The organism is Bacillus massiliigorillae (assembly GCF_000380245.2).
In the GTDB taxonomy this organism is placed as follows: Bacteria; Bacillota; Bacilli; order Bacillales; family DSM-1321; genus Bacillus_AD; species Bacillus_AD massiliigorillae.
On the sequence record NZ_HG428749.1, the window covers coordinates 1 to 57671 of the forward strand.

Here is a 57671-nt window from a genome sequence, read left to right on the forward strand (position 1 = left end):
TCGTTTAGTTTTCAAAGATCATTTTTCTAAAAACAGCTTTTCGATTATATCATCCAACCGTTTTTGTTGTCAATAACTTTTTTATTATTTCCCAACCGCTTCAACAGCGACTTGATTAATATAACATTTTGTTATTTAGCTGTCAACAACTTTTTCGAAGTGTTTTTTTCGAAGTTGTTTCAGCGACGTTTATTAATATACCAAGGGAATAATAAATTGTCAACGATTTTTCTGTAAAAAAGTTTTTTAGTTTATCTATGTTTATAATCAGTAATCCAAACTAGCTCTCCCTTTCCAAACAAAAAGTACTCGAACACCTTAATACCGCTTTGTTCTCACGTATTTCATACATGCTTCTGAACTAGCTATTTTCGAAAATAATGTAAACAATATTTTATATCTCTCTTCCATTGCGCGCTTTACAATCGGCTCAATACGCTCATCTTTAAAATCATATAGTAGCTCGTCCATTTCTCTCTTTAGTAAATATTCAATTTCTTTTTGTTCACGATCCGAAACTAAAATTCCTAACATTCTTTCACCTCTATCACCACATCTCTATTTATTCTTAACAATTACTTGCCATTCTATGTAGCGCATTTGTCATATCTTACTCGTCCAAGCATAGGATTTTTATATAAGGGTTTGATGAGGTGATAATGATGAATTTTTTTATGGTATTACAAGCTAAAAAAATTAAACAATATCTATTTGTAATCACTTTAGCTTTTTTTACAGCTTGGTTTTTATACATACAGTACGGTACAGACAACCCTGTTTTTTCAACAAAAAAAGGACCAAAAGCAGTCTATAGAGGAGAAAGCAATGTTGCTTTAACCTTTAATATTGGCTGGGGGGATGAGAAGGCTCCTATTATTTTAAAAGAACTAAAAAGACTTAAAATTAAAAACGCCACTTTTTTTCTCTCAGGTTCATGGGCTGAACGGCATCCTCACATCGTAGAAAACATTGTTCAAGAGGGCTATGAAATTGGTATGCTCGGCTATAATTATGTGGATTACTCCCAAATCGAAAGTAGTGAAATAACAAAAGATATTTTGAAAGGGCAAGAGGCATTCCGTAAATTAGGTATTAAAAATATACAATGCCTACGCGCTCCAACCGGTCATTTCGATAAACGACTACTTTCTATTAGTGAAAGATATGGTTATACCGTTGTCCATTGGAGCATAGACTCGAAAGACTGGACAAACCCAGGTATCACAAAAATCGTACAAAATATCGATCGCGTCGGAAAAGGGGATATACTCCTATTCCATGCTTCCGACTCAGCCAAACAAACAGCTTCAGCTCTTCCAACTGTCCTATCCACTATTCAAAATAAAAACTTAAAACTCATAACCGTTTCCGAAATGCTTTCCAACTCCTCCGTCAAAACAAAAGAAATTAAATAAACAAAAGAGACAGCTGATGAACCATCAACTGTCTCTTTTCACATTAAGCATTTTCTAATTTATTTTTAACTTTCGGTTGCTTTTGCAACTTCTTATTCTTTAATTCTTCGGCAGATTTGGCATTGATTTTATGTAAAATCAACACTTGATATGCATTACAAAGGAGTAATGGGATTAACATAAAATATAGCCATGCTTCATCATTCACTCGTAAAACCGGAATCCATTCAATAACCGTTACCACCGTCATGAAAAACAAGGTTGGAACTAAGGCTTGTTTATTTGTAGCCTTTACCTTCATAAATGCGACCATTAATCCAACTAAAACAAGAATTCCCGCTACTAAAAGATACGAAAATACACTCTCATTTTTACCAAAAGTAATGAAACGGAAGTACACTAAATCAAACAAAACAAATAAGATCAAGACAATTTGAACTGGATTCCATAAACTACGGAAAAATCCTAAACCAAATCGATGTAATGTTAAATAAGCAAAGAACCCCATCTGACTAATAACACTAAAAATTAACCCTACACCAATTAACCAGAAGAAAGTCATTATAATCTCACCGTAAGCCATGGAACTAAACAGTGGCTTGAAGCTATCCCATCTTGCTGCGAATCCCACAACTCCCCCTGATAGCCCTCCTAATAGCAAAGTAGAAAAAAACAAACGCACTACATGACGACTATTCACTTTTCGTTCCCCCATCATTTCGTTCTTTTCCATAATTGTATCAATCTGCCAATTAAAATGCTACCAAATGCCACGCATTATTTTTTATCATGAAACAGATATTATCAGTAGAAAGAGTTTGGAAAGGAGCCTAGATCATGAAGTACCGATTAGCTTTTCTAACCTTACTAATGTTCTACGTATTAGTAGGCTGCGCACAAAAAGAAGCCAGTACAGAAAAAACCAATTATGAAGAAACGAAAAAAATGGTTGTAGATATATTAAAAACGGATGAGGGTAAAAAAGCCATTCAAGAAATAATGACGGATGACAAAACGAAACAAAATCTCGTTATGGACCAAGCAACTGTCACTCAAGCAATCGAGAAAAACCTCACATCTGATAAGGCTAAAAAATTCTGGGAAAAAGCTTTCAAAGATCCTAAATTCGCCGCTGCTTACGCAAAAAGTCTTGAAGAAGAACATAAAAAACTTTTAAAAGACTTAATGAAAGATCCTGATTATGTAAGCAAAGTTATGGAGATATGGCAAGATCCTGAGATGCAAAAAGAACTAACAAAGATACTGAAGAGTAAAAAAGTAACAGAGGAATTCAAGAAATCCATTATCGAAACTGTTGATAGCCCTCTTGTTAAGGCAAAACTTCAAGATATTCTTTTGAAAGCAGCTGAAGAACTTCCAGCTGAAACGGAAAAGAAAAAAGGAGGTTCAAGCCAAACTGACACCAGCAGTAGTGGTGGTGGATCTGGAAACGAGCAAGGTGGCGGTGGTGGTGGTTAATAAACAATTTTTACTTCACCGTTCAAACGAACAAACAGCCCTTACTTAAAAGGGCTGTTTATCGTTTATTTATTCTGCAGCTGCAATTACTTTTTTCGCAATATCATTAAAAATTTGTCCTGTTGGATGATCTGCTTCATAAATAGAAGGAGCAAACTCCTCTTCATTCCAGTCCGGTTGTCTTAATGGTAATTGGCCAAGTAATTCTGTTTTCAATTCTTCAGCTAGCTTTTGGCCGCCACCTTGTCCGAAGATGTATTCTCTTTCTTTCGTTAGCTTACTTTCAAAATAAGACATGTTTTCGATTACACCGATAATTTCATGTTCTGTATTTAAAGCCATAACACCCGCTCTAGCTGCAACAAATGCCGCTGTTGGATGCGGTGTAGTTACGATTATTTCTTTACTTGAAGGTAGCATTTGATGTAAGTCTAATGCCACATCACCTGTTCCTGGAGGAAGATCTAGTAATAGGTAATCTAAATCGCCCCACTCTACTTCTTTAAAAAAGCTATTAAGCATCTTACCAAGCATTGGTCCTCTCCAAATGATTGGCGCATTATCTTCTACAAAGAAGCCCATTGAAATGACTTTCACGCCAAATCGTTCAACAGGAATAATTCTTTCACCACGTACAACAGGTCGTTGTGTGATACCCATCATATCCGGAACGCTGAATCCATAAATATCAGCATCAATTAAGCCTACTTTTTTTCCTAAACGAGCTAATGAAGTAGCTAGGTTCACTGAGACTGTTGATTTACCAACGCCACCTTTACCACTCGCAATAGCGATAAACTTTGTTTTACAATTTGGCGATAATAAACCTAAACCATCTTCTTGCTCACCTACACGGTGCTTCGCAATTTCTTCATCAGATAGTTGTCCGAAACGAATCCCTACAGATTCAACTCCTGATTTTTTTAATGTATCTACAACTTTCATTTGTAATTGTAATTGCTCGGGTGTACCTGTTTTAGCAATAAGAATTTTTACACTTACATGGTTTTTTTCAGGCTTTATTTTAATTTCTGTAATACCATTTGTTTCTTTTAAAGCTTTATGTAGAAAAGGGTCTTTCAGATCCCCTAATAGTTCTACTACTTGTTGTTCTGTCGCCATAATTGCACCCCTCTTATAGATTAATTACTCATAATTCAGTATATCATAACTGCAAACGATACCTCTCATTATGAGTTTTTATTGTGATTTTATACACAAAAAAGAAAAGCGCAAGCGCCCGTTCTGTGACGTATAGATTGGAGCACCTCGACTGAGATAAAGGAAACACGAAGAGGCGGTAGCCTTTTTCGTGTTGACTTATCGTAGGAAGATGGGCGAAATCTATACGTCGCTGGGCACTGAAGCCAGACACCGTTGGTAAGACGAGCTGTTCTTAAAAACCTGCTTTTGGCTTTCAAAACTGATTGACTTATTTCCGAGCATAGCAGGTGTAAGGTTGGACAGAGAAAAACTGGCACCGATCTTTTTTATGCTTACTCAGCGTAAAATACTCCCAATCAAAAAAACCCTTCTAAAAAAGGGTTTTTTCACTCTATAATTTACTCCCCATCCTCATCATCTTTCATAGTTCCTTCCGTAAAATATCGCATAATTCCTTTATATATAGATGCTGATACCTTATTTTGATACGAAGACTTTGTTAATTGCGCTCTTTCATTAGCATTAGAAAGGAATCCTACTTCTACAAGTGCACCTGGTTTCTTCGCATACTTCATTACATATACATGATCAATGGACTTTGCTTCACGCGTTGTATTATTTAAATTATGAGTAAGCTCATATTGAATAAATTTCGCTACTTCCTTATTCTCCTTATATCTCATTGTATAAAACGTCTGCGCACCACTATATTTCGAAGAAGGAAAGGCATTTAAATGAATACTTAAATATAAGTCAGCTTGAGAATCATTAATAATTTCTACTCGTTTCTTTAAATCTTCTCGTTTGCGCGCACGATAGCCTGCGATATCTCCCGCTAAGTCTTTATCTTTCTCACGTGTCATAATCACGAGAGCTCCTTGTTCCTGTAAATAATCCCGAACCATCTTCGTGATCGATAATGCAATATCCTTCTCTAGAATACCCTCCGCTGAAGCACCTCCATCTGGCCCCCCATGACCAGCATCAAGAACAATAACCTTACCTGATAACGGAAGATTCCATGAACTCCATGAATACTCTTCAACAAATTGAAACGTTGCTATGAGAAATAGCGCTACAATTCCGATAGCAACGGCAGTGTATCTCAACCTACTCCACACGAAAACATCGCCTCCCGCTCGTCCTACATATACCATATGGGACGAGCAAAGGATTTAGAACTTCCATTTAATGAAGGCGAAGTTTATATCGCTTAGAACCCTTTGCAAATCCATCATGCCACCAGTTATCAACATATTGTTCACATTGATAATAAAGGGATTCATTATACATATCAAAATCACTAATTTTCCCCCAGTATAAAATAAAATTAAATAACGTATCGATTAAATGCTTCTCCTCATGAAAGCATCTAGCTTTAATATTATCCACAGACTCTCCATAGAAACTAAATTTACTAAAGTTTGCCCCAAGTAAATAAGCCTCAATAGCCACATCATAGCAGCCTTCCTCTAGCACTTGAGAGAAAGTAATACCTAAAGACCGTTGAGTAGATAAAAACGTGTTAAAGCGCTCTTTCAAAAGCTTAGGGGTTAAATCCTTTAACACCTTTCTTTCATAGCGTAACTGTTTATCCCTTCTCTTCTCTTTAAATGACAAAATGACATTATCCACATATTCCACCTCAAACTATACAAAAGGAAAAATCCTTTAATAATTATTAGTAATTAAGCAACAACACTCGTACATCGTTGTCACTTTCTTACCTATAGCTTTTGATATAGAGTCCTCAGTGATTCTTCCTATTTCTGTGTACAATGCAAGAGAAAAGCACGTATAAAAAGTTATCAACATGTGGATATCTTACAATACTATTTTTCATTTAGAAGTTATCCACAATTAAGAATTAATAATAAAAAAGGGACGCATCATTTCATAATCTTCATGTTCTAACATATGACAATGCCATACATACAAACCTGTATAAGGTCCAAATTTTTTAATGACTCGTGTCACCTCATTTGGATTTGCTCTAACTGTATCCTTCCACCCTCGTTCCTGTGGTTCAGGAGGTATAGCAGGCCCTGTATAACGAATGACTTTTTTCTTTTTAAATACATCCACATCAAATGGTCTGCGATCTATAATTTGAAAATCATTCAAATGAATATGCATAGGATGAGTGTCACCCGTTAGATTAATGAAATACCAGAGTTCAACTGTTCCTACTTGCATTATTTCCGATATTGGCTCATCCCACTTTTTATCATCCTGTATCATCAATTCGCGACCATATCGATCTCTTTTACTATCTAAAGTTAAATAACGTTTTTGCTGCACCATATTTTCAGGAAGTTGTGGTAATGTACCAATATAAGCTGGAATAACACTTGTATCAATACTGGAAAGTGAAAGCGATACTCTAAATTCCATCACTTCACCAACTGCCTCACGATTAGGTTTATCCCCACTTGGAAAGGGAGCAGGCGCATCATTTATCATCTTTATTTTTTTCCCATTCATATTAGTAAAATCAATAATCACATCTACTCTTTCAGCCGGAGCGATCATAATTTCGGTTACACCAATTGGATGTTCCATGAATCCACCTTCAGTACCAATCTGATAAAAAAGCTGTTCTGAATCTAATTGAATCCGATAAAAGCGTGAGTTAGCTGCATTCAAGATCCGAAATCGATATTTACGAGGTTCTACATCTAAATAAGGCCATACTTTCCCATTTACCAAGTTCGTCTCTCCAAAAAATTCAGCAACAATAGATACATCCAACCCTTCTATTGGTTGATCTGGTTGACTAGGATAGTAAAGTGAGCCATTCTCTCGAAATGATTTATCCTGTATAATAAGTGGTATTTCAAATCGACCTGAGGGTAAATTTAAAGAACGCTCATGTGAACTCCTAATGATATATACTCCTGCTAAACCCGCATACACATTTAGTCGTGTAATCCCTAAAGCGTGATCATGATACCAAAGCATACACGCTCTCATATCATTATCATATCGGTATATTTTCTTTATAAAATATGGACCCACTTCTTTAAATCCATTCGTAAACCACGCTTCTGGATACCCATCACTTTCTGCTTCGACACTTGCCCCATGCACATGAACAACCGTTCGAACATCCGGTACATCATGATGTGCCCCATGCACTGTATGGTCAATTGGAAGTAAATGCATGGTAGGCAAACTATTTTGCCATTTGATAAATACTTTCTCTCCTGCCTCTACTTCAATCGTTGGACCAGGATAACTATTTTCATATCCCCAAACAGTTGTTTCAGGCATTTCGCTATGTAACTTTTGCTTAAATTCCGTCATATTCACTTCGTAGTATGTATTTCCAGCATCTTTTTGAACAGGTTTAAGAATAGTAGGTATCGGAAGTGCATCTACAAATTTAGATAAGACTTTCTTTCTCAACATTTCTTTATAATCTCTAGCTCTGCAAATCTCTCCATACTGACATTCCATACTAAAACAATCTGGATTCGAACAATGTCTAAAGAAATACAAATGCTTATGATATAAATTCATAGTCGTTACCCCCATACCGAAGTTGTGTTATTACTTATGCAGCAAACCTCTGTATTAACACAACTAGTTTATATCCTTATGTTATGAAAGCCTTTGTCCAACGAGTTCATATAATGTTTTTAAGAAAATAAAGGAGATAGATTCACATGTAAAAAATTCTTCAAATTTTAGATAGCAAACAAGGGGATAAAGTAGATGATGTTTTTATCTTTATGAATACAGGCGGAAGAAGCGGAATTAGAAATGGTTATATTGTAAATAATAGCTTTTAAAAAAGATTTAATACTGATTTATTCAATCAAACATATAAATATATTGTTACCTATAAAGACTATTACAAGTTGGATGTAATCAGTCATACTGTTAATAAAAAAAGACCCTCGAACCAATCTGTTCGAGAGTCTTTGAAACGATAATATAAAGATTAACGTTTTGAGAACTGAGGAGCACGACGAGCACCTTTAAGACCGTATTTCTTACGTTCTTTCATACGTGCATCACGAGTTAATAATCCTGCAGATTTAAGTGCTGGACGGAATGCTGGATCAGCTTGAAGTAACGCACGAGCGATACCGTGACGTACTGCACCAGCTTGACCAGTGAATCCACCACCAGATACGTTAACAAGTACATCATAGCTTCCAGTAGTTTCTGTAGCTTCTAATGGTTGTTTAACAACTAAAATAAGTGTTTCAAATGGGAAATATTCGTTGATTTCACGGTCGTTAAGAATGATACGACCTGTACCTGGTACTAAACGTACACGAGCTACAGAGCTTTTACGACGACCTGTGCCATAATATTGAACCTGTGCCAAAGTAGTAACCTCCTTAGTTAATTAAAAATTATCCGCGTAATTCATATGCTTCTGGTTTTTGAGCTTGTTGCTTGTGCTCAGGACCAGCATACACATGTAATTTTTTAAACATTTGACGTCCAAGAGAGTTCTTTGGAAGCATGCCTTTGATAGCAAGTTCTAACATTCTCTCTGGGTAGTTAGTTCTCATTTCTAGAGCTGTTCTTTCTTTTAATCCACCTGGGTGCATAGTGTGGCGACGGTAGATTTTATCTGTTAACTTTTTACCTGTTAACTCGATTTTTTCCGCATTGATGATGATTACATGATCACCAGTATCAACGTGCGGAGTAAATGTTGGTTTATTTTTACCGCGTAAAATAGCAGCTACTTCGCTTGCAAGACGACCAAGAGTTTGGCCTTCAGCGTCAATAACGTACCACTTACGATCGATTTCATTTGCTTTTGCCATGAATGTCGTACGCATCAATTTTACCTCCTAGTAATTTGAAAAATTAATTTATTTATTTACAATCACGAAAAACTCTTCCGGGGCTCATCGTGGGATTAAATAAAATACATACCATATTATATTATCTGCTGGGTGCATCATTGTCAAGCGATTGTTATTTCAATTTATACTCCCTAATTTATTCACTCAGGTTTTTGTCCGTCATAATAGACTTCCCATAAGTACAAACCTTGCGCTGGAGCCGTTTTCCCTGCCGCAGCACGATCACGACTATCAATGATGTTTTTTAATTCTGCTGGTTGTCGTTTACCAATACCTACGTCAATAAATGTACCCGTTAAGATACGTACCATATTGTAAAGAAAACCACTACCTTCATAAATGAAAGTAAGTTCATCACCTTCTAGCATGCATTCAATACGATAAATCGTTCGAACTTTATCTTTCACATCTGTTCGAACTGCACTAAAGCTCGTAAAGTCATGAGTCCCTACTACATAAGGAATAGCTTCCTTGATTTTGTCCACATTAATGGGATATGGATAATGATACGTATAGTTTCGCTTCAATGGATTTCTGATTTTTCCTAAGTCCATAACGTAACGATATTGCTTACCTTTCGCACCAAATCTTGCATGAAAAGAATCAGTAACATATTCCGCTGATAGCACAGCTATGTCATCTGGAAGCATAGCATTCATTGCCTTAATCCAATTTGCAGGTGGAATCTGTAAATTCGTATCAAAGTGAATAACTTGTCCATATGCATGAACACCTGCATCTGTTCTACCTGAAGCGACAACCTTCACATCTCGTTTATGCATAACAGCAAGTACTTTTTCAAGCTCACTTTGCACGGTACGTTTATCCACTTGTACTTGGTAACCAGAAAATAATGAGCCATCGTACGAAATAATACATTTTACTCGTTGCATATGTGTAAACTCCTACGCTCTAAAATAATACAAAACAGCTGTTAATAAAGCCAGTGAAATTAGTAGCATTGTATCCGAAAATCCCCAGATTAAACTTCGATACTTTGTACGGCCTTCTCCACCACGATAACCTCTAGCTTCCATAGCTGTCGCTAGTTCTTCAGCTCGTTTAAACGAACTAACGAATAAAGGCACTAGTAAAGGAACAATTGCCGAAATTCGTTCTTTAATCGGCCCTGAAGAGAAGTCGACTCCTCTTGCTGCTTGGGCTTTCATTATTTTGCCCGTTTCTTGCATTAAAGTCGGAATAAAACGTAATGAAATTGACATCATTAATGCCAATTCATGAACAGGTAATTTCACCTTTTTAAAAGGTCCTAATAACTGCTCAAGTCCGTCTGTTAAGGAAATTGGTGTTGTAGATAGAGTTAATAATGTAGTTATAAGAATTAAGTACGTAAAACGAAGTGATATGAAAATCCCTTGTCGTACGCCGCCTTCATAAATTTTCAGCCAACCCCATTCTACCAAGATATCTCCTTCTTTTGTAAAGAAAATATGCAAGAGGAACGTAAAAACAATGATGATTAGAATGGGTTTCAATCCATTAAACAGAAAGCGAATTGGGATTTTTGACATTATAATTAAAGCTAGTGTATATGCTCCAAGAATACTGTATGTTATGGTATTATTCGCTAAAAAGACAATACAAACAAAAAAGAACACGAGCATTAGTTTTGAACGAGGGTCCATTCGATGAAGAACAGAATTGGATGGGACATATCGTCCAATAATCATACTATCCATCATAGAGTTGCCCCCCTTTTCATCACATTCACAATTCCTTCAACTAAAGAATCGATTGATAAACATGGTTGATCAAAACGGAATCCAGCCTCTTTCTGCAACATCAATTGAAAGCGAACTGTCTCTGGCACATCTAACCCAAGTTCCATCAACTGCTCAGGTTGAGAAAATATATCTAATGGTGTCCCTTTCTTATGCACAGTTCCTTTATGCATAATAACAATTTCATCCGCATAATGCGCTGCATCTTCCATACTGTGCGTAACCAATATCGTGGTTAACCCTTTTTCTTTATGAAGGTTTGCAAATAAGTCCATAATCTCTTTGCGCCCACGAGGATCTAATCCAGCTGTAGGTTCATCTAATACAATTACTTCAGGCTCCATAGCTAAGACACCAGCAATTGCTACACGGCGCATTTGACCACCTGATAAATCAAAAGGTGATTTTTGCATAACCTCTTCTGATAGTCCCACCAGCTTAATCGCTTCATTAGCTAATTGCTTCGCCTTTTCTTCTGGTACACCAAAATTCATCGGTCCAAAGCATATATCTTTCTCTACCGTTTCTTCAAATAACTGATGCTCTGGAAATTGAAATACAATACCTACTTTTTTTCGGACAGATTTTAAGTCTTTGTCTTTTTTACCAGCGACAATAACTTTTTCACCAACCTGGATTTCACCTTTTGTTGGTCGAATTAACCCATTCAAATGTTGTAGTAGAGTAGATTTTCCAGAACCCGTATGCCCAATAATAGCTAGATAACTTCCTGATGGAATATCTATATTTATGTCATGTATAGCCAATCTCTCAAATGGCGTATCTACTTGATAGCGGTATTCTACATCTCTGAGTTCAATTCGCATAGTTCTTTCACCAACTGTTCATAAGATAAATACCTATCAGAAATAGGCACTTTAAAATCATCAAGTGCTTTTGAAAGCTTAATAGAGAAAGGAATGTCTAGTCCAATATCCGTAAGCTCTTGATCCATGCGGAATATTTCCGTAGGCGTCCCTTCACGATAAACCTGTCCCCCATTCATGACAATAATGCGATCGGCTTTCGCAGCCTCTTCCAAGTCATGAGTAATCGAAACAACTGTTAACGTACGATCTTCTTTCAATACACGAACCGTTTCCAATACTTCTTCTCTACCACGTGGATCTAACATGGAAGTAGCTTCATCAAGAATGATGATACTCGGTTGTAACGCTAACACCGATGCAATAGCTACCCGTTGTTTTTGTCCACCAGAAAGATGGTGCGGCTCTTGATCAAGAAATGCGTCCATTTTGACGCTTTCTAAAGCCCACTTCACTCGTTCTACCATAACTTCTCTTGGTATCCCGTTATTTTCTAAACCAAAAGCCACATCATCTTGGACTGTAGAACCTACAAATTGGTTGTCTGGATTTTGAAAAACCATCCCAATTTCTCTTCGTACATCCCAAACCGTTTCTTCTGATAAGATTTGATCTTTCACGACAATCTGACCTGATGTAGGAAACTGAAGTCCGTTCAATAACTTTGCTAATGTAGATTTCCCTGAACCATTGTGTCCAACAATAGCAAGCCATTCTCCCTCTTTAACCGAAAGAGTAACATCATTTAGCGCGCGTTGTTCACCGCCGTCATATGTAAATGAGACATTTTCAACCCTTACTAATTCTTTACTCATCCTTATCCTCCTAACCTCAGCTTATCTAATCTCTGCTAAGCTCATCTATCTATGTACTTTATTACGTACTTCCTATACTCCAAACTAAGCCTAACTATATAAAAGTTTATAACGCTTTTCATAAAGCGTCTACTACCACATTCGCATAATTCATTATATCCCAAAGAATTCTTGCTCATATAAGGCTATTCATATTTATAAAAATTTTCAACCTATTAAAAAACGCTGCATCCCTCCTAAAGGAAACAGATTGCTTCCTTAGTCGAATAGCAGCGAATACTCAATTCTTCATATAAACTCCATAACCCGGAGTCAGGAGGGATGCGAGAGCTAGACGAGAAGCATATAAAAATATGCAGCCATCGTAACGCTCCAATTGCGTATTTCAAGGCCATATTAAACATATGGCAAAAAGACTAAGAACTAGTCAGTTCTTAGCCCTTTTCATTGGAAAAAATATTATACTAACTCGATAACTACTACTGGTGCTCCGTCTCCACGACGAGGACCCATTTTCATGATACGAGTGTATCCGCCTTGGCGCTCTTCATAACGAGGTGCGATATCGCTGAATAGTTTTTGAAGTGCACTTTGACCTGATTCTTCGTTAGCTACTTCATTACGGATGAATGCTGCAGCTTGACGACGAGCGTGTAAATCTCCACGCTTACCAAGAGTAATCATTTTTTCAACAACAGAACGTAACTCTTTAGCTTTTGCTTCAGTAGTTTCGATGCGTTCGAAAACGATTAGGTCAGTTGCTAAATCACGAAGTAATGCTTTACGTTGAGAACTTGTGCGTCCTAACTTTCTGTAACCCATTTAGAGATTCCCTCCTTTGTTGATATTATTATCTATTTTGCCAGTTCATATCGAATCTAGTCACGAAATCGTAACTAGTAATCAGTCGTCTTTTCTAAGACCTAAACCTAGCTCATCTAGTTTCGCTTTCACTTCTTCAAGTGATTTACGTCCTAGATTACGTACTTTCATCATATCTTCTTCTGTTTTATGAGCTAGCTCTTGAACAGTGTTGATTCCAGCACGCTTCAAACAGTTGTAAGAACGAACAGAAAGGTCTAATTCTTCGATCGTCATCTCAAGAACTTTTTCTTTTTGATCTTCTTCTTTTTCAACCATAATTTCAGCATTTTGTGCTTCATCAGTTAGACCAACGAAGATATTTAAGTGCTCTGTTAAAATCTTTGATCCGAGTGCGATTGCTTCTTTTGGACCAGTGCTTCCATCAGTCCAAACGTCAAGCGTTAGCTTATCATAGTTTGTCATTTGCCCTACACGTGTGTTTTCTACTTGGTAGGCAACACGTGCAACTGGAGTGTAAATAGAGTCGATTGGAATCACACCGATTGGTTGATCGTCTCTTTTATTCTGATCAGCTGGAGTATAACCACGTCCACGACGTGCCATTAAACGCATACGCAAGTGACCGCCTTTGCCAACAGTCGCAATGTGTAAATCTGGATTTAAGATTTCTACATCACTATCATGCGTAATATCAGCTGCAGTAATAACTCCTTCACTCTGAACATCAATTTCAAGTGTCTTCTCTTCATCAGAGTAGATTTTAAGCGCTAATTTTTTAACGTTAAGAATAATAGAAGTTACATCCTCTACTACACCTTCAATTGTTGAGAACTCATGCATTACTCCATCTATTTGAATAGATGTGACAGCAGCACCTGGAAGTGAAGATAAAAGGATACGACGTAAGGAATTACCTAAAGTTGTACCATATCCACGTTCAAGTGGCTCGACGACGAATTTTCCGTACTTGGCGTCATCGCTGATTTGAACCGTTTCGATTTTTGGTTTTTCTATTTCAATCATTAATAAACCCTCCTTCAAAACGTCAAAACCTCGGCTAGTAATTAGTTAATATGACCTAACCGAAATTCCCCATGTAATTGTTCCCGACTATGCGTAACAACTAAATTAATCCATCTGTAATATTACAATGATTGTATCATATCCCATTATAGTCAAAGATACAAATTCTATACAGAAAAATTAAACACGGCGACGTTTTGGTGGACGGCATCCGTTATGTGGAACTGGAGTTACGTCTTTAATAGCTGTAACTTCAAGACCAGCTGATTGAAGTGCACGGATTGCAGCTTCACGACCTGAACCAGGTCCTTTAACTGTAACTTCAAGAGTTTTTAAACCATGTTCCATACCAGCTTTTGCTGCAGTTTCAGCTGCCATTTGAGCTGCGAATGGAGTAGATTTACGTGATCCTCTGAAGCCTAGTGCACCAGCACTTGACCAAGAAAGAGCGTTTCCGTGTGTATCAGTGATAGTAACGATTGTGTTGTTGAAAGTTGAACGGATATGTGCAATACCAGCTTCAATATTCTTTTTCACACGACGTTTACGAGTGTTTGTCTTACGTGCCATGAATAAGTCCCTCCTTTACTTAATTATTTCTTTTTGTTCGCTACTGTACGACGAGGTCCTTTACGTGTACGAGCGTTGTTCTTAGTATTTTGACCACGAACAGGTAAACCACGACGGTGACGAAGACCGCGGTAGCAGCCGATTTCCATTAAACGTTTGATGTTTAATGAGATTTCACGACGAAGGTCACCTTCTACTTTTAATTTATCAATTGCTTCACGGATTTTGTTTAATTCATCTTCCGTTAAATCGCGTGCACGAGTATCTTCAGAGATACCAGTTTCAGCAAGGATTTGTTGAGCAGTTGCTTTACCAATACCATAAATATATGTTAATGAAATGACAATACGTTTGTCACGTGGAATATCAACACCAGCAATACGTGCCATGAGCGTTGCACCTCCTTCTTAATTAGCCTTGTTTTTGTTTGTGTTTAGGGTTTTCACAAATAACCATTACTTTACCTTTTCTACGAATAACTTTACATTTTTCGCAAATAGGTTTAACTGATGGTCTCACTTTCATTGATACCTAACCTCCTTAGATAGATCGGAGTGTAACTTAGATTATTTGAATCTGTAAGTGATTCGTCCGCGAGTTAAGTCATACGGTGAAAGCTCAACAGTTACCTTATCACCAGGCAGAATACGAATAAAGTGCATGCGAATTTTACCTGATACATGAGCTAATATAGTATGACCGTTTTCTAATTCTACCTTGAACATTGCATTCGGTAAAGTCTCAGTGACTGTACCTTCAATTTCAATTACATCATCTTTAGCCATCGATGTGGTCTCCCTTCTTTAAGACAAAACTGTCTTATTGATAATATCCAATCAACACTGATTTCTAAATACACTCCGTCTTAAATCTTTGTTAATATCTCATAACCCGATTCAGTAATCGCAACTGTATGTTCGAAATGAGCGCACATTTTTCCATCTTGAGTAACGACAGTCCAATTATCCTCTAAAGTCTTCACATATCTTGTTCCTGCATTTACCATAGGTTCTACAGCCAACACCATACCAGGCTTTAAACGAGGACCTTTGTTGGGCGGACCAAAATGAGGGATTTGTGGTTCCTCATGTAAGTCTTGACCAACACCGTGACCAACATACTCTCTAACAATGGAGAAGTTGTTCGCCTCAGCATATGTTTGAATAGCATGGGAGATGTTCGAAAGTCGCGCACCTGGCTTAGCTTCTTCCAAACCTCTATATAAGGACTCTTCAGTTACATCCAAGAGTCGTTGTGTTTCTTCACTAATACTACCTACAGCATATGTCCAAGCTGAGTCACCATGATAGCCATTATACTTCGCACCGATATCGATGCTAATTATATCACCATCTTGAAGAATTCGCTTGCCCGGAATACCATGAACAAGTTCATTGTTTACCGAGGCGCATATACTGCCGCGAAACCCGTATAATCCTTTAAAAGAAGGGATCGCATCATGTTTACGAATAAAGCTTTCAGCAATTGTATCCAGCTCTAGCGTCGTCACACCTGGTTTAATATGTTTCTTCAGCTCTTGATGAGTTAAAGCAACAATCTGGCCTGCATGACGCATGACTTCAATTTCGCGAGGGGTTTTGCAAATTATCATCCGTTAAGGCCCCCAAGAAGTTCATTAATGTTTTCAAAGACGATATTTATATCTTGTTGTCCATTAATGTTACGTAGCGTGCCTTTATCTTCATAGAAAGATAAAAGTGGCTGTGTTTGCTTCAGATTAACATCTAAACGATTTTGAACCGTTTCAGCGTTATCATCAGCACGTTGGTACAACTCTCCACCGCAACGATCACATTCACCCTCTTTTGTAGGAGGATTGAACACTAGATGATAAGTAGCGCCACATTCTTTACAAATTCGTCTTCCTGTTAGTCTTTCCATTAAAATGTCCTTATCAACATCTACGTTAATAACGTAATCGATTGGACGATTTAAATCAGAAAGAATGCTTTCTAACGCTTCAGCTTGTTCAACTGTACGTGGGAAACCATCTAACAAGAAACCTAATTTGCAGTCGTCTTTACTAAGTCTTTCACGAACAATGCCAATAGTTACTTCATCAGGAACTAATTCGCCTTTATCCATGAACGATTTAGCAAGTAGACCAAGTTCCGTTCCTTCTTTAATAGCAGCACGGAACATATCTCCAGTAGAGATATGAGGGATGTTATAGTTTTCTACAATTTTTTCAGCTTGAGTGCCTTTGCCTGCACCCGGTAGCCCCATAAGAACGAGATTCATTATTTTTCCCCCTCAAAACTCCATAATTGGTTTGGGGAACTTATAGAATATGTTCCCAAACCGATTATTTTATAAAACCTTTGTAATGTCGTTTTACAAGTTGTGCTTCTAGCCCTTTCATCGTTTCGAGAGCAACACCTACTACGATTAGTAAGCTTGTTCCCCCGATTTGAACAGATTGCGGTAGACCTGCAAACTTAATAAAGAACACCGGTAAAATCGCAATAACTGCAAGGAATAGTGATCCAACTAGTGTAAGACGTGACAATACTCGGCTTAAGTATTCTTGAGTACTTTTACCAGGTCTAATACCTGGCACATAGCCACCTTGCTTCTTTAAGTTCTCTGCAACTTGTTCAGGATTAACCTGTACAAACGCATAGAAGTAAGAGAATGCAATGATTAAGGCAATGTATATAACCATACCAACAGGATGGCTGTAATTAAAGTACTTAATTACGGCTTCTGTAAAGCTGTTAGGCTCAAAGAATCCTGCGATAAGTGGCGGTGTCATAATAAAAGACACTGCGAAGATTACAGGAATTACACCTGCTGCATTAACTTTTAAAGGTAAATGCGTTGATTGCCCTCCAACAGGAGCACGACCGGACGTACGCTTAGCGTACTGAATCGGTATTTTACGTAAAGCTTGTTGGATGAAAATTACACCCACAATAATTGCAATTACAGCAAGAGCAATTAAGACAATAGTTACGATTCGAATGAAAAGTGCATCTCCAGCATCTTGAATTTGTTGAGCGTAGATTTGATTTACCGTATTTGGTAAAGCAGCTACGATACCAGCAAAGATGATGATAGAAATACCATTGCCTACACCTTTCGCTGTGATTTGTTCACCAAGCCACATTAGAAAAGCAGTACCAGCCGTTAATACAACTGCAATTAAAAGATAAGTTGTAATTCCTGGATCTGTAATCAGCTGTCCATTAGCCATGCTATTGAAACCGTATGACATACCAAGAGCTTGAATAAACCCAAGTACGATCGTTCCATAGCGGGTAAACTGAGCTAATTTACGTCTACCTACTTCACCTTGCTTCGACCATTCCGTAAATTTAGGCACTACGTCCATTTGCAATAAAGAAATGATAATAGATGCTGTAATGTACGGCATGATTCCCATAGCCAGAATGGAGAAGTTCTTCAGGGCTCCACCACCAAATGTATTTAGTACTCCAAATACACCTAGTTGGTCTTGCGCCTTCAGAATCTCTGCATTCACATGTGGTACAGGAATGAATGTTCCGATACGGAAAACAATCAACATTAACAAGGTAAAGAAGATTTTATTCCGTATTTCGCCCACGCGCATAAAATTGGAGATTGTGCGGAACATTAAATCACCTCAGTTTGACCGCCAGCAGCTTCAATTGCTTCTTTTGCAGCAGAGGAGAATTTGTTAGCTTTTACTGTAAGCTTTTTCTCAATCTTACCGTTAGCAAGAATTTTGATTCCTGCTTTTTCTTTTTTCACAACACCAGTTTCAATAAGAAGAGCTGGAGTTACTTCAGTTCCGTTTTCGAAAACGTTAAGAGTGTCTAAGTTAACAACAGCGTAATCTTTACGGTTGATGTTAGTGAATCCGCGTTTTGGTAAACGTCTGAATAATGGTGTTTGACCACCTTCAAATCCTAAACGTACTCCGCCGCCTGAACGAGCGTTTTGACCTTTATGACCTTTACCAGCTGTTTTACCGTTACCAGATCCGATACCGCGTCCTTTACGTTTACGATCTTGACGAGAACCTTCTGCAGGTTTTAATTCATGAAGTTTCATTATGGGCACCTCCTTGTTAAGAAAAAATAATATTATTGTTCTTTGACAGTAACAAGATGAGAAACCTTATTAATCATACCGCGAATAGCAGCATTATCATCAAGAACCACTGTTTGATGCATTTTACGTAAACCTAGCGTATTAACAGTCACGCGTTGGTCTTGTGGACGACCAATTAAGCTACGAGTGAGGGTAATTTCTAATTTATTAGCCATTATATTTCCCTCCTTATCCTAACAGTTCTTCTACTGATTTGCCACGTAGTTTCGCAACGTCCTCAGCACGTTTTAATTGCTTTAATCCGTCCATAGTTGCACGAACCATATTAATAGGCGTGTTAGAGCCTAGAGATTTTGAAAGAATATCAGCTACACCAGCTAATTCAAGTACCGCACGTACTGGACCACCAGCGATAACTCCTGTACCTTCTGCAGCAGGTTTTAAAAGAATTTGTCCTGCTCCAAAATGTCCAAGAACTTCGTGAGGGATACTTGTATTTACCATAGGTACTGAGATTAAGTTCTTTTTAGCATCTTCAATTGCTTTACGGATTGCATCTGGCACTTCTTGTGCTTTACCAGTACCGAATCCAACATTACCGTTTTTGTCACCAACAACAACTAGTGCTGTAAAGCGGAAACGACGTCCACCTTTTACAACTTTAGCTACACGGTTAACGGTAACTACGCGTTCTTCAAGTTCTAATTTATTAGGATCAATACGACGCATGTTCATTTGTCCCTCCTTTTTACATTAAAATTGTAAGCCGTTTTCACGAGCAGCATCTGCTAATGCTTTTACACGGCCGTGGAAAAGGTATCCTCCGCGGTCAAATACCACTTCTGAATATCCTTTTTCTACTGCGCTTTTAGCGATGTTTGCGCCAACTGTTTGAGCTGCTTCGATGTTACTTGTGCTAGCAAGTTCAAGGCCTTTGTCTTGAGTTGAAGCACTTGCAAGTGTTACGCCGTTTACATCATCAATTAGTTGAGCGTAAATGTGCTTGTTTGAACGGAACACATTTAAACGAGGACGAGCTTCCGTTCCAGAAAGTTTAGCACGAACACGAGCATGTCTTTTCTGACGAACAGCATTTTTGTCAAGCTTCGAAATCATTTATGACACTCCTTTCATATACTTATGCGATCTTACTTACCAGTTTTACCTTCTTTACGACGTACATATTCGCCTTCGTAACGAATACCTTTACCTTTGTAAGGTTCTGGCGGACGAACGTCACGGATATTTGCTGCTAATGCACCAACACGTTCTTTGTTCGTACCTTTTACGATAACTTTTGTATTTGAAGGAACTTCGATTTCAATTCCTGCTTCTGGTTCAATCTCAACAGGGTGAGAGTATCCAACGTTTAGAACTAGTTTAGTACCTTGCTTTTGTGCACGGTAACCAACACCGATAAGTTCTAAAGACTTTTCAAAGCCTTTTGATACACCTTCAACCATGTTAGCAAGAACAGCACGAGTTGTACCATGAATAGTACGGTGTTCTTTTGAATCAGAAGGACGAGATAATGTAATCACGTTCTCTTCTTGTGTGATAGTGATCTCTGGATTAAAAGAACGAGTTAATTCGCCTTTTGGTCCCTTTACAGTAACTGCGTTTTCTGCTGCAATAGTTACTGTAACTCCAGCTGGAACCTCGATTGGTTTTTTACCTATACGAGACATTTAGTGCACCTCCATTCGTGAAAAAAATATTACCAAACGTATGCTAGTACTTCTCCACCAATTTTCTTAGCGCGTGCTTCTTTATCAGTTACAACGCCTTGAGAAGTAGAAACGATTGCGATACCTAAACCGTTAAGTACACGAGGTACTTCTCCAGCTTTAGCATACACACGTAGACCTGGCTTAGAAATACGTTTAAGACCAGTAATTACACGTTCATTATTTGAACCGTATTTTAAGAAGATACGGATGATTCCTTGTTTGTTGTCTTCAATTAGTTCAACATCGCGGATGAAGCCCTCACGTTTTAAGATTTCTGCAACATCAGCTTTAATCTTAGAAGCAGGAAGCTCAAGTTTTTCGTGACGCACCATATTAGCGTTACGAATACGAGTAAGCATATCTGCGATTGGATCTGTCATGACCATTTATTTTTACCTCCTTCCCAAAATCGGGTTTTACCAGCTAGCTTTTTTCACGCCAGGAATTTGTCCTTTATATGCAAGTTCACGGAAACAAATACGGCAAAGCTTAAATTTACGGTACACAGAGTGTGGACGACCACAGCGCTCACAGCGAGTGTACTCTTGTACTTTAAACTTAGGTGTGCGCTTTTGTTTCACGACCATAGATTTTTTAGCCACGTTTACGCCTCCCTTTATTTTAAATTACTTTTGGAACGGCATTCCTAATGAAGTAAGCAATTCACGAGCTTCTTCGTCAGTATTTGCCGTAGTAACGATTACGATATCCATTCCACGAACTTTGCTTACTTTATCGTAGTCAATTTCAGGGAAGATTAATTGTTCTTTAACACCAAGAGTGTAGTTTCCGCGACCATCGAAAGATTTCTTAGAAACCCCACGGAAGTCACGTACACGTGGTAAAGAAACAGATACTAACTTGTCTAGGAATTCGTACATGCGTTCGCCGCGAAGAGTAACTTTCGCACCGATAGGCATACCTTCACGTAGACGGAAGCCAGCGATAGATTTTTTTGCCTTAGTTACAACAGGTTTTTGACCTGTGATTTGGCTTAATTCTTCCACTGCATTGTCAAGAGCTTTAGCGTTTGCTACAGCATCACCTACACCCATGTTGATAACGATCTTATCAACTTTAGGAGTTTGCATTACAGATTTATAGTTAAACTTGCTCACTAGAGCAGGAACGATTTCATTTGTATACTTTTCCTTTAGGCGGTTCATTAGAGTACCTCCCTTCATTTATTACTTATTTATCTAAGGATTCACCCGATTTTACAGCAACGCGTACTTTGTTTCCATCAACTGTTTTGTAACCAACACGAGTTGGAGCACCAGTTTTAGGATCAAGTGGCATTACGTTTGAAACGTGGATTGCAGCTTCTTGGCTGATGATTCCTCCTTGAGGATTCAGTTGAGATGGTTTAGCGTGTTTCTTCACGATGTTAACACCTTCAACCAATACACGGTTTTTCTTTGGGTATGCTTCAAGGATAACGCCTTGTTTGCCTTTATCCTTACCAGAGATGACTACTACTTTGTCACCTTTTTTTACATGCATAGCTTCGCACCTCCTTGAAAGGCTTTTACGAGAATTTACATTACAGTACTTCTGGAGCTAGTGAAACGATCTTCATGAAGTTATTATCACGAAGTTCACGTGCAACCGGTCCGAAGATACGAGTTCCACGAGGACCTTTATCGTCTTTGATAATTACACAAGCATTTTCGTCAAACTTGATGTAAGAACCATCTTTACGACGCATGCCTGACTTAGTACGAACAACAACTGCTTTAACTACGTCGCCTTTTTTAACAACGCCACCTGGTGTTGCTTGTTTTACTGTACAAACGATAACATCACCAATGTTAGCCGTTTTACGACCAGAACCACCAAGAACTTTAATTGTTAAAACTTCACGTGCGCCAGAGTTGTCAGCGACTTTTAAACGGGATTCTTGTTGAATCATGTTCAAGACCTCCTTCCGGAATTTACTTTATCCGAACAGAATTTAATTAGATAATAACAGCTTTCTCTACTACTTCTACAAGACGGAAGCGTTTTGTAGCAGATAGTGGACGAGTTTCCATGATTTTTACTACGTCACCGATTTTAGCAACGTTTTGCTCATCATGCGCTTTGAATTTTTTAGAGTATTTAACACGCTTTCCGTATAATTTGTGTGTCTTATACGTTTCTACCTGAACAGTAATAGTTTTATCCATTTTGTCAGATACTACACGACCTGTGTAGACTTTGCGTTGGTTACGTTCACTCATGTGTGCAAACCTCCTCTCGATTATTAATTGTTGGCACTGATCTCTCTTTGACGAACAACAGTTTTCATACGAGCGATCGATTTGCGTACTTCACGAATACGTGCAGTATTTTCAAGTTGCCCAGTTGCTAACTGGAAACGAAGATTAAATAATTCTTCTTTAAGCGATTTTACTTTTTGTTCAATTTCAGCAGTGGTTAAGTCTTTGATTTCATTAACTTTCATTTGATTCACCACCATTTTCTTCTCGTTTCACGAACTTACATTTAACTGGAAGTTTGTGCATAGCAAGACGTAAAGCTTCACGTGCGATTTCTTCAGATACACCTGAGATTTCGAACATTACTTTACCAGGTTTAACAACAGCAACCCAACCTTCTGGAGCACCTTTACCAGAACCCATTCGGACTTCTAGAGGTTTTGCAGTGTAAGGCTTGCTTGGGAAAATTTTAATCCAAACTTTACCGCCACGTTTCATGTAACGTGTCATGGCAATACGAGCAGATTCGATTTGGCGGTTAGTAATCCAAGATGCTTCAAGAGCTTGAAGACCGAATTCACCGAAATGAACTTCAGTACCACCTTTTGCACGACCTCTCATCTTTCCGCGGTGTTCGCGACGATATTTAACGCGTTTAGGCATTAACATGATTAATTTCCTCCTTCCTCGGATTTCTTCTTAGTAGGAAGGACTTCTCCGCGATAGATCCATACTTTAACACCAAGCTTACCATAAGTAGTATCAGCTTCAGCGTGAGCATAATCTATATCAGCGCGAAGTGTATGAAGTGGAACAGTTCCTTCGCTGTATTGTTCTGAACGAGCGATATCAGCGCCACCAAGACGACCAGATACCATTGTTTTAATACCTTTAGCTCCTGAACGCATTGAGCGTTGGATAGCTTGTTTTTGTGCACGACGGAAAGATACACGGTTTTCTAATTGACGAGCAATGTTCTCAGCAACTAGTTTAGCGTCTAAATCCGCACGCTTGATTTCGATAATGTTGATGTGTACGCGTTTGCCAGTAAGTTGGTTTAACGCTTTACGAAGTGCTTCAACTTCAGTACCACCTTTACCGATAACCATTCCTGGTTTTGCAGTGTGAACTGAGATGTTGATGCGATTAGCAGCACGTTCAATTTCAACCTTTGATACAGAAGCGTCATTTAAACGTTTCGCGATGTATTCACGAACTTTAAGATCTTCATGTAAAAGATTTGCATAGTCTTTGTCTGCGTACCATTTTGATTCCCAATCACGGATAACACCGATACGCAAACCTATTGGATTGACCTTTTGACCCACGGATTAACCCTCCTTCTTTTCTGATAACACGATAGTAATGTGTGAAGTACGTTTGTTAATAGCACTAGCACGGCCCATTGCACGAGGACGGAAACGTTTTAAAGTTGGTCCTTCGTTTACAAAAGCTTCATTTACTACTAAATTGTTAACATCCATTTCGTAGTTATGCTCAGCATTTGCCATAGCAGATTTTAATAACTTTTCTACTACTGGTGATGCAGATTTTGGAGTATGACGAAGAATTGCGATTGCTTCGCCTACTTGCTTTCCTCGAATAAGATCGATTACTAGACGAACTTTACGAGGAGCGATACGAACTGTATTAGCAACAGCTTTAGCTTGCATGAGATGCCCTCCTCTCGTTAACGTCTTGTTTTCTTATCGTCACTTGCGTGACCTTTGTAAGCGCGCGTTGGTGCGAACTCACCTAATTTATGACCTACCATATCTTCTGTAACATATACTGGAACGTGTTTACGTCCATCATATACAGCGATAGTGTGACCGATGAATTGTGGGAAGATTGTAGAACGACGAGACCAAGTTTTGATAACTTGTTTCTTCTCAGTTTCGTTTAACTTCTCAACTTTAACCATTAAATGATCATCAACAAAAGGTCCTTTTTTAAGGCTGCGACCCATGAGTGTACCTCCTCTCGTGATTGTCCTACGGTCCGTTTTGTGAACCGTAGCTCAACCCCGTTATTTTTTGCGACGACGTACGATAAACTTGTCGGATTTATTTTTCTTCTTACGTGTTTTAGCACCAAGAGTTGGTTTACCCCATGGAGACATTGGTGATTTACGTCCGATTGGTGAACGTCCTTCACCACCACCGTGTGGGTGATCAACTGGGTTCATTACAGATCCACGTACAGTTGGGCGTTTACCTAACCAACGGTTACGGCCTGCTTTACCGATATTAATAAGTTCATGTTGTTCGTTACCAACTTGACCGATTGTAGCGCGACAAGTAGCAAGAATCATACGAACTTCACCAGAGTTAAGACGTACTAATACGTAGCGTCCTTCTTTACCAAGTAATTGTGCAGATGTACCAGCAGAGCGAACTAACTGACCACCTTTACCAGGTTTTAATTCGATGTTGTGGATAACTGTACCCACTGGAATGTTTTGTAGTGGTAATGCGTTACCTACTTTGATGTCAGCATCAACGCCAGACATAATCTCCATACCAACTTCTAAGTTTTTTGGAGCTAAGATGTAACGTTTTTCACCGTCTACGTAATTAATTAATGCGATATTAGCCGAACGGTTCGGATCATATTCGATAGTAGCAACGCGTCCTGGTATACCATCTTTATTGCGTTTGAAATCAATAATACGGTATTGACGCTTATGGCCGCCACCTTGATGACGAACAGTTAACTTACCTTGGTTATTACGGCCGCCTTTTTTGTGTAAAGGAGCAAGCAATGATTTTTCTGGAGTGCTTGTTGTGATTTCAGCAAAATCAGAAGCAGTCATATTGCGTCGACCATTAGAGGTAGGTTTATACTTTTTAATTGCCATCTGTAGTTCCCTCCTTCTCTAAAAAATTAAGCTTCAAAGATTTCGATATCTTTGCTATCTTGAGTTAAAGTAACAATCGCTTTACGGCGCTTGTTTGTATAGCCTGCATGTTTACCCATGCGTTTGAATTTACCTTTGTAGTTCATGATATTAACTTTCTCAACTTTAACACTGAAAATTTCTTGAACAGCGTCTTTAACTTGAGTTTTGTTAGCTTTCACGTCAACTTCAAAAGTGTATTTTTTGTCAGCCATGATTTCAGAAGAACGTTCAGTAATCACGGGGCGCTTAATAATATCGCGTGCGTCCATTATGCAAGCACCTCCTCTACTTTTTCAACAGCTGCTTTAGTAATGATCAGCTTGTTGTGTCCTACTAAGTCAAGAACATTAATGCCAGCTGCTTCGACTACAGTAACACCAGGGATGTTACGAGCTGCTAAAGCAACAGTCTCATCAACATTAGCTGTAACGATAAGTGCTTTAGTATCTACTGATAAGTTGTTTAAGAATGCTACGAATTCTTTTGTTTTTGGAGCTTCGAAAGATAAGCTTTCAAGAACTAGGATGTTAGCTTCTTGTACTTTAGTAGCTAAAGCAGATTTAAGAGCTAAACGACGTACCTTCTTAGGAAGTTTGTAAGCGTAAGATCTTGGTGTTGGACCGAATACAGTACCACCGCCACGCCATTGTGGTGAACGGATAGATCCTTGACGTGCACGACCAGTACCTTTTTGGCGCCATGGTTTGCGTCCGCCGCCTGCTACTTCAGAACGATTTTTTACTTTGTGTGTACCTTGGCGTAAAGAAGCTCTTTGCATAACAATTGCATCGAATAATACGCTTTGGTTTGGTTCGATACCAAAAATTGATTCGTTAAGTTCGATTTCTCCAACGTTTGAACCTTTTTGGTCAAATAATGTAACTTTAGGCATTTTCTAATGCTCCTCCTTTCTTATTGTGATTATTTTGCTTTAACAGCACTCTTAACTTTGATTAAAGATTTTTTCGCACCAGGTACGTTACCTTTAACTAAAAGTAAGTTGCGCTCAGCATCAACTTTAACAATTGTTAAGTTTTGAACAGTAATTTGTTCTCCACCCATACGTCCAGGTAATAATTTACCTTTAAATACGCGGTTAGGAGCAACTGGACCCATTGAACCAGGGCGACGGTGATAACGAGAACCGTGAGACATTGGTCCGCGAGATTGTCCGTGGCGCTTGATAGAACCTTGGAATCCTTTACCTTTTGATACTCCTGTCACATCTACTACATCGCCTTCAGCGAAAATAGTTGCTTTGACTTCTTGACCAACCTCGAACTCATCAAGATTTAACCCGCGGAATTCACGGATGAAGCGCTTAGGAGCTGTGTTTGCTTTGCTAACGTGACCTTGTTCAGGTTTGTTAGAAAGTTTTTCACGTTTATCAGAGAAACCGATTTGTACAGCTTCGTATCCATCGTTTTCAATCGTTTTCTTTTGAAGAACAACGTTTGAAGCAGTTTCAATAACTGTTACTGGGATAAGTTCGCCGTTTTCAGCAAATACTTGCGTCATACCGATTTTCTTACCTAAGATTCCTTTAGTCATAAGTCAACACCTCCAAATTTTATTTTAATTTATAAATTACAGTTTAATTTCAATATCAACACCAGATGGTAAATCTAAACGCATTAATGAATCAACAGTTTGTGGAGTTGGGTTCACGATGTCGATTAAACGTTTATGTGTACGCATCTCGAATTGTTCACGAGAATCTTTGTATTTATGAACCGCACGAAGGATTGTGTATACAGATCTTTCAGTTGGTAATGGAATCGGACCAGATACAGCCGCACCAGAACGTTTTGCAGTTTCTACAATTTTCTCAGCAGATTGATCAAGAATTCTGTGATCATATGCTTTTAAACGAATACGAATTTTTTGTTTTGCCATTACTTTCCCTCCTTTTCGCCTATTTTAGAAAATAGACATTACTCCGTGAAAATTTCCCACACACTTGCCATGGCAAAGCGGCCGGGTGTGTCAGCAACCTCTCACATCATCGCAGTCAAAGACCAACATTGTCTATTATACAGAAGCCCAAAGAAAAAAGCAAGACTTTATTTCTTCGTTATTTCCGTTTCACACTTTTTCTATTATACATAGGTCTGAACCATTTTTCAAGTTTAAGTTTCAAACCTTTATTTCTTTGCCTTGCAACATTTATTACTATAGAAGAAACTCGGCAAAAAGTATAGTAGAAACCTTTAACAATTCATTAGAATTTTAGTTACCTTGCCACTAGATTACTAATGATTTTAATTTCTACATATGATAACGAAATAAAAAAGCAGATGGATAATCCATCTGCTTTTTCTTAAAAGCTTTCGCTTATTATTACTCAGAGATTGAAGCTACTACTCCAGCACCTACAGTACGTCCACCCTCACGGATAGAGAACTTAGTACCTTCTTCAATAGCTACAGGAGCGATAAGTTCAACAGTCATTTCGATGTTATCGCCAGGCATTACCATTTCAACGCCTTCTGGTAATTGGATGATTCCAGTTACGTCAGTAGTACGGAAATAGAATTGTGGACGGTAGTTAGAGAAGAATGGAGTGTGACGTCCACCTTCTTCTTTTGATAAAACATAAACTTCAGCTTTGAACTTTTGGTGTGGGTTGATTGTACCTGGTTTAGCAAGTACTTGTCCACGTTGGATATCTTCACGAGCAACCCCACGAAGTAGAGCACCGATGTTGTCACCAGCTTCAGCATAATCAAGAAGCTTACGGAACATTTCAACACCTGTTACAGTAGTTGATTTTGGCTCTTCAGTTAAACCTACGATTTCAACAACATCGCCGACTTTAACTTCACCACGCTCAACACGTCCTGTAGCAACTGTTCCACGACCAGTGATTGAGAATACGTCCTCAACTGGCATCATGAATGGTTTTTCTTTGTCACGCTCTGGAGTTGGGATGTACTCATCAACAGCAGCCATTAACTCGTTGATTTTTTCTTCCCACTCAGCTTCTCCTTCAAGAGCTTTAAGAGCAGAACCTTTGATTACTGGGATATCATCGCCAGGGAATTCATATTCAGATAGTAGGTCACGGATTTCCATTTCTACTAACTCAAGTAATTCTTCATCGTCTACCATGTCACATTTGTTCATGAATACTACTAAGTAAGGTACACCTACTTGACGAGAAAGAAGGATGTGCTCACGAGTTTGTGGCATTGGGCCATCAGCAGCAGATACTACTAAGATACCGCCGTCCATTTGTGCAGCACCAGTGATCATGTTTTTAACATAGTCAGCGTGACCTGGGCAGTCAACGTGTGCGTAGTGACGAGTAGCAGTTTCATACTCAACGTGTGCAGTTGAGATTGTGATACCACGTTCTCTTTCTTCTGGTGCACCGTCGATTTGATCGTATGCACGAGCTTCTGCTCCACCAGTTTTAGCAAGTACAGTTGTAATTGCAGCTGTTAATGTAGTTTTACCATGGTCAACGTGACCGATTGTTCCAATGTTAACATGGGGCTTAGAGCGATCGAATTTTTCTTTTGCCATTTGAAAATTCCTCCTTAATATTAGAAAAAAGTTAAATTTAAGTATTATATGTTGCAATGAAAGGAATACTCCTTTCATTGCTTACATTAGTAGTTATACTTTAATGAAAGGTGAAAATCAATTATTCACCTTTATTTTTTTTGATGATCTCTTCAGAGATTGATTTAGGTACTTCTTCATAGTGGTCGAAGTGCATTGAGAATGTTCCACGACCTTGTGTAGAAGAACGTAGAGATGTTGCATACCCGAACATTTCAGATAGTGGAACGAACGCTTTAACAACTTGTGCGTTACCGCGAGCTTCCATACCTTCTACGCGTCCACGACGTGAAGTAATGTTACCCATAATATCTCCAAGATACTCTTCAGGCATTACAACTTCAACTTTCATAACTGGCTCAAGGATAACTGGTTGACATTTCTTAGCTGCATTTTTAAGAGCTAAAGAAGCGGCAACTTTAAACGCCATCTCAGATGAGTCAACATCATGGTAAGATCCGTCGAATAATTTAGCTTTAACGTCTACCATAGGGAAACCAGCTAATACACCTCGCTCAAGAGCGTCTTCTAGACCAGCTTGTACTGCTGGGATGTATTCACGTGGTACAACCCCACCGACGATAGCATTTTCAAATTCAAATCCTTTTCCTTCTTCGTTTGGAGCGAATTCGATCCAAACGTGTCCGAATTGACCACGTCCACCAGATTGGCGAGCGAATTTACCTTCAACCTGAGCAGATTGACGGAAAGTTTCACGGTATGCTACTTGAGGAGCACCAACGTTAGCTTCTACTTTAAATTCACGACGCATACGGTCTACAAGGATATCAAGGTGAAGTTCACCCATACCTGCAATGATAACTTCTCCAGTTTCCTGGTCAGTATGTGCACGGAATGTAGGATCTTCTTCTTGTAATTTTTGAAGTGCTGTACTCATTTTATCTAAGTCAGCCTTTGTTTTAGGCTCGATAGATAATGAGATAACTGGCTCTGGGAATTCCATAGACTCAAGAATAACAAGATTCTTTTCGTCACATAGAGTATCACCAGTAGTAGTGTCTTTAAGACCCACAGCAGCAGCGATATCTCCAGCGTGTACTTCTGAAATCTCTTCACGAGAGTTAGCATGCATTTGTAGGATACGACCTACACGCTCACGCTTACCTTTAGTAGAGTTTTGTACGTATGAACCAGAGCTCAATGTACCAGAATACACACGGAAGAATGTTAATTTACCAACATAAGGGTCAGTCATAACTTTAAACGCTAGAGCAGCGAATGGCTCATCGTCGCTTGAAGGACGAGTAACTTCTTCATCTGATTGTGGAATTGTACCTTTGATAGCTGGTACATCCAGTGGAGATGGAAGGTAGTCAATTACAGCGTCAAGCATAGGTTGAACACCTTTGTTTTTGAATGCAGAACCACAGATTACTGGGAAGAATTCAACGTTTACAGTACCTTTACGGATAGCAGCTTTAAGCTCATCAACAGTGATTTCTTCTCCGCCTAGGTATTTCTCCATTAATTCTTCATCAAGTTCAGCTACCGCTTCAAGTAATTTTTCACGGTATTCTTCAGCTTGATCTTTGTACTCTGCAGGGATTTCTACTTCAGTAGTATCCGTTCCTAAATCATTACCATACATGATAGCTTTCATTTCAACTAGGTCAATGATTCCAGTGAATTGATCTTCAGCACCAATTGGTAATTGGATTGCGTGTGCATTAGCTTGAAGACGATCGTGGATAGTTCCTACTGAATATAAGAAATCTGCACCGATTTTGTCCATTTTGTTTACGAATACAACACGTGGTACGCCGTAAGTTGTAGCTTGACGCCAAACTGTTTCAGTTTGAGGCTCAACACCAGATTGAGCATCAAGTACTGCTACAGCACCATCAAGTACACGAAGTGAACGTTCAACTTCAACAGTGAAGTCTACGTGTCCTGGTGTATCAATGATGTTTACGCGGTGTTCTTTCCACTGTGCTGTTGTAGCAGCAGAAGTGATTGTGATACCACGCTCTTGTTCTTGTTCCATCCAGTCCATTTGTGAAGCACCTTCGTGCGTTTCACCAATTTTGTGGATACGACCTGTATAGTAAAGAACACGTTCAGTAGTGGTAGTTTTACCAGCATCGATATGTGCCATGATACCAATATTACGAGTCTTTGCTAAGGAGAACTCTCTTGCCATCTTGGTATTTCTCCTTCCATATTGAAGAATAATTTTAGAAATAAACTGCGAATCTTACCAACGATAATGAGCGAATGCTTTGTTAGCTTCAGCCATTTTGTGAGTATCTTCACGTTTCTTAACTGATGCACCAGTGTTGTTAGCAGCATCTAGGATTTCGTTAGCTAAACGCTCTTCCATCGTTTTTTCACCACGAAGACGAGTGTAGTTAACTAACCAACGAAGACCTAAAGTAGTACGACGGTCTGGACGCACCTCAACTGGTACTTGGTAGTTTGCACCACCTACACGACGTGCTCTAACTTCTAATACAGGCATAATGTTCTTAAGCGCTGCATCGAATACTTCCATTGGTTCTTTACCAGAACGTTCTTGAATAAGTTCAAAAGAATTGTACAGAATTTGTTGTGCTGTACCTCTTTTGCCGTCGATCATCAATTTATTGATTAGACGAGTAACTAATTTTGAGTTGTATAACGGATCAGGTAATACATCTCTTTTTGCAACAGGACCTTTACGAGGCATGTTATGTCCTCCTTTCAAAGAAGAATTATTTTAAGTTTATTGTTATTATTTCTTAGCAGCTTTTGGACGCTTAGTACCGTATTTAGAACGACTTTGCATACGGTTGTTAACACCAGCAGTATCAAGCGCACCACGTACGATATGATAACGTACCCCTGGTAAATCCTTTACTCTTCCGCCACGGATAAGAACAACACTGTGTTCTTGTAAGTTATGGCCAATACCTGGGATATAAGCTGTAACCTCGATTCCGTTAGTTAAACGTACACGAGCATATTTACGTAACGCTGAGTTTGGTTTCTTCGGCGTCATTGTACCAACACGAGTACATACACCACGTTTTTGTGGAGATGAAACGTTTGTTTGAGCTTTCTTGAAGCTGTTATAGCCTTTGTTAAGAGCTGGAGACTTAGATTTAGTTTCTTTAGACTCACGGCCTTTACGTACTAATTGGTTAATAGTAGGCATTATTTTTCCTCCTTTCACATTTTGGTTCTAGTACCACACATCCAGGTGGTTCATAATTGAGCAAAAACAAAGTTTTTGCAGAAATCTACAAAAACAGTTTTACTTTTGAAAATAACATAGCAACTACAAGTACGATTGTACGTACTCTTCATTAGTAGTTTCTATTGAAATAGCACAACGTTACTATTATAACGCGGTCACTACTAAAAACACAAGAAACTTACTTCTCTTCATATATTGATTTGCAAATCTCAATGAAGCACATTTGTTATAATATCACCTATGCATATAGGATGTCAACTTCCGTTTTAAAAAATCTAATATTATTTTTTCAAAATTTGCTACAAATTTATTACGTAACTCTGTATTTATTTGATTTAATTGGCTTTTAAACCATAATAGTTTTTTATTATAAGCAAAGCGGTCAGTAAATATACTGACCGCTTTATCGTATTTATTCTACAGGTTGTGTTTCTTTTTCTTGATCTTCAACGAATACTGGAACTGCTTTTCTGTATCGTGGCATACCTGTACCAGCTGGTACTAGCTTACCAATGATAACATTTTCTTTAAGTCCAAGTAATTCATCACGTTTACCTTTAATTGCAGCATCTGTAAGAACACGAGTTGTTTCTTGGAATGATGCAGCAGATAAGAATGAATCAGTTTCAAGCGATGCTTTTGTAATACCAAGCAATACTGGACGTCCAGTTGCTGGTGCTTTACCAGTTAACAACGCTGAAGTATTCGCTTCAGTAAATTGGTGAATATCAAGCAATGTACCTGGTAATACATCTGTTTCACCCGCATCGATTACGCGGATTTTGCGAAGCATTTGTCTTACCATTACCTCGATATGTTTGTCACCAATTTCTACACCTTGCATACGATATACTTTTTGAACTTCTTTTAGTAAGTATTCTTGTACTGCAAGAGTATCTTTTACTTTAAGAAGTTCTTTCGGATCAATAGATCCTTCTGTTAGTTCTTGACCACGTTTTATTTCAGAGTTAACGCCTACTTTCAGACGTGCTGTATAAGGAACTGTGTACGAACGTGTTTCTACCACGCCTTGTACAGCGATTTCCTGCTGTTTATCTTTACCTTCTGTAATAGAAACAACAATACCATCGATTTCTGAAATATGCGCCAAACCTTTCGGATTACGCGCTTCGAAAATTTCTTGGATACGAGGTAAACCTTGAGTGATATCGTCTCCGGCAACCCCACCTGTATGGAATGTACGCATCGTTAATTGTGTACCAGGCTCACCGATTGATTGAGCAGCGATAATACCAACCGCTTCACCCACTTCAACCTCTTGACCTGTTGCAAGGTTACGACCATAACATTTCTTACATACACCATGACGTGTATTACATGTGAATGCAGAGCGAATCCAAACTTGCTCGATTCCAACTTTTTCAATATATATTGCAAGATCTTCAGTAATAAGTCCATTTTCAGGTACGATTACTTCGCCTGTTTCTGGATGCTTAATTGTTTTTCTTGCATATCGTCCAATTAGACGTTCTTCTAGAGCTTCAATTGTCTCCGTACCGTCTTTAAGAGCAGATACAAGAAGACCACGGTCTGTTCCACAATCATCATCGCGAACGATAACATCTTGTGCAACGTCTACAAGACGACGAGTCAGGTAACCTGAATCGGCTGTCTTAAGGGCTGTATCGGCAAGACCTTTACGAGCACCGTGTGTAGAGATGAAGTATTCAAGTACTGTTAAACCTTCACGGAAACTTGATTTAATCGGTAACTCGATGATACGACCAGCCGGGTTGGCCATCAGACCACGCATACCAGCTAACTGCGTAAAGTTAGATGCGTTACCACGGGCACCAGAGTCACTCATGATAAAGATTGGATTCGAACGATTTAACGATTTCATCAGTTTTCCTTGAATTACGTCTTTTGCAGCACTCCAGATAGAGATTACACGATCATAACGTTCCTCTTCTGTAATTAAACCACGTCTGAATTGCTTCAACACGTTGTCTACTTTTACTTGAGCATCGTGAATGATTTGTGTTTTCTCTTCTAATACTACGATATCCGCAACACCTACAGTAATACCTGCTTTTGTTGAGTATTTAAATCCAAGATCCTTCATCTTATCAAGCATCTTAGATGTTTCAGTAATTTTGAAACGTTTAAATACTTCAGCAATGATATTACCAAGAATACCTTTCTTGAATGGTTCATTAAGTGGTTGTGCTTTAATAGCTTCCACTACATTTTCACCTTTTTCAATGAAGAAGCGTTCAGGTGTTTTGACTTCTAAGTTTTCTTTAGTAGGTTCGTTGATATACGGGAAAGTCTTAGGAAGAATTTCGTTGAATACCAATTTACCAACTGTTGTCATTAGAAGCTGGTTGTTTTGCTCTTCAGTAAATGTTTGGTTTTGTAATGATGATGCACGTACTGCTACACGCGTATGAAGATGTACATAGCCATTTTGATAAGCTAGTAATGCTTCATTTGTATCATTGAAGACCATACCTTCACCAACAGCATTTTCTCTTTCTAGTGTTAAGTAGTAGTTACCTAATACCATATCCTGAGAAGGAGTAACAACCGGTTTACCATCTTTAGGGTTCAAGATATTTTGAGCCGCAAGCATTAATAGACGTGCTTCAGCTTGTGCTTCAGATGATAACGGTACGTGAACAGCCATTTGGTCACCGTCAAAGTCAGCGTTATAAGCTGTACATACTAACGGGTGAAGACGAATTGCACGACCTTCTACTAATGTTGGTTCGAATGCTTGAATACCTAGTCTGTGTAGCGTAGGGGCACGGTTTAATAGAACTGGGTGTTCTTTAATAACCGATTCTAAAACATCCCACACTTCAGGTTGTAATCTTTCGATTTTACGTTTAGCTGATTTAATGTTATGAGCTAAACCTTTACCAACTAGTTCTTTCATTACGAATGGTTTGAATAATTCAATCGCCATTTCTTTAGGAAGACCACATTGGTACATTTTTAAGTTTGGACCTACTACGATAACCGAACGACCTGAATAGTCAACACGTTTACCTAGTAAGTTTTGACGGAAGCGTCCTTGCTTACCTTTAAGCATGTGCGATAAAGATTTTAATGGACGGTTACCTGGTCCAGTAACCGGTCTTCCGCGACGACCGTTATCGATTAATGCATCAACAGCTTCTTGAAGCATACGCTTCTCGTTTTGAACGATAATGCTTGGTGCACCCAAGTCTAATAAACGTTTTAAACGGTTGTTACGGTTGATTACACGACGATATAAGTCATTTAAATCTGAAGTTGCGAAACGTCCACCATCAAGTTGTACCATTGGACGAAGTTCTGGCGGAATTACCGGAAGAACGTCTAAGATCATCCATGATGGCTCATTGCCTGAGTTACGGAATGCTTCTAATACTTCAAGACGTTTAATTGCTCTTGTACGACGTTGTCCTTGAGCAGTTTTTAATTCTTCTTTTAATTGTTCCACTTCTTTTTCTGTATCAATATCAGATAGAAGTTTGCGAATAGCTTCTGCACCCATCGCAGCTTGGAACTTGTTACCGTATTTCTCGCGATACGCGCGGTACTCTTTCTCAGAAAGAAGTTGCTTCTTCTCTAAAGAAGTTGCTCCTGATTCAGTTACCACATAAGAAGCAAAATAGATTACTTCTTCAAGCGCACGAGGGGACATGTCTAAGACAAGTCCCATACGGCTTGGGATTCCTTTGAAATACCATATATGTGATACTGGTGCTGCTAGTTCGATATGTCCCATACGTTCACGACGAACTTTTGCTCTCGTTACTTCAACTCCACAACGATCACAAACTACGCCTTTATAGCGAACTCTTTTATATTTTCCACAGTGACATTCCCAGTCCTTAGTTGGACCGAAGATTCTTTCACAGAACAGACCATCTTTTTCTGGTTTTAAAGTACGATAGTTAATAGTTTCTGGCTTCTTCACTTCACCAAATGACCAAGAACGAATCTTGTCAGGTGATGCAAGACCTATTTTCATATACTCAAAATTATTTACATCCAGCAAGGGGCCGACCTCCCTTTTAGATTCCAGGTTTTACCCTTTTTGCGTAAGGCTCGTGCAATTGTGCTTACTTTGTTGTATTAACTTCTGTTTCAACAACTGGCGCTTTCGATTCCGACTCTAATGACAATGCATCTGATTGGTTAACATCATCTTCATCTTCTAAATCACGCATTTCTATTTCTTTATCATCGCTAGAAAGGATCTTAACATCCAATCCTAAGCTTTGAAGTTCTTTCATTAATACTTTAAATGATTCTGGAACGCCTGGTTCCGGAACATTTTCACCTTTAACAATCGCTTCATAAGTCTTAACACGTCCAACAACGTCATCCGACTTAACTGTAAGAATTTCTTGAAGTGTGTATGCCGCACCGTATGCTTCAAGTGCCCATACCTCCATCTCACCGAAACGTTGTCCACCGAACTGAGCTTTACCACCAAGTGGTTGCTGAGTTACAAGTGAGTATGGTCCTGTTGAACGAGCGTGAAGCTTATCATCAACCATGTGCGCTAGTTTGATCATGTACATGATACCAACAGATACACGGTTATCGAATGGCTCACCTGTTCTTCCGTCATAAAGAATTGTTTTAGCATCGCGTGCCATTCCAGCTTCTTCAATTGTTGACCATACGTCTTCCTCTGTTGCTCCATCAAATACTGGTGATGCAACATGAATACCTAAGTAGCGTGCAGCCATACCTAAGTGTAGCTCAAGCACCTGACCGATATTCATACGAGAAGGTACACCCTGCGGGTTAAGCATGATATCAATTGGCGTTCCATCTGGTAAATAAGGCATATCTTCTTCTGGAAGAATACGTGAGATAACACCCTTGTTACCATGTCGTCCGGCCATTTTATCACCAGCAGAGATTTTACGTTTTTGTACGATATATGCGCGAACAAGTTGATTTACTCCCGGAGGAAGCTCGTCTCCATCTTCGCGGTTAAATACTTTAACATCAAGGACAATACCGCCACCGCCGTGTGGTACGCGTAATGATGTATCACGTACTTCACGTGCTTTCTCACCAAAGATTGCATGAAGTAGACGTTCTTCAGCAGTAAGTTCTGTTACACCTTTAGGTGTTACTTTACCTACTAGTAAGTCTCCATCTTTTACTTCAGCACCGATACGAATGATTCCTCTTTCATCAAGGTTTCTAAGCGCATCTTCTCCGACGTTCGGAATGTCACGAGTAATTTCTTCAGGTCCTAGCTTCGTATCACGAGACTCTGATTCGTATTCTTCAATATGAATTGAAGTATATACGTCATCTTTAACAAGACGCTCACTCATAATGATGGCATCCTCATAGTTATATCCGTCCCATGTCATGAAACCAATTAACACGTTACGGCCAAGAGCTAATTCACCCTTCTCCATAGATGGACCATCTGCTAGAATTTCACCTTTTACTACACGATCCCCAACACTTACAATTGGGCGTTGGTTGTAACAAGTACCTTGGTTCGAACGAATGTACTTCAACATACGATACTTATCAAGGTTACCTTTTGTTTCAACACCGTCAACTTCTGTTACACGACGAACCCAAACTTCACGAGATTCAACATGTTCTACAATACCAGGATGCTTACAGATTACTGCAGCTCCAGAGTCTTTTGCAGATACATATTCCATCCCTGTACCTACGATAGGTGCTTCAGGTTGCATTAATGGAACAGCTTGACGTTGCATGTTCGCTCCCATTAGGGCACGGTTAGAGTCATCATTCTCTAAGAAAGGAATACAAGCTGTTGCTGCTGATACTACCTGTTTAGGTGATACGTCCATGTAGTCAACACGATCATTTGGAACAACCGTATTTTCACCACGGAAACGAGCAACTACTTCATCATCTAGGAATGTGCCGTCATCTGATAGACGAACGTTCGCTTGTGCTACTACATAATTGTCTTCCTCATCAGCAGTTAAGTAGTCGATACGATCCGTTACTTTTCCTGTTTCAGGGTCAACTTTTCTATATGGCGTTTCGATAAAACCAAAACGATTTACTTTTGCATAACTAGACAATGAGTTGATCAAACCAATGTTTGGTCCCTCTGGAGTCTCGATAGGACACATACGACCGTAGTGAGAATAATGAACGTCACGCACTTCCATACCAGCGCGTTCACGCGTTAAACCACCAGGTCCTAATGCAGATAGACGACGTTTATGCGTTAACTCTGCAAGTGGATTCGTTTGATCCATGAATTGCGATAATTGAGAGCTTCCGAAGAATTCTTTAATAGACGCAATAACAGGACGAATATTAATTAATTGCTGTGGTGTAATTGTGTTCGTATCTTGAATTGACATTCTTTCACGAACAACACGCTCCATACGAGATAAACCAATACGGAATTGATTTTGAAGCAATTCACCAACAGAACGTAAACGACGGTTACCAAGATGATCGATATCATCTGTATCGCCTACTGAATGTAATAGATTAAAGAAGTAACTAATAGATGCAATGATATCTGCAGGAGTGATATTTTTAATCTCTTCTGTGATATTAGCATTACCAATAATATTAATTACCTTTTCTCCATCATCCGTAGATGAGTAGATTTTAATAGATTGCAGTAATACATCATCTTCAACTACTCCACCAAAAGGTTTGAATGTCTTAAATCCAATACCTTCTTCTAAGAATGGAAGAATGCGATCAAGATTACGACGATCTAAAACCGTATCTTTTTCTACAATGATTTCACCAGTCTCAGGATCAACCAATGTTTCAGCAATACGCTGACCGAATAAACGGTTTTTAATATGAAGCTTTTTATTTATTTTATAGCGGCCAACATTCGCTAAATCATAACGTTTAGGATCAAAGAAGCGAGATACTAATAGACTTTTCGCATTCTCTACTGTTGGTGGTTCGCCTGGTCGTAAGCGCTCGTAAATCTCGATAAGCGCTTTTTCAGTGCTTTCCGTGTTGTCTTTTTCAAGAGTATTACGTAAGTATTCGTTCTCACCGATAAGATCGATAATTTCTTGATCAGAACCAAAGCCTAGTGAACGTAACAATACAGTTACAGGCAGCTTTCTAGTACGATCAATACGAACATAAACAACATCTTTCGCATCTGTTTCATACTCTAACCATGCACCACGGTTAGGAATAACAGTTGCTGTAAAGCCTTGCTTACCATTTTTGTCTACTTTTTTACTAAAGTATACACTTGGTGAACGCACTAACTGTGATACAATTACACGTTCTGCACCATTTACAATAAATGTACCTGTTTCCGTCATTAGAGGGAAATCGCCCATGAATACATCTTGGTCTTTTACTTCCCCTGTCTCTTTATTAACAAGACGGACTTTCACACGTAGAGGCGCTGAATAAGTTACATCGCGCTCTTTAGATTCTTCTACTGAATACTTAGGATCACCTAAGCTGTAATCGATGAATTCCAGCGATAGGTTTCCTGTGAAATCCTCAATTGGAGAAATATCTTTAAACATTTCTCTTAAGCCTTCATCCAAGAAATTTTGGTAAGAAGCTGTTTGGATTTCGATAAGATTTGGTAATTCTAGCACCTCGCTAATGCGTGCATAACTTCTGCGTTGGCGGTGTCGTCCATACTGAACAAGTTGACCTGTCAACAGATTCACCCCTCAAATCAAGCGTTATTAAGGATCTATTATCTTAAGGAATATCGAAATATTCTCCTAAGACAAAAAGAAAATGGTTTTATTTCAAAACCACAATTCACATAAAACGAACTATTATTTTATATATATTTCCCACTTATTCATGTTTTATACGATTAAATTTAGAGAATTTGAGTAGAAACTATATATATGCATTTTATAATATTAACATAGCCCTAAATTAGAGTCAATTTTTTTTAGAAACAAGTATATAATAACCCTTCTTCTTCACTGCTACTTCAACGTTACCGAATAACGATTCCATCTTTTCCATGGCAGAAGGCGCACCTTGTTTCTTTTGGATAACTACCCAAAGTTCGCCGCCTGAACATAAGTGATCATAACTCTTTGTAAAGATTTCATGAACAACACTTTTCCCTGCTCGAATAGGAGGATTCGTTAAAATAGCTGCAAAGGATGTATTCGTTACTCCTTCTAAAACATTACTCTCGTATATTTTTACATTAGATATTCCATTAGAAGCTGCATTGTCTTTCGCAAGCTCAATCGCTCTCGCATTTACATCAACCATTTCAACTACTAAATCTTGATAAGCGTTTGCTAAGCTAAGTCCAATTGGACCATAACCACACCCCACATCTAGTAGTCCGCCTTCTACATCATCTGGATAAGTAAAAGTTTCTATTAACAAGCGCGAACCAAAGTCCACTTCTTTCTTCGAGAAAACCCCGTTATCAGTTTTAAAACGGAAGTTCTTCCCTCTGAGAGTAAATTCCCAGTATTTCGGATTACTTTCCGTGCTGGGATTTTTGGAATAATAATGATTTGTCAAAGGACACTCCTCCTTTAGAAAGGATTAATGGAAGTTTAGATAATTAGTGGTGAAGCAACGGAGAACATCTTTATCTTAGCAGTTCGCAAGACTTAAGGCAAAAAAAGCTCGCTGAATCCAGCGAGCTTTTTTTAAGCAATATTACTTAACTTCAACGTTTGCTCCAACTTCTTCAAGTTTAGCTTTAAGTTCTTCAGCTTCTTCTTTAGAAACGCCTTCTTTAAGTGCTTTTGGAGCGTTATCAACGATTTCTTTTGCTTCTTTAAGTCCAAGACCTGTAACTTCACGTACAACCTTGATAACTTTGATTTTTTGGTCGCCAGCAGATGCTAGAACAACGTCAAATTCAGTTTTTTCAGCAGCAGCGTCTCCGCCTGCAGCTCCGCCCATCATTGCTACTGGTGCAGCAGCTGTTACGCCAAACTCTTCTTCGATCGCTTTTACAAGGTCATTTAGTTCTAAAACAGTCATATTTTTAACTGCTTCGATGATTTGTTCTTTAGTCATTATATTGTTCCTCCTAATAGTAATTTTCATGGTCAAACATATTCAAATGCAACGTAGTAATTACGCGCCTTGTTCTTCTTTTTGATCTGCAACTGCTTTAGTTGCAAGAGCAAGATTACGAATTGGTGCTTGAAGTACGCTAAGCAACATAGAAAGAAGACCTTCACGTGATGGAAGTTCAGCAAGAGCTTTAACTTCTTCTTGAGTAGCAACGTTACCTTCGATAACACCTGCTTTAATTTCTAAAGCCTCGTGTTTTTTAGCGAAATCGTTAAGGATTTTCGCAGGTGCAACTACATCTTCGTTTGAAAATGCGATTGCATTTGGACCAGTAAGAGCTTCGTTTAATGCAGATAGCTCAACTGAATCAGCAGCAAGACGTGTAAGTGAGTTTTTGTAGACTTTGAATTCTACTCCAGCCTCACGAAGTTGTTTACGAAGTTCAGTAACTTCAGCAACATTTAGTCCACGGTAGTCAACAACGATTGTTGATTTACTCGCTTTCATCTTGTCGGCGATTTCTGATACGATCTGTTTTTTTGCTTCAATAGCACTGCTCATGGTTTACACCTCCTGTATATTTGCTTAAAAATACATTTATACCGGTTAAAAAGAAAACCCTCAAATCTTAAACGAGACATGAGGGTAGTAAATTCCAGAACACAGTCAAATGACTATATATATCGAAATTACCTCGGCAGGATATTAAGTTCTAAATAGAACACCTACTGTCTACGGTACAAATGTTATTCATTTTTTCAACAAAAATGATTATATAACATTCATCCTATGAATGTCAAATGCATTTTTTCGTTGATTAGAAAGTAGAAGGATCTACTTTAATTCCAGGGCCCATTGTAGAAGTTACAGTTACATTTTTCATGTAAGTACCTTTTGCAGCCGCAGGTTTAACTTTTAATAAAGTTTCGTTGATTGCAGCAAAGTTTTCAACTAATTTGTTGTCTTCGAAAGAAACTTTACCGATTGGAACATGGATGTTACCAGCTTTATCAACACGGTATTCAACTTTACCAGCTTTGATTTCGTTAACAGCTTTAGTTACATCGAAAGTAACAGTTCCTGTTTTAGGGTTTGGCATTAAACCTTTAGGTCCTAATACACGACCAAGTTTACCAACTTCACCCATCATGTCAGGTGTAGCAACGATTACATCAAATTCAAACCAACCTTTTTGGATTTGAGCGATGTAGTCTGTATCGCCTACGTAGTCAGCACCAGCAGCTTCAGCTTCTTTAGCTTTCTCACCTTTAGCGAATACTAATACGCGTTGAGTTTTACCAGTTCCATTCGGAAGAACTAAAGCTCCACGAATTTGTTGGTCAGCTTTCTTAGGATCTACTCCAAGACGGAAAGCAACCTCAACTGTTGCGTCAAACTTAGTAAAGTTTGTTTTCTTTACTAATTCGATAGCTTCAACAGCAGTATAAGCTTTTGTTTTATCAACAAGCTTTACAGCTTCTGCATATTTCTTACTTTTTTTAGCCATTTTAAATCCTCCTAATAATGTGGTTTTAACGGTATAAGCCTCCCACGAAAAAGGTTGCGAATAACCATATGAAATCCGCAACCCCGTAGAAACGTTTAACTATTTCACAAAGGATTAGTCTTCGATGACAATACCCATGCTACGTGCAGTACCTTCAACCATGCGCATTGCAGACTCAACGTTTGCAGCGTTTAGGTCAGGCATTTTAGTTTCAGCAATCTCACGCACCTTGTCGCGTTTAACTGTTGCAACTTTTTTACGATTTGGTTCACCAGAACCAGACTCAATTCCAGCCGCTTTTTTAAGTAAAACAGCAGCAGGTGGAGTTTTCGTAATGAATGTAAATGAACGGTCTTCGAAAACCGTAATTTCTACAGGAATGATAAGACCAGCTTGTTCTGCAGTACGAGCGTTGAACTCTTTACAGAAACCCATGATGTTAACACCTGCTTGACCTAGTGCTGGACCAACTGGTGGAGCTGGATTAGCTTTAGCTGCAGGAATCTGAAGTTTTACAATCTTGATAACTTTTTTAGCCACGAGACACACCTCCTTAAAGTCCGTGATGTGGTAATAGGGGCTCGTTCCCCTCCCACTCATATATTCTTTATATTATTGAAATAAAGAACTAAACAATTGTTCAGGTCTCTAATCATTGAGACATACTGACCTAGGAAATTTTATCATTTCTATAGCTAGATAGCAAGTTTTTTTCTCATTATAATTTTTCGACTTGGTTAAAATCTAGTTCTACCTTCGTGTCACGACCGAACATATTAACTAAAACTTTCAGTTTTGCCTTATCTCCATCAAGCTCTTCAATTGTACCTGAGTATGAAGCAAATGGACCTTCTTTAATTGTCACTGTTTCACCAAGTTCATAATCTGTTTCAAAGCGTTTCTCATCCATACCCATTTGTTTCAGTAGTGCTACTACTTCTTCAGGTAAAAGTGGAGTTGGCTTTGAACCTGAACCTGCTGATCCAACGAAACCAGTTACACCTGGTGTATTACGAACAACATACCAAGAATCATCTGTCATGATGATTTCTACAAGAACATAACCAGGGAAAACTTTCTTCTTCACTACTTTTTTCTTACCGTTTTTGATCTCTGTTTCTTCCTCTTCAGGAACTACCACTCGGAAAATCTTATCTTGCATTCCCATAGATTCTACACGTTTTTCCAAGTTTGCTTTTACTTTATTCTCATAACCAGAATAAGTGTGTACAACATACCAATTCTTTTCCATTTAATTCAGGACGTTACGTCCTTCCCTCCCTGCCTTAAATTCATCTAATTAGGCTTAAAAATATTAAAACTCATATAACAAATCATCAATCGATTGTTTATTTTTCCCAAATTAAAAAACCCGTTTACCGGGCTTTTTTATACATCTTATTCTATCACTATTATGACTATTTTACGAATAACTTATTCAATACCGGTAACAAATTACCTCTGAGTTACTTCGTTACTAGACGAATAAGTTCAGAAATACCTAAGTCAACTACAGTAAAGAATAATGACATAAATACTACTGTACTAAGAACTATAAGTGTATAGCTAGCAAGCTCTTTCCTCTTTGGCCAGCTTACTTTTTTCATCTCGCGGATTACGCCACGAAAAAAATCGGTCAAGCGTTGCATGTTCCTAACCTCCACATAAATGAGTGCGTCGAAATGATTTATTTTGTTTCTTTATGAAGTGTGTGAGCGTTACAAGTTTTGCAAAACTTCTTTATTTCAAGACGCTCTGTTTTAGAAATTTTGCTACTTTCAGTAGAGTAATTTCTGGAACCACAATCTTTACAAGCGAGAATCACTTTGGTTCTCATATATAAACACCTGCTTAAGTTTAAAAATATGTCCCTAAAACCTTATCATGACTATATTATAATGTCAACGGGATGAAGTAATATATAGGAATTTATGGAAGGTTATATATCACTATTAATTCGGAAGGACTTTAAAGAGAAATCTCGCGAACTTCTAAATAGCGTTCAAGTTTACGTTTCACTCTTTGAAGTGCGTTATCGATGGATTTGACATGACGGTTTAACTCTTCTGAAATTTCTTGATAAGATTGACCATCCAAATAGAGTGCCAATACTTTTCGTTCTAAATCACTTAGCAGTTCTGCCATCTTCAACTCAATATCATCAAATTCTTCTTGATTAATAATTAACTCTTCTGGGTTTAATATTTTTGCCCCTGATATTACATCTAAAAGCGTTCGATCGGATTCTTCGTCATAGATAGGCTTGTCCAAAGAAACATACGAATTTAACGGAATATGTTTTTGGCGTGTTGCCGTTTTAATTGCGGTTATAATCTGTCTTGTAATACATATTTCAGCAAAAGCTTTAAATGATGTCAGCTTATCGCCTTTAAAATCCCTTATGGCCTTATAAAGACCAATCATTCCTTCTTGAACAATATCCTCTTTATCTGCACCAATAAGAAAGTATGTACGCGCTTTCGCTCGTACAAAATTACGATACTTATGAATCAAATAATCTAAAGCTTCACTTTCCCCTTTGTGAACAAGCTCTACCAGTATGTCATCATCATGATGTAAATACTTTTCGCTTATTTTATGTCCGTATTCAGCAACCAATCCTAAACCCCCCGCCCCACACATAGTTAGAATTATTATACAGTAGTGATTTTTTCGACGTCAATATGTCAAAATTGTCCTCTGCGCCATTTTTCAAATTTTTCCTCTACTTCTTTTGTTAGTGGAATCTTAGAAGTCGGCTTTGCTTTTGACTGTATTTTCACCTTTTTCTCTACTTCCCGAGAGACATATTTACTTTCATGTAAAAGTTCACGTGCTGACTTTCGCAATGCCCCCTGTCCGAATATCGCCCATTGCTCAGTAAAATCCGAAGTAGCAACATGAACTTGCGTTTGAATGTTACTCAATTCAATCGCAAGTTTTTCAATTCGTTCATCTGCTGTCTCATTCTCTTTTGTATAAATCACGTCAATGTTGTAATTTTTATATTTTCTTTCTAAGCCTTGAACAAAATAGGCATCAAAAACAACAATTACTTGATAACCAGTATACGCTTTATACTCTGCTAGAATTTCTATTAGTCGATCACGTGCTGCTGAAAGATCTCGATCTTTTAATACTTTAAGCTCCGGCCAGGCGCCTATAATATTGTAGCCGTCTACTAATAGGATATTTCTCATAACTTACTGCCCCAAGGGATTACGTTTTCGATACACTTCATACATCAGAAGACTAGCTGCTACCGAAGCATTTAAGGATGTTACCTTGCCAACCATCGGCATATGAACAAGGAAATCACATTTTTCTCGTAGAATTCGGCTCATGCCTCGTCCTTCACTACCAATGATGACACCAATAGACATAGCTCCATCTAGCGTACGATAATCATCGCTACCTTTCGCATCCGTTCCAACAATCCAAAGCCCACGTTTCTGTAGCTCCTCAATTGTTCGTGCCAGATTCGTCACACGTGCTACTGGAATATACTCAATGGCTCCTGTCGATGCTTTCGCTACTGTTGCTGTTAAACCAACCGCTCGGCGTTTTGGAATAATGATGCCATGTGCACCTGTCGCGTCCGCTGTTCTCATAATCGAACCTAAATTATGAGGGTCTTCAATTTCATCTAAAATTAAAAAGAAAGGCGCTTCATTTCTCTTTTCTGCAAGTGCAAATAAATCATCTAATTCTGCGTATTGGTAAGCTGCAACTGCAGCTACAACACCTTGGTGAATACCATCCACCATCGCATCAATTTTCTTTTTAGGAACAATTTGCGTAAGCACATTCTTTTCTTTCGCCAAGTTAATCACTTGTCCCATGGACCCTTTTTGTGATCCTTCAGCAATCCAGATTTTATTAATATCTCTTTCTGACTTTAACGCCTCTAATACTGGGTTTCTACCAATAATGAATTCTTCACTCATGAAGCGTTCTCACCTCAATTCTTTCTTCTCTTCTGTGAAGTTGATCCCCATTCTAATAATTTCTTCCATCCGCTCTATACAATTACTTAAATATAAATAACCAATCAATGCTTCAAAAGCCGTTGAATATCGGTATGTTTGTACATCTGTATTCTTTGGAACACTCCCCGATTTGGCATTTCGTCCTCTTCTTACAACCCCTTGTTCTTCTTCAGATAATATCCCTTCATCTAATAGAAAATGTATGAATTGATTCTGCGCCTTAGCCGAAACAAAGCGAGTTGCTTCTCGATGCAATAGATTAGGCTTGACTGCTCCTTTAAGAAGTAGGTGATGCCGTATATATTTTTCATATACAGCATCTCCCATATAAGCCAAAGCCAAACTATTTAGTTCTATAGGTTTTATTTCGTTGTATTCATTATTCACGCTTATCCTCTTTTCCATCTCGTTCCTTGAGGAGTATCTTCTAAGATAATATTCATCGCTTTTAACTGATCACGAATTTCATCTGATCTTTGGAAATTACGATCTTTACGAGCTTGAATACGCTCTTCAATTAACTTTTCGATATCTTCATCTAGAAGTTCTTCTTCTTGTTGCAATGATAAACCAAGCACTTGGAATAACTGCTCGAATTCTTCAGTGAAAGCTGTAATAACATCCGTATGCGTATGTTGTTCCATCAAATAATAATTCGCTTGCTTAGAAAGCTCGAATAATAAAGAAATCGCATTGGCTGTATTGAAATCATCATCCATATCCACGATAAATTGGTTATGAATATCTTGGATTTTTTGTAACCATTCTGCATTGTTGTCACTAATGTTCGTAGCCATATCTTCACGATGCTTCAGGTTATGATAAGACGTTTTCAAACGCTCTAATGCCGCTTTCGCATTATTTAATAACTCATCACTATAGTTAATCGGATTACGATAATGAACCGATAACATGAAGAAACGAAGTACCTGTGGATCATGACGCTTGATAATATCATGAACTAACACGAAGTTTCCAAGTGATTTAGACATTTTTTCGTTATCAATATTTATATAACCATTATGCATCCAGTATTTCGCAAATGTCTTACCTGACAGTGCTTCTGACTGAGCAATTTCATTCTCATGGTGAGGGAATGATAAATCTTGCCCACCTGCATGAATATCGATTGTTTCACCTAAATACTTCTTCGCCATTGCCGAGCATTCAATATGCCATCCCGGACGTCCTTTACCCCAAGGACTATCCCATGAAATCTCTCCTTCTTTTGCCGCTTTCCATAAAGCAAAATCTAGAGGATCTTGTTTCTTCTCACCTACTTCAATTCTAGCTCCTGCACGTAAATCATCAATTGATTGATGCGACAGTTTTCCATATCCATCAAACTGACGAGTACGGTAGTATACATCACCTTCTGATTCATAAGCATAGCCTTTATCGATTAGTGCTTGAACAAACTCAATGATGATATCCATATTATCCATTACACGTGGATGAACATCTGCTTTGTTGCAACCTAACGCTTGAACATCTTCAAAGTAGGCATCAATAAAACGTTGAGCAACAGTTGGTACATCAGTACCCAACTCGTTTGCCACACGAATCAATTTATCGTCAACATCCGTGAAATTCGATACATAGTTCACATCATAACCACGGAATTGTAAATACTTACGAACCGTATCAAATACAATAGGCGGACGAGCATTTCCAATATGAATGAAGTTGTATACGGTAGGACCGCACACATACATCTTCACCTTACCTTCTTCTAAGGGCTGAAACGTTTCCTTCTGCCTAGTTAATGTATTATAAATTTTGATAGTCATGCTCCTTGCTCCTTTCAGTACGCAGACTTTCTAATTCTTCTTTCATTGTAGCTAGTTCTTGCTCCAATTTCTTAAAACGATTTCCTGTTGGATCTGGTAAATCCCCATGATTTAAATCTCGCTTCAAGCGAACACCATCTTGGATAACGACCTTCCCTGGAATACCTACTACAGTTGAGTTTGCCGGAACTTCTTTCAGCACTACTGAGCCAGCACCGATTTTAGAATTCTCCCCGACTGTAATAGAACCTAACACTTTGGCACCTGTAGCAATCAGAACATTATCTTCTATTGTTGGGTGTCGCTTTCCTTTTTCTTTCCCTGTACCGCCTAGTGTTACACCTTGGAATATCGTAACATTATCACCGATTTCACATGTTTCTCCAATTACGATTCCCATCCCATGGTCTATAAAGAACCTACGACCGATTTTTGCCCCTGGATGGATTTCTATCCCGGTAAAGAAACGACTAATTTGTGAAATAACACGAGCTAAGAAATAAATTTTATTTCTGTAAAACATATGTGCAAGTCGGTGTGCCCAAATCGCATGTAGACCTGCATAGGTTAAAATAACTTCTAGGTAGCTTCTTGCTGCTGGATCTTGATCAAAAACAACTTCAATATCTTCTTTCAGCACTTTAAACAAGTGAATCCCCCCAAACCCCTTTGATGCAATACAAAAAAGCGCCTCTGTCTACTGACAGAGACGCATAATTAGCGCGGTTCCACTCTGTTTGGAATTGATATGGCACTATGTCATTCTCTTCCCAACTCATCATAATAACGGTATGAGGCCGCCTATACCTACTTAGATCCCTGTTCGGTATAAGACTCCAGAGTGCATTTCAAGAAACGAGTAGCTTAAACCACTTTCAGCCGGTGGTGGTTCTCTCTAAAAAGCATCTTTTCTTTACTTCTCTCCATCTACGCAAAATATTCATAATTAATTATTACTATATTATATTTTTGACACTTTGTTAATCTAAAATACTTAAAAGACGATTTTTTATTTTTTCTTTGCCAATTAATGCAATGGCTTGTGGAAGGTCAGGACCATGTGTTTGACCTGTTGTAGCAACACGAATCGGCATAAATAACTTCTTACCTTTTTGTCCTGTTTTCTTTTGAACAGCTTTCATTGCTGCTTTAATAGCACCCGCTTCAAACGCTTCAAGTGTATCAAGTTCTTCTACAAATGCACGTAGTACTTCAGGTACTTGTTCTTCTGCAAGTACTTCTTTACCATCCTCTTCAATGTCCATCTCATCCTTGAAGATGACTTCAGAAAGTTCAACAATTTCCGCTCCAAAGCTCATTTTCTCTTGGTAAAGTGCCATTAAATCATGTACCCACTTTTGTTTCTCTTCTGTTAACGGCTCAGAAATTTTACCAGCTTTAATTAAGTGTGGTAAAGCTAATTCTGTTAAGCGTTCTACATCTAAGTTCTTTAAGTATTGATTGTTCATCCAAGTTAATTTATTCGTATCGAATAAAGCAGGTGATTTAGATAATCGCTTCTCATCAAAAATTTCAATGAATTGCTCCTTCGTGAAGATTTCTTCTTCTCCACCTGGTGCCCATCCAAGTAATGCGATGAAGTTAAAAATAGCTTCTGGTAAATAGCCTAAATCCGCATACTGTTCGATAAATTGAATAATTGACTCATCGCGCTTACTCAATTTACGACGGCTTTCATTTACGATTAACGTCATATGTCCGAATACTGGTGGTTCCCATCCTAACGCTTCATAAATCATGATTTGTTTCGGTGTATTCGAAATATGGTCATCTCCACGTAATACGTGTGAAATCTCCATTAAATGATCATCGATTGCTACTGCGAAGTTATACGTAGGTGTTCCGTCTTTCTTCACAATAACTAAATCACTAATACCTTCTGATTCAAAAGATACTTCACCTTTAACCATATCATTGAAAGTGAAAACCGTATCAGCAGGTACTGCGAAACGAATGCTTGGTTGTCTACCTTCTGCCTCTAGCTTCTCACGATCTTCATCAGTTAGATGACGACATTTCCCGGAATAAATCGGCATTGCGCCACTTTCAGATTGAGCTTCGCGTTCTGCTACTAATTCTTCTTCCGTACAATAGCATTTATACGCTAAGCCTTTCTCAAGCAATTCTGTATAGTAGACTTTATAAATATCATTACGTTCAGATTGGCGATATGGACCGTATTCACCTGGCTTATCCACACTCTCATCCCAATCCATACCTAACCATTTCAAATATTTTAATTGACTTTCTTCGCCACCTGCAATATTTCGCTTCTGATCCGTATCCTCTATACGAATAATAAACTTCCCATTGTTGTGACGTGCAAATAAATAATTAAATAGTGCCGTACGAGCATTACCAATATGTAAATGGCCCGTAGGACTTGGAGCATAACGAACTCTGATGTCTTTGCTCATTTCTACGCCTCCTAAGCTTTTTGTTACAGTTGTTCTGTACACGTATTTCTCCATTTTACCACTGTAGAACTATGGAAAAAAGCGTACTTACTTATTTTTTCTTTATTAGAATAGCTACTTGAGCGGCAATTCCTTCGCCTCTACCAGTAAACCCTAGTTTTTCAGTTGTTGTTGCTTTTACATTTACCAAATCAACAGGTGCTTCTAAAAGCTCAGCAATACGACTTCTCATCGCTTCAATATGCGGCAGCATCTTTGGCTTTTGTGCAATAATCGTGCAATCAACATTGCCAAGTTCATAGCCTTTTTCCTTTACTAACACCCAAACATGTTGCAGTAATTTGGCGGAATCCGCTCCTTCGAACTCTGGGTCTGTATCCGGGAAATGCTTACCAATATCACCTTCGCCAATAGCGCCTAAAGCAGCATCTGCTACTGTATGTAATAATACATCAGCATCTGAATGTCCTAGCAACCCTTTTTCATACGGAATGGTAATGCCTCCGATAATTAAAGGTCTTCCCTCTACTAATTGATGTACATCGAAGCCTTGTCCAATTCGAAACATATTCATTCTCCTTTTCCGTTATATCTTAACTTGCTAAAAATCATTTCAGCAATATATAAGTCTTCTGGTGTTGTAATTTTTATATTATCATAATCATCTTCTACCATATAAACCACATCTCCAACTTCTTCTACAAGACTGGCATCGTCTGTTCCAAGAAAGCCAATTCCTTCAGCTGCTTCATGGGCTTTTTTCAAGACAGAAACACGAAAAGCTTGTGGCGTATGCACCGCCCACAAGCTTGATCGTTCCACAGTGTCTATCACTTGTCCGTCTTTTACTCTCTTGATTGTATCTTTCACAGGTACTCCTGGGATTGCACTTCCTTGTTCTTTCGCACTCTCTACCAATTTGTAGATTAACTCTCTTTTCACAAACGGACGAGCTCCATCATGAACAAGAACGATATTCGTGTCTGTTTCTGATACATACTTCAAGCCGTTATATACACTGTTCTGCCGTTCTTTTCCGCCAGCTACTAATTGAATGTTTTTTTGAAATTGATATTGTTTAATTAAGTCTTCAAAAAGTTGTTGTTCCTGCGGGTTTATAGGAAGAATAATATGCTTACAATATGGATCTTGATCAAATACCTTTATCGTCTGAACAATGATAGGCTCATTCGCAAGTTCTAGAAATATTTTATTTCTCCCTGCTTTCATTCTTTTGCCTTGTCCAGCGGCTAGTATAATGACTTCATAGAACATATTCAATTATTCCCCCGTCTTTTTGCTATAAAGCTTTTTCTAATAATTTTGGCTTTGCGAAAATCATGCGTCCTGCTGATGTTTGTAATACGCTTGTTACAATTACGTCAATTTGTTTACCGATGTAGTCTCGACCTTCTTCTACTACAATCATTGTACCATCATCTAAATACGCAACACCTTGATTTTGCTCTTTACCATCTTTAATAACTAGTACATTCATTTCTTCACCAGGAATGACAACCGGCTTAATCGCATTTGCTAAATCATTGATATTCAATACAGGTACGTTCTGAAACTCACATACTTTATTTAAATTAAAATCGTTCGTTACAAGAATACCTTGCATCACTTTTGCAAGCTTTACTAGTTTGCTATCTACTTCTTGAATATCTTCAAAATCACCTTCGTAGAACTCTACATTAACAGCTAATTCTTTTTGAATACGATTCAATATATCTAAACCTCTTCGTCCACGATTACGTTTTAACGCATCAGATGAATCAGCGATATGTTGCAATTCTTCTAGCACAAATTGAGGAATAACCAAAGTACCTTCAACAAAACCTGTTTGGCAAATATCCGCTATTCTACCATCGATAATAACACTTGTATCTAGAATCTTATAAGTAGATTTCATCGCATCTTGAGATTTATCTTCCTCAACTTCTTGACTCTTCTTCTTATTACCACTTCTGATCAGGCCAATCAATTCATCCCGCTTCTTCGTCCCTACTTGAAAACCTAAATATCCGAACAACAAAGTAATCAAGATTGGAGCTACTGTATTAACAACCGGTAAATTTATGGACGATAATGCAAAACCGACTAAGAAAGCTACTAATAGTCCTATAACTAAACCAATTGTACCAAAAATAATATCGGTTATTGGTGCTTTAACAAGCAGTTCTTCCATCCACTTAATGAAATTCAACACATAATCTACTGACCAAAAAGTTATAAGATAAAATATGATTGCACCTAAAATAGCTGTTACATAAGGATTGTTAATATAATTAATATCATCAGCATTTATCAGAATTAATATTTTAGGAATCAAAATCATTCCTAAAGTACCTCCAATAATTAATAAACATGCTTGTATAATACGTTTTAACATCCTTTTCACCTCCCTTATACATTATAAACAATTTATTTTTTTTAAAACCTGACTTCAACAGTTTTTAATAATAGACATACCTTCCAATTAGTACGTTTTTCACACCGAAAAAGTTTCACTTTTTCGTAAAGTTTAGATTGTTTTTTTGAAATGAACTATTATATATTACGTATACTCATATAATCTATTACATCGATCTTTCCGCCTGCATATAGTTTCTTATCAAACGCAAGCCTTCTTTAATCTTCTTCGCTCTAACTTCCCCAATTCCTTCAACATCATCCAGTTCTTCAACTGTAGCGTTCATAATGGCATTAAAATCGGCAAAGGATTGTACTAAGTTATCAATAATAAGTGCCGGAAGTCTCGGGATTTTATGAAGTATGCGGTATCCTCTTGGCGTAATCATCTCATCAAGTGGAACGTACCCATTATACCCAAGCACTTTCAGAATCGTACTATCTTCTAAAAATTGTTGATAGGATAGTTCTTTAAGTTTAAGTAAAGCGTCCTTAGCGTCCGCACTTTGGGGACATAAATAATCCTTCACAATTAATTCGCCTTCTTCTTCTAGTGAAGAAATGATTTCATTCATCTGTAAGCGAATTAACCTTCCCTCTACACCAAGCTCAGTTAAATATGACAATAATTCATTCTTAATCCGGATAAACATAACATACCGATGAAGTACCCGTAGAAGATCCGCATATGTGACAAAAGCTTCAAATTCTAAAAGCCCTAAACCGCTAATACTTTGTTGCAACACTGCTTTATATTTCTCTAGGGTTTGAACAGCCTGATTTGCCTTTGTCAAAATAACAGCTATATCTTTTAACGAATAACGAAAGCTGCCTTGATACACAGTAATAATGGTCCTACGCTGTGAGATAGCAATCACCAACGATTTCGTTTCTTTAGCTACTCGCTCTGCTGTACGATGCCTCATCCCTGTTTCTCTGGATGGAATAGACGAATCGGGTACGAGCTGTGCATTAGCTAATAATATTTTATCTCCAGCCTCATTCAAGATAATGGCACCATCCATTTTAGCCAATTCATATAACGAACTAGGCGTACAAGGGCAGCCAATTTTGAAACCACCATCCACGATTTCCTTCACTTTATCATTAAATCCTACTACAATTAATCCGCCTGTATTTGCTCTGAGAACATTATCAATGCCATCGCGTAAAGGGGTACCAGGAGCCACAAGCTGCAATATTTCTGATTTTGTTTTCTCAGCTTTCTTTTCACTCATATTTATCCTCCTAATGCATGCTTTAACGCTTCAGATACAGTAGAAACACCTACTATTTCAATTCCTTTTGGAGGATTCCAACCTCCAATGTTGTTTTCAGGGAGAATAACTCTTTCAAAGCCTAATTTCGCTGCTTCTTGTACTCGCTGCTCTATTCTTGATACCCTCCGAACTTCACCCGTTAAACCAACTTCTCCAATAATACAGTCCGTTTGTCTTGTTGGTTTGTCTCGAAAGCTTGAGGCAATGCTAACAGCAATCGCTAAATCAATAGCTGGTTCATCTAATTTAACTCCACCTGCTACCTTTAAATATGCATCCTGATTTTGGAGAAGTAATCCTACACGTTTTTCTAATACCGCCATCAGCAACGGTACGCGATTATGATCGACACCTGTTGCCATTCTTCTAGGATTCCCAAAACTTGTTGGTGAAATAAGTGCTTGTATTTCAACAAGAACAGGTCTTGTTCCTTCCATAGATGCCACAACCGTTGAACCAGCCGCTCCTTGAGAACGCTCTTCTAGAAAAATCTCAGAAGGATTTTCTACTTCATCAAGTCCATGCTCTTTCATTTCGAATATACCCATTTCATTGGTTGATCCGAAACGATTTTTGACAGCTCGCACAATTCGGTATGTATGATGTCGCTCACCCTCAAAGTAGAGAACGGTATCGACCATATGTTCTAATAGTCTTGGACCGGCAATGTTACCTTCTTTTGTAACATGTCCTACTATAAATATAGCAATGCCTTTTGTCTTAGCAATTCTCATAAGGGAAGCTGTACACTCTCTAACTTGCGAGACACTTCCTGGAGCCGATGTGACTTCCGATTGAAACACAGTTTGAATGGAATCGATAATAACTAAGTTGGGTTCCACTTCATTAATTGCCTGCTCAATGAAATCCATATCTGTTTCAGAGAAAACATATAAGTGATCACTAACTGTTCCTAATCGATCTGCTCGAAGCTTTGTTTGCTTAACAGATTCTTCACCTGATACATATAAAACCTTTTTTTGCTTTTGAGCCATTTGTGCCGATACTTGCAATAACAATGTAGACTTTCCAATCCCCGGATCGCCCCCAATTAATACAAGTGAACCATTGACAATGCCCCCACCTAAAGCTCGGTTTAATTCCTTCAAATCCGTAAGCATCCTAGATTCCTGATCGGTTTGAATGCTAGTAATCGGTGCTGCTTTCACACGTGTTCCACTGGAATCAAGGGTATGAGTAAAGGCTCCTTTTCGCTGAGGCTTGACGATTTCAACTTCCTCAACCATCTTATTCCATTCCCCACACCCTGGACATCGTCCCATCCATTTAGGGGATTCATATCCGCAAGATTGACACATGAATTTTGATTTCTTTTTCGCCAATGAAATACCCCCTTTATTTTATTAAATCTATTTTATATTCATGTCGTTTTTATAATATTTTCTTAAACATACTTTTTTTATTTCAGGAAGGCGTCGATACCTCCATAATATACGCCTAAAACTATTATAGAAAAGTTTTCTTAAAAAAAGATTAAGGTTTTCTTACAAAAAGATTAAAAAACGCACAGGGCTTATAAAGCTCTGTGCGTTTTGATAGGTTATTTACTCGTTGAAGCTACTTCTTCTACAGGCTTTACTACAAATTCACCGTTTTCCATATCAATTTTCACACGTTGACCTTTATGAACATTACCTTTTAGTAACTCTTCAGAAAGCTGATCTTCTACGTGTTTCTGAATAGCTCGGCGAATCGGACGAGCACCATACTCTGGATCATATCCTTCTTGCGCAATTTTAGCTATAGCTGCATCAGATAACTCTACGTGAATATCTTGTTCTTTTAAACGAGTAACAAGCTGTTTTGTCATTAATTGAACAATTTCTTCTAAATGCTTCTTCTCTAAAGAGTGGAAAACAATCATTTCATCGATACGGTTTAGGAATTCAGGACGGAATGCTTTTTTCAGCTCTTCCATTACTTTGCCCTTCATATCTTTGTAATCTTGGCCCTCATCTTGAATGTTAAAACCAACATATTTATTTTTTTGTAGTGCTGAAGCACCTACGTTGGATGTCATTATAAGGATGGTATTTCTAAAATCTACTGTACGTCCTTTAGAATCCGTTAATCTACCATCTTCAAGTACTTGTAGAAGAATGTTAAACACATCTGGATGTGCCTTTTCAATTTCATCTAGTAATACAACTGAATATGGTTTTCTGCGTACTTTCTCTGTTAATTGACCACCTTCATCGTATCCTACATATCCTGGAGGTGAACCAACTAAACGAGAAGTTGAGTGTTTCTCCATGTACTCAGACATATCTACACGAATCATGGCATCTTCATCACCAAAAATTGACTCAGCTAACGCTCTAGCAAGCTCTGTTTTACCTACACCTGTTGGTCCTAAGAAGATAAATGAGCCCACAGGACGTTTTGGATCTTTCAAGCCTGCTCGTGCACGACGTACTGCTTTTGCTACTGCTATAACAGCTTCATCCTGCCCAATTACACGTTTATGAAGGATGTTTTCCATATTTAGAAGCTTTTCAGATTCTGTTTGTGCGAGTCTCGTAACAGGAACACCAGTCCAGTTAGATACAACTGTTGCGATATCATCCACTGTTACCTCACTGTTTTCCTTACCTTGTTGCTCTTTCCAGATTTTCTTAGTATCTTCTAATTTTTCTCGTAGTCGTTGCTCTGTATCACGTAATGAAGCCGCCTTTTCAAACTCTTGGCTTTGAACGGCTGCATCTTTCTCCTTGCGTACTTCTTCAAGCTTCAATTCTAACTCCTTCAGATTTGGAGGAGTCGTATATGAACGAAGACGAACTTTAGAACCCGCCTCATCTATTAAATCAATCGCTTTATCTGGTAAGAAGCGATCTGAAATATAACGATCTGAAAGTTTAACAGCTGCTTCAATGGCATCATCTGTAATAGATAC

The 57671-nt window shown here is 38.3% G+C and carries 71 protein-coding genes and 2 other annotated features (1 of these 73 running past the window's edge); of the genes, 2 read left to right on the forward strand and 69 right to left on the reverse strand.

The window, feature by feature from the left end; translation table 11 throughout:
* Positions 1–318 precede the first annotated feature (318 nt).
* Entirely contained in the window at positions 319–534 is a 216-nt protein-coding gene (locus tag TX86_RS24850; protein WP_042353127.1) for a hypothetical protein, read from the reverse strand.
* 128 nt (positions 535–662) lie between these two features.
* On the opposite strand from TX86_RS24850, the gene TX86_RS24855 reads away from it, so the two are divergent.
* Positions 663–1415: a polysaccharide deacetylase family protein gene (locus tag TX86_RS24855; RefSeq protein WP_042353128.1), complete on the forward strand. Its 753-nt coding sequence runs from the start codon at positions 663–665 to the stop codon at positions 1413–1415.
* Positions 1416–1458: 43 nt separating this feature from the next.
* On the opposite strand, the gene TX86_RS24860 is transcribed toward TX86_RS24855, so the two are convergent.
* The gene (locus tag TX86_RS24860) at positions 1459–2115 is read right to left on the reverse strand and encodes a KinB-signaling pathway activation protein (RefSeq protein WP_042353129.1); all 657 of its coding nucleotides are present in this window, start codon (positions 2113–2115) and stop codon (positions 1459–1461) included.
* A gap of 137 nt (positions 2116–2252) precedes the next feature.
* On the opposite strand from TX86_RS24860, the gene gerD reads away from it, so the two are divergent.
* Complete coding sequence (gene gerD, locus TX86_RS24865; protein WP_042353131.1) at positions 2253–2894, forward strand: spore germination lipoprotein GerD; 642 nt, start codon at positions 2253–2255, stop codon at positions 2892–2894.
* 69 nt (positions 2895–2963) lie between these two features.
* Here the strand turns inward: gerD and salA are convergent, their stop codons facing one another.
* The 67 genes from salA to clpC form a co-directional block, all read right to left on the reverse strand.
* A complete protein-coding gene (gene salA / locus TX86_RS24870; RefSeq protein WP_042353133.1) occupies positions 2964–4016 on the reverse strand; it encodes an iron-sulfur carrier protein/transcriptional regulator SalA in 1053 nt (350 codons plus the stop codon).
* A gap of 440 nt (positions 4017–4456) precedes the next feature.
* The gene (gene cwlD, locus TX86_RS24875; RefSeq protein ID WP_230203720.1) at positions 4457–5179 is read right to left on the reverse strand and encodes an N-acetylmuramoyl-L-alanine amidase CwlD; all 723 of its coding nucleotides are present in this window, start codon (positions 5177–5179) and stop codon (positions 4457–4459) included.
* A 67-nt stretch (positions 5180–5246) separates the two neighbouring features.
* The gene (locus tag TX86_RS24880) at positions 5247–5693 is read right to left on the reverse strand and encodes a DUF2521 family protein (RefSeq protein WP_042353135.1); all 447 of its coding nucleotides are present in this window, start codon (positions 5691–5693) and stop codon (positions 5247–5249) included.
* A 225-nt stretch (positions 5694–5918) separates the two neighbouring features.
* Entirely contained in the window at positions 5919–7469 is a 1551-nt protein-coding gene (locus TX86_RS24885) for a multicopper oxidase family protein (RefSeq protein WP_042353229.1), read from the reverse strand.
* A 535-nt stretch (positions 7470–8004) separates the two neighbouring features.
* Entirely contained in the window at positions 8005–8397 is a 393-nt protein-coding gene (gene rpsI / locus TX86_RS24890) for a 30S ribosomal protein S9 (protein WP_042353136.1), read from the reverse strand.
* 28 nt (positions 8398–8425) lie between these two features.
* Complete coding sequence (gene rplM / locus TX86_RS24895; RefSeq protein WP_042353138.1) at positions 8426–8863, reverse strand: 50S ribosomal protein L13; 438 nt, start codon at positions 8861–8863, stop codon at positions 8426–8428.
* Positions 8864–9030: 167 nt separating this feature from the next.
* Positions 9031–9783, reverse strand: a complete 753-nt coding sequence (truA, locus tag TX86_RS24900; RefSeq protein ID WP_042353139.1) for a tRNA pseudouridine(38-40) synthase TruA — start codon at positions 9781–9783, stop codon at positions 9031–9033.
* Positions 9784–9795: 12 nt separating this feature from the next.
* Positions 9796–10593: an energy-coupling factor transporter transmembrane component T family protein gene (locus TX86_RS24905; RefSeq protein WP_042353141.1), complete on the reverse strand. Its 798-nt coding sequence runs from the start codon at positions 10591–10593 to the stop codon at positions 9796–9798.
* The gene (locus TX86_RS24910; protein ID WP_042353142.1) at positions 10590–11459 is read right to left on the reverse strand and encodes an energy-coupling factor ABC transporter ATP-binding protein; all 870 of its coding nucleotides are present in this window, start codon (positions 11457–11459) and stop codon (positions 10590–10592) included. Before TX86_RS24910 ends, TX86_RS24905 begins: the two co-directional genes overlap by 4 nt.
* Complete coding sequence (locus tag TX86_RS24915; RefSeq protein WP_042353145.1) at positions 11435–12274, reverse strand: energy-coupling factor ABC transporter ATP-binding protein; 840 nt, start codon at positions 12272–12274, stop codon at positions 11435–11437. The genes TX86_RS24910 and TX86_RS24915 overlap by 25 nt, the downstream gene beginning before the upstream one ends.
* Before the next feature lie 459 nt (positions 12275–12733).
* Entirely contained in the window at positions 12734–13096 is a 363-nt protein-coding gene (gene rplQ / locus TX86_RS24920) for a 50S ribosomal protein L17 (RefSeq protein WP_042353146.1), read from the reverse strand.
* Positions 13097–13177: 81 nt separating this feature from the next.
* Positions 13178–14122, reverse strand: a complete 945-nt coding sequence (locus TX86_RS24925; protein ID WP_042353147.1) for a DNA-directed RNA polymerase subunit alpha — start codon at positions 14120–14122, stop codon at positions 13178–13180.
* 180 nt (positions 14123–14302) lie between these two features.
* Positions 14303–14692 carry a 30S ribosomal protein S11 gene (rpsK, locus tag TX86_RS24930; RefSeq protein WP_042353148.1) on the reverse strand — a complete coding sequence of 130 codons (390 nt, stop codon included), beginning with the start codon at positions 14690–14692 and terminating at the stop codon, positions 14303–14305.
* A 23-nt stretch (positions 14693–14715) separates the two neighbouring features.
* Complete coding sequence (gene rpsM / locus TX86_RS24935) at positions 14716–15081, reverse strand: 30S ribosomal protein S13 (protein ID WP_042353149.1); 366 nt, start codon at positions 15079–15081, stop codon at positions 14716–14718.
* Between the two features lie 22 nt (positions 15082–15103).
* Positions 15104–15217: a 50S ribosomal protein L36 gene (gene rpmJ, locus TX86_RS24940; protein ID WP_003156543.1), complete on the reverse strand. Its 114-nt coding sequence runs from the start codon at positions 15215–15217 to the stop codon at positions 15104–15106.
* 41 nt (positions 15218–15258) lie between these two features.
* A complete protein-coding gene (infA, locus tag TX86_RS24945) occupies positions 15259–15477 on the reverse strand; it encodes a translation initiation factor IF-1 (protein WP_019244399.1) in 219 nt (72 codons plus the stop codon).
* A gap of 80 nt (positions 15478–15557) precedes the next feature.
* A complete protein-coding gene (gene map / locus TX86_RS24950) occupies positions 15558–16304 on the reverse strand; it encodes a type I methionyl aminopeptidase (protein ID WP_042353151.1) in 747 nt (248 codons plus the stop codon).
* Positions 16301–16954, reverse strand: a complete 654-nt coding sequence (locus TX86_RS24955; RefSeq protein WP_042353154.1) for an adenylate kinase — start codon at positions 16952–16954, stop codon at positions 16301–16303. Before TX86_RS24955 ends, map begins: the two co-directional genes overlap by 4 nt.
* A 64-nt stretch (positions 16955–17018) precedes the next feature.
* On the reverse strand, positions 17019–18311 hold the full coding sequence (gene secY / locus TX86_RS24960) for a preprotein translocase subunit SecY (RefSeq protein WP_042353155.1): 1293 nt from the start codon (positions 18309–18311) through the stop codon (positions 17019–17021).
* Positions 18311–18751: a 50S ribosomal protein L15 gene (gene rplO / locus TX86_RS24965; protein ID WP_042353157.1), complete on the reverse strand. Its 441-nt coding sequence runs from the start codon at positions 18749–18751 to the stop codon at positions 18311–18313. Before rplO ends, secY begins: the two co-directional genes overlap by 1 nt.
* 32 nt (positions 18752–18783) lie before the next feature.
* On the reverse strand, positions 18784–18966 hold the full coding sequence (gene rpmD, locus TX86_RS24970) for a 50S ribosomal protein L30 (protein WP_042353158.1): 183 nt from the start codon (positions 18964–18966) through the stop codon (positions 18784–18786).
* 13 nt (positions 18967–18979) lie between these two features.
* A complete protein-coding gene (gene rpsE / locus TX86_RS24975) occupies positions 18980–19480 on the reverse strand; it encodes a 30S ribosomal protein S5 (RefSeq protein ID WP_042353230.1) in 501 nt (166 codons plus the stop codon).
* 24 nt (positions 19481–19504) lie between these two features.
* Positions 19505–19867, reverse strand: coding sequence for a 50S ribosomal protein L18 (gene rplR / locus TX86_RS24980; RefSeq protein ID WP_042353160.1), 363 nt, complete (start codon positions 19865–19867; stop codon positions 19505–19507).
* 32 nt (positions 19868–19899) lie between these two features.
* The gene (gene rplF, locus TX86_RS24985) at positions 19900–20439 is read right to left on the reverse strand and encodes a 50S ribosomal protein L6 (RefSeq protein ID WP_042353161.1); all 540 of its coding nucleotides are present in this window, start codon (positions 20437–20439) and stop codon (positions 19900–19902) included.
* A 29-nt stretch (positions 20440–20468) separates the two neighbouring features.
* Positions 20469–20867 carry a 30S ribosomal protein S8 gene (rpsH, locus tag TX86_RS24990; RefSeq protein ID WP_042353163.1) on the reverse strand — a complete coding sequence of 133 codons (399 nt, stop codon included), beginning with the start codon at positions 20865–20867 and terminating at the stop codon, positions 20469–20471.
* 30 nt (positions 20868–20897) lie between these two features.
* Positions 20898–21083, reverse strand: a complete 186-nt coding sequence (locus tag TX86_RS24995; RefSeq protein WP_042353164.1) for a type Z 30S ribosomal protein S14 — start codon at positions 21081–21083, stop codon at positions 20898–20900.
* A 24-nt stretch (positions 21084–21107) separates the two neighbouring features.
* Positions 21108–21647, reverse strand: a complete 540-nt coding sequence (gene rplE / locus TX86_RS25000) for a 50S ribosomal protein L5 (protein ID WP_042353166.1) — start codon at positions 21645–21647, stop codon at positions 21108–21110.
* A gap of 25 nt (positions 21648–21672) precedes the next feature.
* The gene (gene rplX / locus TX86_RS25005) at positions 21673–21984 is read right to left on the reverse strand and encodes a 50S ribosomal protein L24 (protein ID WP_042353168.1); all 312 of its coding nucleotides are present in this window, start codon (positions 21982–21984) and stop codon (positions 21673–21675) included.
* 40 nt (positions 21985–22024) lie between these two features.
* Entirely contained in the window at positions 22025–22393 is a 369-nt protein-coding gene (rplN, locus tag TX86_RS25010) for a 50S ribosomal protein L14 (protein ID WP_042353169.1), read from the reverse strand.
* A 46-nt stretch (positions 22394–22439) separates the two neighbouring features.
* Positions 22440–22703, reverse strand: a complete 264-nt coding sequence (gene rpsQ, locus TX86_RS25015) for a 30S ribosomal protein S17 (RefSeq protein ID WP_042353170.1) — start codon at positions 22701–22703, stop codon at positions 22440–22442.
* 23 nt (positions 22704–22726) lie between these two features.
* Positions 22727–22927: a 50S ribosomal protein L29 gene (gene rpmC, locus TX86_RS25020; protein WP_042353171.1), complete on the reverse strand. Its 201-nt coding sequence runs from the start codon at positions 22925–22927 to the stop codon at positions 22727–22729.
* Positions 22917–23351 (reverse strand): 50S ribosomal protein L16, encoded by a 435-nt coding sequence (gene rplP, locus TX86_RS25025; RefSeq protein ID WP_042353172.1) that lies wholly within the window; start codon positions 23349–23351, stop codon positions 22917–22919. Before rplP ends, rpmC begins: the two co-directional genes overlap by 11 nt.
* A 2-nt stretch (positions 23352–23353) precedes the next feature.
* On the reverse strand, positions 23354–24010 hold the full coding sequence (gene rpsC / locus TX86_RS25030; RefSeq protein WP_042353174.1) for a 30S ribosomal protein S3: 657 nt from the start codon (positions 24008–24010) through the stop codon (positions 23354–23356).
* Between the two features lie 3 nt (positions 24011–24013).
* Positions 24014–24355, reverse strand: coding sequence for a 50S ribosomal protein L22 (gene rplV / locus TX86_RS25035; protein WP_042353175.1), 342 nt, complete (start codon positions 24353–24355; stop codon positions 24014–24016).
* A 17-nt stretch (positions 24356–24372) separates the two neighbouring features.
* Positions 24373–24651, reverse strand: coding sequence for a 30S ribosomal protein S19 (gene rpsS, locus TX86_RS25040; protein WP_042353176.1), 279 nt, complete (start codon positions 24649–24651; stop codon positions 24373–24375).
* Positions 24652–24711: 60 nt separating this feature from the next.
* A complete protein-coding gene (gene rplB / locus TX86_RS25045; RefSeq protein ID WP_042353178.1) occupies positions 24712–25542 on the reverse strand; it encodes a 50S ribosomal protein L2 in 831 nt (276 codons plus the stop codon).
* A gap of 26 nt (positions 25543–25568) precedes the next feature.
* A complete protein-coding gene (gene rplW / locus TX86_RS25050) occupies positions 25569–25853 on the reverse strand; it encodes a 50S ribosomal protein L23 (protein WP_042353179.1) in 285 nt (94 codons plus the stop codon).
* The gene (gene rplD, locus TX86_RS25055; protein WP_042353181.1) at positions 25853–26476 is read right to left on the reverse strand and encodes a 50S ribosomal protein L4; all 624 of its coding nucleotides are present in this window, start codon (positions 26474–26476) and stop codon (positions 25853–25855) included. Before rplD ends, rplW begins: the two co-directional genes overlap by 1 nt.
* A 29-nt stretch (positions 26477–26505) precedes the next feature.
* The gene (gene rplC / locus TX86_RS25060) at positions 26506–27135 is read right to left on the reverse strand and encodes a 50S ribosomal protein L3 (RefSeq protein WP_042353183.1); all 630 of its coding nucleotides are present in this window, start codon (positions 27133–27135) and stop codon (positions 26506–26508) included.
* 36 nt (positions 27136–27171) lie between these two features.
* Entirely contained in the window at positions 27172–27480 is a 309-nt protein-coding gene (gene rpsJ / locus TX86_RS25065; protein WP_019244375.1) for a 30S ribosomal protein S10, read from the reverse strand.
* Positions 27481–27924: 444 nt separating this feature from the next.
* On the reverse strand, positions 27925–29112 hold the full coding sequence (gene tuf, locus TX86_RS25070; protein ID WP_042353185.1) for an elongation factor Tu: 1188 nt from the start codon (positions 29110–29112) through the stop codon (positions 27925–27927).
* A gap of 121 nt (positions 29113–29233) precedes the next feature.
* Complete coding sequence (gene fusA, locus TX86_RS25075) at positions 29234–31312, reverse strand: elongation factor G (protein ID WP_042353186.1); 2079 nt, start codon at positions 31310–31312, stop codon at positions 29234–29236.
* A 54-nt stretch (positions 31313–31366) separates the two neighbouring features.
* Positions 31367–31837 (reverse strand): 30S ribosomal protein S7, encoded by a 471-nt coding sequence (rpsG, locus tag TX86_RS25080; protein ID WP_042353187.1) that lies wholly within the window; start codon positions 31835–31837, stop codon positions 31367–31369.
* A 45-nt stretch (positions 31838–31882) separates the two neighbouring features.
* Entirely contained in the window at positions 31883–32305 is a 423-nt protein-coding gene (gene rpsL / locus TX86_RS25085; RefSeq protein ID WP_042353189.1) for a 30S ribosomal protein S12, read from the reverse strand.
* Positions 32306–32759: 454 nt separating this feature from the next.
* The gene (gene rpoC, locus TX86_RS25090; RefSeq protein WP_042353190.1) at positions 32760–36359 is read right to left on the reverse strand and encodes a DNA-directed RNA polymerase subunit beta'; all 3600 of its coding nucleotides are present in this window, start codon (positions 36357–36359) and stop codon (positions 32760–32762) included.
* 64 nt (positions 36360–36423) lie between these two features.
* A complete protein-coding gene (rpoB, locus tag TX86_RS25095; protein ID WP_042353192.1) occupies positions 36424–39987 on the reverse strand; it encodes a DNA-directed RNA polymerase subunit beta in 3564 nt (1187 codons plus the stop codon).
* A 235-nt stretch (positions 39988–40222) separates the two neighbouring features.
* Positions 40223–40828 (reverse strand): class I SAM-dependent methyltransferase, encoded by a 606-nt coding sequence (locus tag TX86_RS25100; protein ID WP_042353193.1) that lies wholly within the window; start codon positions 40826–40828, stop codon positions 40223–40225.
* A 141-nt stretch (positions 40829–40969) separates the two neighbouring features.
* Complete coding sequence (rplL, locus tag TX86_RS25105; protein ID WP_042353195.1) at positions 40970–41335, reverse strand: 50S ribosomal protein L7/L12; 366 nt, start codon at positions 41333–41335, stop codon at positions 40970–40972.
* 60 nt (positions 41336–41395) lie between these two features.
* Complete coding sequence (gene rplJ / locus TX86_RS25110; protein WP_042353196.1) at positions 41396–41896, reverse strand: 50S ribosomal protein L10; 501 nt, start codon at positions 41894–41896, stop codon at positions 41396–41398.
* Between the two features lie 42 nt (positions 41897–41938).
* Positions 41939–42091 (reverse strand) — a sequence feature (ribosomal protein L10 leader region).
* 61 nt (positions 42092–42152) lie between these two features.
* Positions 42153–42842 (reverse strand): 50S ribosomal protein L1, encoded by a 690-nt coding sequence (gene rplA / locus TX86_RS25115; protein ID WP_042353198.1) that lies wholly within the window; start codon positions 42840–42842, stop codon positions 42153–42155.
* Between the two features lie 114 nt (positions 42843–42956).
* Positions 42957–43382: a 50S ribosomal protein L11 gene (gene rplK / locus TX86_RS25120; protein ID WP_026089433.1), complete on the reverse strand. Its 426-nt coding sequence runs from the start codon at positions 43380–43382 to the stop codon at positions 42957–42959.
* A gap of 178 nt (positions 43383–43560) precedes the next feature.
* The gene (gene nusG, locus TX86_RS25125; RefSeq protein ID WP_042353199.1) at positions 43561–44094 is read right to left on the reverse strand and encodes a transcription termination/antitermination protein NusG; all 534 of its coding nucleotides are present in this window, start codon (positions 44092–44094) and stop codon (positions 43561–43563) included.
* A gap of 214 nt (positions 44095–44308) precedes the next feature.
* Complete coding sequence (gene secE / locus TX86_RS25130; RefSeq protein ID WP_042353201.1) at positions 44309–44491, reverse strand: preprotein translocase subunit SecE; 183 nt, start codon at positions 44489–44491, stop codon at positions 44309–44311.
* Between the two features lie 38 nt (positions 44492–44529).
* On the reverse strand, positions 44530–44679 hold the full coding sequence (rpmG, locus tag TX86_RS26520; RefSeq protein ID WP_081707838.1) for a 50S ribosomal protein L33: 150 nt from the start codon (positions 44677–44679) through the stop codon (positions 44530–44532).
* A gap of 131 nt (positions 44680–44810) precedes the next feature.
* Positions 44811–45485, reverse strand: a complete 675-nt coding sequence (gene sigH, locus TX86_RS25135) for an RNA polymerase sporulation sigma factor SigH (protein WP_042353203.1) — start codon at positions 45483–45485, stop codon at positions 44811–44813.
* A gap of 44 nt (positions 45486–45529) precedes the next feature.
* Entirely contained in the window at positions 45530–46042 is a 513-nt protein-coding gene (locus TX86_RS25140; RefSeq protein ID WP_042353204.1) for an NYN domain-containing protein, read from the reverse strand.
* Between the two features lie 3 nt (positions 46043–46045).
* A complete protein-coding gene (gene rlmB / locus TX86_RS25145) occupies positions 46046–46789 on the reverse strand; it encodes a 23S rRNA (guanosine(2251)-2'-O)-methyltransferase RlmB (protein ID WP_042353206.1) in 744 nt (247 codons plus the stop codon).
* 9 nt (positions 46790–46798) lie between these two features.
* Positions 46799–47158, reverse strand: coding sequence for a Mini-ribonuclease 3 (locus TX86_RS25150; protein ID WP_230203721.1), 360 nt, complete (start codon positions 47156–47158; stop codon positions 46799–46801).
* Positions 47159–47220: 62 nt separating this feature from the next.
* A complete protein-coding gene (gene cysS / locus TX86_RS25155) occupies positions 47221–48621 on the reverse strand; it encodes a cysteine--tRNA ligase (protein WP_042353211.1) in 1401 nt (466 codons plus the stop codon).
* Positions 48602–49270 carry a serine O-acetyltransferase gene (gene cysE / locus TX86_RS25160; RefSeq protein ID WP_042353212.1) on the reverse strand — a complete coding sequence of 223 codons (669 nt, stop codon included), beginning with the start codon at positions 49268–49270 and terminating at the stop codon, positions 48602–48604. The genes cysS and cysE overlap by 20 nt, the downstream gene beginning before the upstream one ends.
* Before the next feature lie 53 nt (positions 49271–49323).
* Positions 49324–49560 (reverse strand) — a binding site (T-box leader).
* 41 nt (positions 49561–49601) lie between these two features.
* The gene (gene gltX, locus TX86_RS25165) at positions 49602–51059 is read right to left on the reverse strand and encodes a glutamate--tRNA ligase (protein ID WP_042353213.1); all 1458 of its coding nucleotides are present in this window, start codon (positions 51057–51059) and stop codon (positions 49602–49604) included.
* 91 nt (positions 51060–51150) lie between these two features.
* Positions 51151–51627: a 2-C-methyl-D-erythritol 2,4-cyclodiphosphate synthase gene (ispF, locus tag TX86_RS25170; protein ID WP_042353214.1), complete on the reverse strand. Its 477-nt coding sequence runs from the start codon at positions 51625–51627 to the stop codon at positions 51151–51153.
* 2 nt (positions 51628–51629) lie between these two features.
* Positions 51630–52334, reverse strand: coding sequence for a 2-C-methyl-D-erythritol 4-phosphate cytidylyltransferase (ispD, locus tag TX86_RS25175; RefSeq protein ID WP_042353217.1), 705 nt, complete (start codon positions 52332–52334; stop codon positions 51630–51632).
* Positions 52335–52359: 25 nt separating this feature from the next.
* Positions 52360–53454: a PIN/TRAM domain-containing protein gene (locus TX86_RS25180; protein WP_042353219.1), complete on the reverse strand. Its 1095-nt coding sequence runs from the start codon at positions 53452–53454 to the stop codon at positions 52360–52362.
* A 187-nt stretch (positions 53455–53641) separates the two neighbouring features.
* Positions 53642–54712 (reverse strand): DNA integrity scanning diadenylate cyclase DisA, encoded by a 1071-nt coding sequence (gene disA / locus TX86_RS25185; protein WP_042353220.1) that lies wholly within the window; start codon positions 54710–54712, stop codon positions 53642–53644.
* Between the two features lie 2 nt (positions 54713–54714).
* Positions 54715–56097, reverse strand: a complete 1383-nt coding sequence (gene radA / locus TX86_RS25190) for a DNA repair protein RadA (protein WP_042353221.1) — start codon at positions 56095–56097, stop codon at positions 54715–54717.
* A gap of 218 nt (positions 56098–56315) precedes the next feature.
* Positions 56316–57671, reverse strand: partial view of an ATP-dependent protease ATP-binding subunit ClpC gene (gene clpC, locus TX86_RS25195; protein WP_042353223.1) — the 3' portion only. The gene runs 1089 nt beyond the window's last position; 1356 of the gene's 2445 nt are visible here — the last part of the coding sequence; its start codon lies beyond the right edge, outside the window; the stop codon is at positions 56316–56318.

Bases quoted from the DNA above. Each gene is read 5' to 3' on its own strand.
- rplP (WP_042353172.1), bottom strand. From the start codon at position 23,351: ATGTTAATGCCTAAACGCGTTAAATATCGTCGCGAACACCGCGGAAAG.
- rplE (WP_042353166.1), bottom strand. From the start codon at position 21,647: ATGAACCGCCTAAAGGAAAAGTATACAAATGAAATCGTTCCTGCTCTA.
- ispD (WP_042353217.1), bottom strand. From the start codon at position 52,334: ATGTTCTATGAAGTCATTATACTAGCCGCTGGACAAGGCAAAAGAATG.
- TX86_RS24885 (WP_042353229.1), bottom strand. From the start codon at position 7,469: ATGTTGAGAAAGAAAGTCTTATCTAAATTTGTAGATGCACTTCCGATA.
- rplN (WP_042353169.1), bottom strand. From the start codon at position 22,393: ATGATTCAACAAGAATCCCGTTTAAAAGTCGCTGACAACTCTGGCGCA.
- rplQ (WP_042353146.1), bottom strand. From the start codon at position 13,096: ATGGGTTACAGAAAGTTAGGACGCACAAGTTCTCAACGTAAAGCATTA.
- gerD (WP_042353131.1), top strand. From the start codon at position 2,253: ATGAAGTACCGATTAGCTTTTCTAACCTTACTAATGTTCTACGTATTA.
- gltX (WP_042353213.1), bottom strand. From the start codon at position 51,059: ATGAGCAAAGACATCAGAGTTCGTTATGCTCCAAGTCCTACGGGCCAT.
- rplV (WP_042353175.1), bottom strand. From the start codon at position 24,355: ATGCAAGCTAAAGCTGTTGCTAATACAGTTCGTATCGCTCCTCGTAAA.
- TX86_RS24850 (WP_042353127.1), bottom strand. From the start codon at position 534: ATGTTAGGAATTTTAGTTTCGGATCGTGAACAAAAAGAAATTGAATAT.
- rpmJ (WP_003156543.1), bottom strand. From the start codon at position 15,217: ATGAAAGTGAGACCATCAGTTAAACCTATTTGCGAAAAATGTAAAGTT.
- rpsE (WP_042353230.1), bottom strand. From the start codon at position 19,480: ATGCGTCGTATTGATCCTAATAAATTAGAACTTGAAGAACGCGTAGTT.
- TX86_RS24855 (WP_042353128.1), top strand. From the start codon at position 663: ATGAATTTTTTTATGGTATTACAAGCTAAAAAAATTAAACAATATCTA.
- rpmG (WP_081707838.1), bottom strand. From the start codon at position 44,679: ATGAGAACCAAAGTGATTCTCGCTTGTAAAGATTGTGGTTCCAGAAAT.
- truA (WP_042353139.1), bottom strand. From the start codon at position 9,783: ATGCAACGAGTAAAATGTATTATTTCGTACGATGGCTCATTATTTTCT.
- TX86_RS24910 (WP_042353142.1), bottom strand. From the start codon at position 11,459: ATGCGAATTGAACTCAGAGATGTAGAATACCGCTATCAAGTAGATACG.
- rplW (WP_042353179.1), bottom strand. From the start codon at position 25,853: ATGGACGCACGCGATATTATTAAGCGCCCCGTGATTACTGAACGTTCT.
- TX86_RS24925 (WP_042353147.1), bottom strand. From the start codon at position 14,122: ATGATTGAAATAGAAAAACCAAAAATCGAAACGGTTCAAATCAGCGAT.
- TX86_RS25150 (WP_230203721.1), bottom strand. From the start codon at position 47,158: ATGGGAGATGCTGTATATGAAAAATATATACGGCATCACCTACTTCTT.
- rplC (WP_042353183.1), bottom strand. From the start codon at position 27,135: ATGACTAAAGGAATCTTAGGTAAGAAAATCGGTATGACGCAAGTATTT.
- rplD (WP_042353181.1), bottom strand. From the start codon at position 26,476: ATGCCTAAAGTTACATTATTTGACCAAAAAGGTTCAAACGTTGGAGAA.
- rpsQ (WP_042353170.1), bottom strand. From the start codon at position 22,703: ATGAGTGAACGTAACCAACGCAAAGTCTACACAGGTCGTGTAGTATCT.
- cysS (WP_042353211.1), bottom strand. From the start codon at position 48,621: ATGACTATCAAAATTTATAATACATTAACTAGGCAGAAGGAAACGTTT.
- rpmD (WP_042353158.1), bottom strand. From the start codon at position 18,966: ATGGCTAATAAATTAGAAATTACCCTCACTCGTAGCTTAATTGGTCGT.
- rpmC (WP_042353171.1), bottom strand. From the start codon at position 22,927: ATGAAAGTTAATGAAATCAAAGACTTAACCACTGCTGAAATTGAACAA.
- rplR (WP_042353160.1), bottom strand. From the start codon at position 19,867: ATGATTTCGAAGCTTGACAAAAATGCTGTTCGTCAGAAAAGACATGCT.
- rplO (WP_042353157.1), bottom strand. From the start codon at position 18,751: ATGAAACTTCATGAATTAAAACCTGCAGAAGGTTCTCGTCAAGATCGT.
- rplB (WP_042353178.1), bottom strand. From the start codon at position 25,542: ATGGCAATTAAAAAGTATAAACCTACCTCTAATGGTCGACGCAATATG.
- rpsS (WP_042353176.1), bottom strand. From the start codon at position 24,651: ATGGGTCGCAGCCTTAAAAAAGGACCTTTTGTTGATGATCATTTAATG.
- secE (WP_042353201.1), bottom strand. From the start codon at position 44,491: ATGCAACGCTTGACCGATTTTTTTCGTGGCGTAATCCGCGAGATGAAA.
- nusG (WP_042353199.1), bottom strand. From the start codon at position 44,094: ATGGAAAAGAATTGGTATGTTGTACACACTTATTCTGGTTATGAGAAT.
- rplL (WP_042353195.1), bottom strand. From the start codon at position 41,335: ATGACTAAAGAACAAATCATCGAAGCAGTTAAAAATATGACTGTTTTA.
- disA (WP_042353220.1), bottom strand. From the start codon at position 54,712: ATGAGTGAAAAGAAAGCTGAGAAAACAAAATCAGAAATATTGCAGCTT.
- rpsK (WP_042353148.1), bottom strand. From the start codon at position 14,692: ATGGCACGTAAGACAAACACTCGTAAACGTCGTGTGAAAAAGAATATT.
- TX86_RS25140 (WP_042353204.1), bottom strand. From the start codon at position 46,042: ATGAGAAATATCCTATTAGTAGACGGCTACAATATTATAGGCGCCTGG.
- TX86_RS24905 (WP_042353141.1), bottom strand. From the start codon at position 10,593: ATGATGGATAGTATGATTATTGGACGATATGTCCCATCCAATTCTGTT.
- ispF (WP_042353214.1), bottom strand. From the start codon at position 51,627: ATGTTTCGAATTGGACAAGGCTTCGATGTACATCAATTAGTAGAGGGA.
- TX86_RS24915 (WP_042353145.1), bottom strand. From the start codon at position 12,274: ATGAGTAAAGAATTAGTAAGGGTTGAAAATGTCTCATTTACATATGAC.
- fusA (WP_042353186.1), bottom strand. From the start codon at position 31,312: ATGGCAAGAGAGTTCTCCTTAGCAAAGACTCGTAATATTGGTATCATG.
- rpsH (WP_042353163.1), bottom strand. From the start codon at position 20,867: ATGGTCATGACAGATCCAATCGCAGATATGCTTACTCGTATTCGTAAC.
- secY (WP_042353155.1), bottom strand. From the start codon at position 18,311: ATGTTCCGCACAATCTCCAATTTTATGCGCGTGGGCGAAATACGGAAT.
- rplA (WP_042353198.1), bottom strand. From the start codon at position 42,842: ATGGCTAAAAAAAGTAAGAAATATGCAGAAGCTGTAAAGCTTGTTGAT.
- TX86_RS25180 (WP_042353219.1), bottom strand. From the start codon at position 53,454: ATGTTAAAACGTATTATACAAGCATGTTTATTAATTATTGGAGGTACT.
- rpsM (WP_042353149.1), bottom strand. From the start codon at position 15,081: ATGGCACGTATTGCTGGTGTTGATATTCCACGTGACAAACGTATTGTC.
- rplJ (WP_042353196.1), bottom strand. From the start codon at position 41,896: ATGAGCAGTGCTATTGAAGCAAAAAAACAGATCGTATCAGAAATCGCC.
- salA (WP_042353133.1), bottom strand. From the start codon at position 4,016: ATGGCGACAGAACAACAAGTAGTAGAACTATTAGGGGATCTGAAAGAC.
- rpsL (WP_042353189.1), bottom strand. From the start codon at position 32,305: ATGCCTACTATTAACCAATTAGTACGTAAAGGCCGTGAGTCTAAAGAA.
- rplF (WP_042353161.1), bottom strand. From the start codon at position 20,439: ATGTCTCGTATAGGTAAAAAACCAATCGAGGTTCCAGCTGGAGTTACA.
- sigH (WP_042353203.1), bottom strand. From the start codon at position 45,485: ATGTGTGGGGCGGGGGGTTTAGGATTGGTTGCTGAATACGGACATAAA.
- rpsJ (WP_019244375.1), bottom strand. From the start codon at position 27,480: ATGGCAAAACAAAAAATTCGTATTCGTTTAAAAGCATATGATCACAGA.
- TX86_RS24955 (WP_042353154.1), bottom strand. From the start codon at position 16,954: ATGAATCTCGTTCTTATGGGGCTACCGGGTGCAGGCAAAGGCACTCAA.
- rplX (WP_042353168.1), bottom strand. From the start codon at position 21,984: ATGCATGTAAAAAAAGGTGACAAAGTAGTAGTCATCTCTGGTAAGGAT.
- infA (WP_019244399.1), bottom strand. From the start codon at position 15,477: ATGGCTAAAGATGATGTAATTGAAATTGAAGGTACAGTCACTGAGACT.
- rplM (WP_042353138.1), bottom strand. From the start codon at position 8,863: ATGCGTACGACATTCATGGCAAAAGCAAATGAAATCGATCGTAAGTGG.
- rpsG (WP_042353187.1), bottom strand. From the start codon at position 31,837: ATGCCTCGTAAAGGTCCTGTTGCAAAAAGAGATGTATTACCTGATCCG.
- map (WP_042353151.1), bottom strand. From the start codon at position 16,304: ATGATAATTTGCAAAACCCCTCGCGAAATTGAAGTCATGCGTCATGCA.
- rlmB (WP_042353206.1), bottom strand. From the start codon at position 46,789: ATGAGTGAAGAATTCATTATTGGTAGAAACCCAGTATTAGAGGCGTTA.
- tuf (WP_042353185.1), bottom strand. From the start codon at position 29,112: ATGGCAAAAGAAAAATTCGATCGCTCTAAGCCCCATGTTAACATTGGA.